General features: G+C 54.4%; 64 protein-coding genes and 2 pseudogenes (1 of these 66 running past the window's edge). 9 read left to right on the top strand and 57 right to left on the bottom strand.

Annotated elements, in window-relative coordinates:
* Positions 1 to 911, top strand: the 3' portion of a protein-coding gene (locus KDX39_RS26050) for a heavy metal sensor histidine kinase (RefSeq protein ID WP_231662347.1). The gene continues 451 nt to the left of window position 1, outside the view; the window shows 911 of its 1,362 coding nt (coding positions 452–1,362); its start codon lies off the left edge, out of view; the stop codon is at positions 909 to 911.
* Between the two features lie 60 nt (positions 912 to 971).
* On the opposite strand, the gene KDX39_RS26045 is transcribed toward KDX39_RS26050, so the two are convergent.
* Both KDX39_RS26045 and KDX39_RS26040 read right to left on the bottom strand, forming a co-directional pair.
* Entirely contained in the window at positions 972 to 1,298 is a 327-nt protein-coding gene (locus KDX39_RS26045) for a four-helix bundle copper-binding protein (protein WP_058432273.1), read from the bottom strand.
* Positions 1,299 to 1,594: 296 nt separating this feature from the next.
* Positions 1,595 to 2,008 carry a DUF411 domain-containing protein gene (locus KDX39_RS26040; protein ID WP_231662346.1) on the bottom strand — a complete coding sequence of 138 codons (414 nt, stop codon included), beginning with the start codon at positions 2,006 to 2,008 and terminating at the stop codon, positions 1,595 to 1,597.
* Between the two features lie 281 nt (positions 2,009 to 2,289).
* Here KDX39_RS26040 and KDX39_RS26035 point away from each other — a divergent pair, with 281 nt between their 5' ends.
* Positions 2,290 to 3,261 (top strand): tyrosine-type recombinase/integrase, encoded by a 972-nt coding sequence (locus KDX39_RS26035; RefSeq protein ID WP_231662345.1) that lies wholly within the window; start codon positions 2,290 to 2,292, stop codon positions 3,259 to 3,261.
* Positions 3,262 to 3,387: 126 nt separating this feature from the next.
* Here KDX39_RS26035 and KDX39_RS26030 read toward each other — a convergent pair whose 3' ends face one another.
* The 21 genes and pseudogenes from KDX39_RS26030 to KDX39_RS25940 all read right to left on the bottom strand — a co-directional run bounded on the left by KDX39_RS26030 (position 3,388) and on the right by KDX39_RS25940 (position 20,453).
* The gene (locus KDX39_RS26030) at positions 3,388 to 4,305 is read right to left on the bottom strand and encodes a hypothetical protein (RefSeq protein ID WP_231662344.1); all 918 of its coding nucleotides are present in this window, start codon (positions 4,303 to 4,305) and stop codon (positions 3,388 to 3,390) included.
* Between the two features lie 138 nt (positions 4,306 to 4,443).
* Positions 4,444 to 4,623, bottom strand: coding sequence for a type IV secretory system conjugative DNA transfer family protein (locus tag KDX39_RS26025; RefSeq protein ID WP_231662343.1), 180 nt, complete (start codon positions 4,621 to 4,623; stop codon positions 4,444 to 4,446).
* 260 nt (positions 4,624 to 4,883) lie between these two features.
* Complete coding sequence (locus tag KDX39_RS26020; protein WP_003432647.1) at positions 4,884 to 5,186, bottom strand: hypothetical protein; 303 nt, start codon at positions 5,184 to 5,186, stop codon at positions 4,884 to 4,886.
* A 119-nt stretch (positions 5,187 to 5,305) separates the two neighbouring features.
* The gene (locus tag KDX39_RS26015) at positions 5,306 to 5,971 is read right to left on the bottom strand and encodes a competence protein CoiA (RefSeq protein WP_231662342.1); all 666 of its coding nucleotides are present in this window, start codon (positions 5,969 to 5,971) and stop codon (positions 5,306 to 5,308) included.
* 10 nt (positions 5,972 to 5,981) lie between these two features.
* Positions 5,982 to 6,347: a hypothetical protein gene (locus tag KDX39_RS26010; RefSeq protein WP_024420428.1), complete on the bottom strand. Its 366-nt coding sequence runs from the start codon at positions 6,345 to 6,347 to the stop codon at positions 5,982 to 5,984.
* A gap of 162 nt (positions 6,348 to 6,509) precedes the next feature.
* On the bottom strand, positions 6,510 to 6,638 hold the full coding sequence (locus KDX39_RS26405; protein ID WP_255300967.1) for a hypothetical protein: 129 nt from the start codon (positions 6,636 to 6,638) through the stop codon (positions 6,510 to 6,512).
* A gap of 967 nt (positions 6,639 to 7,605) precedes the next feature.
* Positions 7,606 to 8,247: an SOS response-associated peptidase gene (locus tag KDX39_RS26005; RefSeq protein WP_231662341.1), complete on the bottom strand. Its 642-nt coding sequence runs from the start codon at positions 8,245 to 8,247 to the stop codon at positions 7,606 to 7,608.
* A gap of 221 nt (positions 8,248 to 8,468) precedes the next feature.
* Positions 8,469 to 9,185: a methyl-accepting chemotaxis protein gene (locus KDX39_RS26745; protein WP_370445645.1), complete on the bottom strand. Its 717-nt coding sequence runs from the start codon at positions 9,183 to 9,185 to the stop codon at positions 8,469 to 8,471.
* Between the two features lie 159 nt (positions 9,186 to 9,344).
* Positions 9,345 to 9,599 (bottom strand): annotated as a pseudogene (locus tag KDX39_RS26740) (HAMP domain-containing protein); the annotation flags it as partial.
* 1,192 nt (positions 9,600 to 10,791) lie between these two features.
* Positions 10,792 to 12,318 (bottom strand): IS66-like element ISPsy43 family transposase, encoded by a 1,527-nt coding sequence (locus tag KDX39_RS25995; protein ID WP_003317542.1) that lies wholly within the window; start codon positions 12,316 to 12,318, stop codon positions 10,792 to 10,794.
* An 83-nt stretch (positions 12,319 to 12,401) separates the two neighbouring features.
* Positions 12,402 to 12,737, bottom strand: coding sequence for an IS66 family insertion sequence element accessory protein TnpB (gene tnpB / locus KDX39_RS25990; protein ID WP_004409766.1), 336 nt, complete (start codon positions 12,735 to 12,737; stop codon positions 12,402 to 12,404).
* Entirely contained in the window at positions 12,734 to 13,066 is a 333-nt protein-coding gene (gene tnpA / locus KDX39_RS25985) for an IS66-like element accessory protein TnpA (protein WP_003317539.1), read from the bottom strand. The genes tnpB and tnpA overlap by 4 nt, the downstream gene beginning before the upstream one ends.
* 277 nt (positions 13,067 to 13,343) lie before the next feature.
* On the bottom strand, positions 13,344 to 13,631 hold the full coding sequence (locus KDX39_RS25980; RefSeq protein WP_231662339.1) for a hypothetical protein: 288 nt from the start codon (positions 13,629 to 13,631) through the stop codon (positions 13,344 to 13,346).
* A complete protein-coding gene (locus tag KDX39_RS25975; protein WP_231662338.1) occupies positions 13,621 to 14,271 on the bottom strand; it encodes an AAA family ATPase in 651 nt (216 codons plus the stop codon). Before KDX39_RS25975 ends, KDX39_RS25980 begins: the two co-directional genes overlap by 11 nt.
* A gap of 112 nt (positions 14,272 to 14,383) precedes the next feature.
* Complete coding sequence (locus KDX39_RS25970) at positions 14,384 to 14,584, bottom strand: hypothetical protein (RefSeq protein ID WP_231662337.1); 201 nt, start codon at positions 14,582 to 14,584, stop codon at positions 14,384 to 14,386.
* 337 nt (positions 14,585 to 14,921) lie between these two features.
* Positions 14,922 to 15,332, bottom strand: a complete 411-nt coding sequence (locus KDX39_RS25965; protein ID WP_016569388.1) for a hypothetical protein — start codon at positions 15,330 to 15,332, stop codon at positions 14,922 to 14,924.
* Positions 15,333 to 15,961: 629 nt separating this feature from the next.
* Positions 15,962 to 16,231, bottom strand: coding sequence for a hypothetical protein (locus KDX39_RS25960; RefSeq protein ID WP_031597914.1), 270 nt, complete (start codon positions 16,229 to 16,231; stop codon positions 15,962 to 15,964).
* Positions 16,232 to 16,305: 74 nt separating this feature from the next.
* Complete coding sequence (locus KDX39_RS25955; RefSeq protein WP_231662336.1) at positions 16,306 to 17,604, bottom strand: Y-family DNA polymerase; 1,299 nt, start codon at positions 17,602 to 17,604, stop codon at positions 16,306 to 16,308.
* The gene (locus KDX39_RS25950) at positions 17,582 to 18,007 is read right to left on the bottom strand and encodes a LexA family protein (protein ID WP_231662352.1); all 426 of its coding nucleotides are present in this window, start codon (positions 18,005 to 18,007) and stop codon (positions 17,582 to 17,584) included. Before KDX39_RS25950 ends, KDX39_RS25955 begins: the two co-directional genes overlap by 23 nt.
* Before the next feature lie 957 nt (positions 18,008 to 18,964).
* Positions 18,965 to 19,921, bottom strand: a complete 957-nt coding sequence (gene nicB, locus KDX39_RS25945) for a 6-hydroxy-3-succinoylpyridine 3-monooxygenase (protein WP_231662335.1) — start codon at positions 19,919 to 19,921, stop codon at positions 18,965 to 18,967.
* A gap of 250 nt (positions 19,922 to 20,171) precedes the next feature.
* Positions 20,172 to 20,453, bottom strand: coding sequence for a hypothetical protein (locus KDX39_RS25940; protein ID WP_231662334.1), 282 nt, complete (start codon positions 20,451 to 20,453; stop codon positions 20,172 to 20,174).
* Between the two features lie 74 nt (positions 20,454 to 20,527).
* On the opposite strand from KDX39_RS25940, the gene KDX39_RS25935 reads away from it, so the two are divergent.
* Positions 20,528 to 20,815 carry a hypothetical protein gene (locus KDX39_RS25935; RefSeq protein WP_231662333.1) on the top strand — a complete coding sequence of 96 codons (288 nt, stop codon included), beginning with the start codon at positions 20,528 to 20,530 and terminating at the stop codon, positions 20,813 to 20,815.
* 20 nt (positions 20,816 to 20,835) lie between these two features.
* Here KDX39_RS25935 and KDX39_RS26735 read toward each other — a convergent pair whose 3' ends face one another.
* The 6 genes from KDX39_RS26735 to KDX39_RS25910 all read right to left on the bottom strand — a co-directional run bounded on the left by KDX39_RS26735 (position 20,836) and on the right by KDX39_RS25910 (position 27,359).
* A complete protein-coding gene (locus KDX39_RS26735; RefSeq protein ID WP_442964586.1) occupies positions 20,836 to 21,543 on the bottom strand; it encodes a YkgJ family cysteine cluster protein in 708 nt (235 codons plus the stop codon).
* 61 nt (positions 21,544 to 21,604) lie between these two features.
* Positions 21,605 to 22,906 (bottom strand): replication initiation protein, encoded by a 1,302-nt coding sequence (locus KDX39_RS25930; RefSeq protein WP_231662332.1) that lies wholly within the window; start codon positions 22,904 to 22,906, stop codon positions 21,605 to 21,607.
* Between the two features lie 559 nt (positions 22,907 to 23,465).
* On the bottom strand, positions 23,466 to 23,819 hold the full coding sequence (locus KDX39_RS25925; RefSeq protein ID WP_231662331.1) for a hypothetical protein: 354 nt from the start codon (positions 23,817 to 23,819) through the stop codon (positions 23,466 to 23,468).
* The gene (locus KDX39_RS25920) at positions 23,810 to 24,460 is read right to left on the bottom strand and encodes an AAA family ATPase (RefSeq protein ID WP_046235790.1); all 651 of its coding nucleotides are present in this window, start codon (positions 24,458 to 24,460) and stop codon (positions 23,810 to 23,812) included. Before KDX39_RS25920 ends, KDX39_RS25925 begins: the two co-directional genes overlap by 10 nt.
* Before the next feature lie 128 nt (positions 24,461 to 24,588).
* Complete coding sequence (locus KDX39_RS25915; RefSeq protein ID WP_331462084.1) at positions 24,589 to 26,157, bottom strand: LPD7 domain-containing protein; 1,569 nt, start codon at positions 26,155 to 26,157, stop codon at positions 24,589 to 24,591.
* Between the two features lie 782 nt (positions 26,158 to 26,939).
* Positions 26,940 to 27,359 (bottom strand): hypothetical protein, encoded by a 420-nt coding sequence (locus KDX39_RS25910; protein WP_231662330.1) that lies wholly within the window; start codon positions 27,357 to 27,359, stop codon positions 26,940 to 26,942.
* Between the two features lie 220 nt (positions 27,360 to 27,579).
* Here KDX39_RS25910 and KDX39_RS25905 point away from each other — a divergent pair, with 220 nt between their 5' ends.
* Entirely contained in the window at positions 27,580 to 27,879 is a 300-nt protein-coding gene (locus KDX39_RS25905; protein WP_231662329.1) for a hypothetical protein, read from the top strand.
* Positions 27,880 to 28,345: 466 nt separating this feature from the next.
* Here the strand turns inward: KDX39_RS25905 and KDX39_RS25900 are convergent, their stop codons facing one another.
* Entirely contained in the window at positions 28,346 to 28,696 is a 351-nt protein-coding gene (locus KDX39_RS25900) for a plasmid mobilization protein (RefSeq protein WP_046235793.1), read from the bottom strand.
* Between the two features lie 343 nt (positions 28,697 to 29,039).
* Between KDX39_RS25900 and KDX39_RS25895 the strand changes: the two genes are divergently transcribed.
* Positions 29,040 to 29,462 carry a hypothetical protein gene (locus KDX39_RS25895; protein WP_046235794.1) on the top strand — a complete coding sequence of 141 codons (423 nt, stop codon included), beginning with the start codon at positions 29,040 to 29,042 and terminating at the stop codon, positions 29,460 to 29,462.
* Between the two features lie 26 nt (positions 29,463 to 29,488).
* On the opposite strand, the gene KDX39_RS25890 is transcribed toward KDX39_RS25895, so the two are convergent.
* From KDX39_RS25890 to KDX39_RS25780, 23 genes are all read right to left on the bottom strand, one after another.
* Positions 29,489 to 30,061: a hypothetical protein gene (locus tag KDX39_RS25890; protein WP_231662328.1), complete on the bottom strand. Its 573-nt coding sequence runs from the start codon at positions 30,059 to 30,061 to the stop codon at positions 29,489 to 29,491.
* A complete protein-coding gene (stbB, locus tag KDX39_RS25885; RefSeq protein ID WP_231662327.1) occupies positions 30,058 to 30,792 on the bottom strand; it encodes a StbB family protein in 735 nt (244 codons plus the stop codon). Before stbB ends, KDX39_RS25890 begins: the two co-directional genes overlap by 4 nt.
* Before the next feature lie 306 nt (positions 30,793 to 31,098).
* Complete coding sequence (locus tag KDX39_RS25880) at positions 31,099 to 31,704, bottom strand: single-stranded DNA-binding protein (RefSeq protein ID WP_231662326.1); 606 nt, start codon at positions 31,702 to 31,704, stop codon at positions 31,099 to 31,101.
* Positions 31,705 to 31,767: 63 nt separating this feature from the next.
* Entirely contained in the window at positions 31,768 to 32,532 is a 765-nt protein-coding gene (locus KDX39_RS25875) for a hypothetical protein (protein WP_231662325.1), read from the bottom strand.
* Positions 32,533 to 32,559: 27 nt separating this feature from the next.
* Positions 32,560 to 34,725: a type IA DNA topoisomerase gene (locus KDX39_RS25870; RefSeq protein WP_231662324.1), complete on the bottom strand. Its 2,166-nt coding sequence runs from the start codon at positions 34,723 to 34,725 to the stop codon at positions 32,560 to 32,562.
* A 27-nt stretch (positions 34,726 to 34,752) separates the two neighbouring features.
* Complete coding sequence (locus tag KDX39_RS25865; RefSeq protein ID WP_046235800.1) at positions 34,753 to 35,115, bottom strand: TrbM/KikA/MpfK family conjugal transfer protein; 363 nt, start codon at positions 35,113 to 35,115, stop codon at positions 34,753 to 34,755.
* 49 nt (positions 35,116 to 35,164) lie between these two features.
* Positions 35,165 to 36,808 carry a type IV secretory system conjugative DNA transfer family protein gene (locus tag KDX39_RS25860; protein WP_046235801.1) on the bottom strand — a complete coding sequence of 548 codons (1,644 nt, stop codon included), beginning with the start codon at positions 36,806 to 36,808 and terminating at the stop codon, positions 35,165 to 35,167.
* Entirely contained in the window at positions 36,808 to 37,047 is a 240-nt protein-coding gene (locus tag KDX39_RS25855; protein WP_057457502.1) for a hypothetical protein, read from the bottom strand. Before KDX39_RS25855 ends, KDX39_RS25860 begins: the two co-directional genes overlap by 1 nt.
* A gap of 124 nt (positions 37,048 to 37,171) precedes the next feature.
* Positions 37,172 to 37,528 carry a hypothetical protein gene (locus KDX39_RS25850; RefSeq protein ID WP_046235803.1) on the bottom strand — a complete coding sequence of 119 codons (357 nt, stop codon included), beginning with the start codon at positions 37,526 to 37,528 and terminating at the stop codon, positions 37,172 to 37,174.
* Between the two features lie 9 nt (positions 37,529 to 37,537).
* Positions 37,538 to 38,569: a P-type DNA transfer ATPase VirB11 gene (gene virB11, locus KDX39_RS25845; protein WP_057457503.1), complete on the bottom strand. Its 1,032-nt coding sequence runs from the start codon at positions 38,567 to 38,569 to the stop codon at positions 37,538 to 37,540.
* Positions 38,570 to 38,578: 9 nt separating this feature from the next.
* The gene (locus tag KDX39_RS25840; RefSeq protein ID WP_231662323.1) at positions 38,579 to 39,937 is read right to left on the bottom strand and encodes a TrbI/VirB10 family protein; all 1,359 of its coding nucleotides are present in this window, start codon (positions 39,935 to 39,937) and stop codon (positions 38,579 to 38,581) included.
* Positions 39,924 to 40,733: a TrbG/VirB9 family P-type conjugative transfer protein gene (locus tag KDX39_RS25835; RefSeq protein ID WP_046235765.1), complete on the bottom strand. Its 810-nt coding sequence runs from the start codon at positions 40,731 to 40,733 to the stop codon at positions 39,924 to 39,926. Before KDX39_RS25835 ends, KDX39_RS25840 begins: the two co-directional genes overlap by 14 nt.
* Positions 40,723 to 41,511: a virB8 family protein gene (locus KDX39_RS25830; protein WP_231662322.1), complete on the bottom strand. Its 789-nt coding sequence runs from the start codon at positions 41,509 to 41,511 to the stop codon at positions 40,723 to 40,725. Before KDX39_RS25830 ends, KDX39_RS25835 begins: the two co-directional genes overlap by 11 nt.
* A gap of 37 nt (positions 41,512 to 41,548) precedes the next feature.
* Complete coding sequence (locus tag KDX39_RS25825) at positions 41,549 to 41,854, bottom strand: conjugal transfer protein (protein WP_082100731.1); 306 nt, start codon at positions 41,852 to 41,854, stop codon at positions 41,549 to 41,551.
* 67 nt (positions 41,855 to 41,921) lie between these two features.
* On the bottom strand, positions 41,922 to 42,854 hold the full coding sequence (locus tag KDX39_RS25820) for a type IV secretion system protein (RefSeq protein ID WP_231662321.1): 933 nt from the start codon (positions 42,852 to 42,854) through the stop codon (positions 41,922 to 41,924).
* A gap of 10 nt (positions 42,855 to 42,864) precedes the next feature.
* On the bottom strand, positions 42,865 to 43,218 hold the full coding sequence (locus tag KDX39_RS25815) for a hypothetical protein (RefSeq protein WP_046235768.1): 354 nt from the start codon (positions 43,216 to 43,218) through the stop codon (positions 42,865 to 42,867).
* Positions 43,219 to 43,250: 32 nt separating this feature from the next.
* A complete protein-coding gene (gene virB5 / locus KDX39_RS25810) occupies positions 43,251 to 43,937 on the bottom strand; it encodes a P-type DNA transfer protein VirB5 (protein WP_231662320.1) in 687 nt (228 codons plus the stop codon).
* Positions 43,934 to 46,432, bottom strand: a complete 2,499-nt coding sequence (locus KDX39_RS25805) for a VirB4 family type IV secretion system protein (RefSeq protein ID WP_231662319.1) — start codon at positions 46,430 to 46,432, stop codon at positions 43,934 to 43,936. The genes virB5 and KDX39_RS25805 overlap by 4 nt, the downstream gene beginning before the upstream one ends.
* Entirely contained in the window at positions 46,347 to 46,823 is a 477-nt protein-coding gene (locus KDX39_RS25800) for a VirB3 family type IV secretion system protein (protein WP_231662318.1), read from the bottom strand. The genes KDX39_RS25805 and KDX39_RS25800 overlap by 86 nt, the downstream gene beginning before the upstream one ends.
* Positions 46,824 to 46,835: 12 nt before the next feature.
* Complete coding sequence (locus KDX39_RS25795) at positions 46,836 to 47,171, bottom strand: hypothetical protein (protein WP_046235804.1); 336 nt, start codon at positions 47,169 to 47,171, stop codon at positions 46,836 to 46,838.
* The gene (locus KDX39_RS25790) at positions 47,171 to 47,878 is read right to left on the bottom strand and encodes a lytic transglycosylase domain-containing protein (RefSeq protein WP_046235771.1); all 708 of its coding nucleotides are present in this window, start codon (positions 47,876 to 47,878) and stop codon (positions 47,171 to 47,173) included. The genes KDX39_RS25795 and KDX39_RS25790 overlap by 1 nt, the downstream gene beginning before the upstream one ends.
* A gap of 12 nt (positions 47,879 to 47,890) precedes the next feature.
* Complete coding sequence (locus tag KDX39_RS25785; RefSeq protein ID WP_046235772.1) at positions 47,891 to 48,133, bottom strand: hypothetical protein; 243 nt, start codon at positions 48,131 to 48,133, stop codon at positions 47,891 to 47,893.
* Positions 48,134 to 48,221: 88 nt separating this feature from the next.
* Positions 48,222 to 48,734: a transcription termination/antitermination NusG family protein gene (locus KDX39_RS25780; protein ID WP_046235805.1), complete on the bottom strand. Its 513-nt coding sequence runs from the start codon at positions 48,732 to 48,734 to the stop codon at positions 48,222 to 48,224.
* A 216-nt stretch (positions 48,735 to 48,950) separates the two neighbouring features.
* Between KDX39_RS25780 and KDX39_RS25775 the strand changes: the two genes are divergently transcribed.
* Positions 48,951 to 49,346: a helix-turn-helix domain-containing protein gene (locus KDX39_RS25775; protein WP_231662316.1), complete on the top strand. Its 396-nt coding sequence runs from the start codon at positions 48,951 to 48,953 to the stop codon at positions 49,344 to 49,346.
* Positions 49,347 to 49,357: 11 nt separating this feature from the next.
* Here KDX39_RS25775 and KDX39_RS25770 read toward each other — a convergent pair whose 3' ends face one another.
* Together KDX39_RS25770 and KDX39_RS25765 are read right to left on the bottom strand one after the other, a co-directional pair.
* Entirely contained in the window at positions 49,358 to 49,555 is a 198-nt protein-coding gene (locus KDX39_RS25770; protein ID WP_046235774.1) for a hypothetical protein, read from the bottom strand.
* A 97-nt stretch (positions 49,556 to 49,652) separates the two neighbouring features.
* A complete protein-coding gene (locus KDX39_RS25765) occupies positions 49,653 to 50,753 on the bottom strand; it encodes a polyamine ABC transporter substrate-binding protein (RefSeq protein WP_231662315.1) in 1,101 nt (366 codons plus the stop codon).
* A gap of 108 nt (positions 50,754 to 50,861) precedes the next feature.
* Between KDX39_RS25765 and KDX39_RS25760 the strand changes: the two genes are divergently transcribed.
* Both KDX39_RS25760 and KDX39_RS25755 read left to right on the top strand, forming a co-directional pair.
* Positions 50,862 to 51,635: a helix-turn-helix domain-containing protein gene (locus KDX39_RS25760; RefSeq protein ID WP_046235776.1), complete on the top strand. Its 774-nt coding sequence runs from the start codon at positions 50,862 to 50,864 to the stop codon at positions 51,633 to 51,635.
* Between the two features lie 77 nt (positions 51,636 to 51,712).
* The gene (locus tag KDX39_RS25755) at positions 51,713 to 52,777 is read left to right on the top strand and encodes a hypothetical protein (RefSeq protein ID WP_231662314.1); all 1,065 of its coding nucleotides are present in this window, start codon (positions 51,713 to 51,715) and stop codon (positions 52,775 to 52,777) included.
* A 104-nt stretch (positions 52,778 to 52,881) separates the two neighbouring features.
* On the opposite strand, the gene KDX39_RS25750 is transcribed toward KDX39_RS25755, so the two are convergent.
* Both KDX39_RS25750 and KDX39_RS25745 read right to left on the bottom strand, forming a co-directional pair.
* Entirely contained in the window at positions 52,882 to 53,232 is a 351-nt protein-coding gene (locus KDX39_RS25750; protein ID WP_046235778.1) for a type II toxin-antitoxin system RelE/ParE family toxin, read from the bottom strand.
* Positions 53,233 to 53,244: 12 nt separating this feature from the next.
* Positions 53,245 to 53,493 (bottom strand): type II toxin-antitoxin system prevent-host-death family antitoxin, encoded by a 249-nt coding sequence (locus tag KDX39_RS25745; RefSeq protein ID WP_003436790.1) that lies wholly within the window; start codon positions 53,491 to 53,493, stop codon positions 53,245 to 53,247.
* A gap of 320 nt (positions 53,494 to 53,813) precedes the next feature.
* Between KDX39_RS25745 and KDX39_RS25740 the strand changes: the two are divergent.
* Positions 53,814 to 53,948, top strand: a pseudogene (locus tag KDX39_RS25740) (tyrosine-type recombinase/integrase); the annotation flags it as partial.

Genomic DNA, 53,948 nt, shown 5'->3' with positions numbered 1-53,948 from the left:
TGCACTTCTTTGCCATGCTTGAACGCTGGTTCTGGGGCGTTCTATTGGCTAGTACCGTGTTAAGCGCGGCCCTAGGGTGGCTGGTCGCCAAGAACGGACTGCGGCCGGTGGCCAAGGTGACCCAAACCGCCGCCTCGATGTCCGCTGGCTCGCTAAAGGAACGCATTCCCTTGGAGCCGGTACCGGATGAGTTGCGTGAGCTCATCACCGCGTTCAATTCCATGCTCGGTCGCCTGGACGATTCCTTTGTGCGCCTATCGAATTTTTCCGCTGACATCGCGCATGAACTTCGTACCCCGATCAGCAACCTGCGGACCCACACCGAGGTTATCCTGGCCAAAAAGCGTGCGCCCGAGGTGTACGAAGAGAATTTGAGCTCCAACCTGGAAGAGCTCAACCGTCTTTCGGGAATCATCGACGGCATGCTGTTCCTGGCCAAGTCCGATAACGGACTAGTTGTGCCCGAGCCTGTTGAACTGGACCTGAGAACGGTCATCAGCAAGCTGTTCGGCTATTACGAGTTTCTGGCCGAGGACAAGGGGATTCAGCTGCAAGCATCAGGCAACGCTTCTATCTTCGCGGACAGCGTGATGGTCGACCGTATCGTGTCAAACCTGCTGTCCAATGCCCTGCGCTACACGCCGTCAGGGGAGACTATCAAGGTCAGCATCCACGACCACGGAGGGCGGGTAGAGCTTTGGGTGGAAAACCCTGGTCCCGAAATAGCCCCGCAGCACCTGGACCGCATCTTTGACCGGTTCTACCAGGTGGACCCTGCGCGGCGAGAAGGCGCCGGGAATTCGGGGTTGGGGCTGGCGATTGCCCGGTCCTTGATGCAAGCACATGGCGGCACTATCTCGTGTACGTCAACTAGCCGCCGAACAGCCTTTATCCTAACGTTTGTGCGCTAGGGCTAAGATCGTACAGCCTCGCACGGCGGCTATGCTCGGGCCTCCTAGCCAAACGCTGGCTTAGGCCGCCATCGCCTCACAGGCCTGAGCGCAGGCATGGCAAGCCTGAGCGCAATGCTGGCAGTGATTGGCCTCGTGATTGCCGCACTCGTCTGCGCAGGCTTTACAGGCCTTTGCGCACAGGGCGCAGAATTCTTTGGCCAAAGGACTTTGGCGTGCCATCAAAGTCGCCGCTAGCCTGCACATATCTGCGCAATCCCTGTCCAGCTTTATGCAGTTCGCCATCATTTGAACATCCTGCTCTTGCAAGCAGGCTGAAGCACAGCTTTCACAAGCCATTGCACAGCGTAGGCACTCTAAAATGCAATCATCATAACCACTGTTCATGAGTAATCTCCGGGGTTGTCGGTCGATTTAAACGTTGAACTCAATGCCTTCTTCTCAAGGCACAGTAAGTCCGACTGATCCAGGCATTACGAGTTTCTCAAGTTTTATTACATTTCTGTAAGGTAAGGAAAAGGCTACCTATCATTAGCTTGTTAGCTCAATGGAGATCACTTGCTGCAAAGCAGTTACCAGACCAACCAAATAAGTTTTCGCCTATCGACCGCTCACCCTCCCATTAGCCAGGCGTCGCTGTCGTCCCGCTAAGTCGGCACAAGCCCAGTGGGTGTGGAGAAGAGTCATTGCGATGGGTAGTCAGCCACCACCTCCTGCTCGCCGGTTTTCTTCAGGCCAATGATTTGATAAGCGCTTTTGTGGCCAGTTTCCATGCCGGGTGAGCCCATTGGCATGCCGGGTGCGGCCACGCCGATCAGGTCGGTCCGGCGTTGAAGCTCAGCGATTTGTTGCACCGGTACATGTCCCTCGATGAACTTGCCATTTACTACGCCGGTATGACACGACATTAATTTATCAGGCACACCCAGTTTGGCCTTCACCGGGCTCATGTTTTCTGCGAGATGGTCATTGACCGTGAAGCCATTGTCCCGCAGGTAAGCAATCCACTTGGAGCAGCATCCGCAATTGGGGTCCCGGTACACGTCGATTACTTGCGCAGGAGCGGCTTGCGTCAATGACGCGACCGCCAGCGCCATGGCTGCGACAGTGCGCCGTCCAGCGGTAGTAAGACTTATGAATTTCATGTGCGGCCATCCTATAAACTGAGTGATTTGCAGCTTACCTTGCTTCAATGAGCTAGAAAAATGGAGTAATCGGCGCTTGAGATTTTGGACTGCTCAGCGTTTGCATCAGTACCCGACGTCATGCCATATGTTGTTTGGACAGGGTTGATTCAACGCACCATGCTTCGGTCGCTGCTTAATCAGTGTAAGAAATACGTTATCACCACTTATTGACCTGCAGGCACGGGTATTCGATGAAAGACTTGACGAACTCCAGCTCCACCGATCTACCTGCCATAGAGCGCCGTCTGACTGCTGCCGAATTCCAGCACCTTGCCGCCGTGCCAGCAGCGGTTGAGTGGTTTGCGAATATCGACAATCCCCGTACCCGCCGTGCCTATCAGAATGACCTTGAAGACTTCTGCAGCTTTGTCGGGCTCACCGGTGCCGAAGAATTTCGCGCAGTGACCCGCTCTCACGTTTTAGCCTGGCGCGCACAGTTGGAACTGCGAGGTCTGGCAGGTGCCACGATCCGGCGCAAACTGGCAGCGTTGGCCAGCCTCTTCGATCACCTCCTAGAAAACAACGCGGTCGCGGGAGGTAATCCCGTGCATGGCGTCAAACGGCCCCGGATTGAGAGTAATGAAGGCAAGACACCGGCCCTCGGTGATCATCAGGCTAAACAGCTGCTCGATGCCCCGGACACTGAAACGCTCAAGGGTCTGCGCGATAGGGCCATTTTGGCCGTGCTGCTGTACCACGGCTTGCGTCGAGAGGAAGCTGCGCTCCTGAAGACCAGCGATCTGCAGGAGCGACGTGGCATCAAACACCTGCGGGTGCATGGCAAAGGCAGCAAGATCCGCTTTCTGCCCCTTCATCCAGTGGCAGCCGAGCGCATTTATGCATACCTGGAAAAGGATGTTGAACGTGATGCCGCGCCAGGTCCGCTGTTTCGCTCGATGCGTGGCACAACCACCGGCGCCAGTGTCACTGCCAATGGTCTTTACACCATTGTTGCGCAGTGGGCACGCGTGGCAGGCATTGAGGTCGAGCGGTTGGGTGTACATGGTTTGCGAGCAACTGCAGCGACCAATGCCCTGGAGCATGACGCCGATATCGCCAAGGTGCAGATGTGGCTGGGGCACGCGAACATCAGTACCACCCGCCTCTACGACCGGCGCGGCCAGCGGCCTGAGGATTCACCGACATTCAAAGTGAAGTACTGAGCCTGCTCTTCCTGACTAAAAACCAAGAAGCCCAGTAATACGAGGCTAATTAGCTCGTGCAATTAAAAATAGGCCGCTGCCCATCGCCATGTCCACTGCGTATTAAGGTGACGCTCAGATCGAGATTCATCTCCTATTGAAGAGATGGATCGGGTTCATTCGCTGCCACCACTTGGGAACAGGCTCTTGGACAGAAATGAAGCCAGATAACCAATCTACGTAATCTTCGTCTTTCGGAATAAGCCCACCCTGACGTGCTTTCTCAAAGTCAGCTGTTGCGTTTTTTGGTGGCGCTCCCCTTAACTTAGACTTGTACCGTTTTGTGAGCGTAGCGCTATGGTATTGCAAATCTTCACACAGCTTAACGCTGAAAAAAATAATGTCATCGGTATAAAGAGAAATGGCTTTAATCGACCCCTCGTACTCTTGGTTCGTATGCCTTTCCTGATAGCACAAGCCTAAGTACATATCCTCGAATGTTGCACCTTCGGGTAACTGTTTGTTTTTGAAGCTGGTCAAAAGCTCGTTCCGCTTTGACAATGCTCCATTCAGATTTTCTACGGAATCAGCAAGAGCAGTTACAGAGGCAATTGTTCGTCCTCCCGCGGAAAGTCGGCTTAGGACGATGTCTTGTATTGTAGCAATGGGAGGTGAAATACCTTGTAAAAACATAAGGTTGGGCCTAATTTCGAGCGGTGTTTGATGTAGAATCTGACCACTCAAGATTTTGGCTTTGTGCGCTCTAAATCTTTCCTGATCAGCATCGTAAGAACTCTTTAGGTTGTTTACGTGTTGTTTTTTTAATGAAAGAGCAACGTTAGCCACTGATGTTGCGAGCGCTATAACCGAGTTTGTAGATTGAAATTCCTTAACCAGCTCCTCCCTAAATTTCCCCCTTTCTGCTATGCGCTGCGCTGCGATCGCACCAGCGAACGCTCCTGCCAGCGAGGTAAAGAACGATGAGTTCGCAAAACTTTTGGTGTTCTCCCACAGCGGTGACATGAGGCGGGAAAGCTCTGCGTATACCGAAGCTATGTCATCCACGTATATAATCTCACTATAGGGGTTCGGAAATATGGGTACTGTCTGACTGCTTTCTAGTCTAACCGATCTTATTGAAAAGCATGCTTCAAATCATTGACAAGAGGGAAAACTATTGCCTCACGCACGTTGTTTTCCTATTTACTTCGAGGGCCAAGGCGACGGCTTTGTGTAGCCCCGCTTACGGCTCGCGGAAACATCGCCCTTCGGCAGCACGTTTGGAATGATAAAGGCGACTCCAGCCCCGTGGCCTGGTGGTGCCATGACTACCGGAATATCGATTCCGTTACTGGTGGTGACGATCAATGTTTCTTTGGCCATCGCGATTCTTCCTTGTTTTCGCGGACGCGAAAATGGGCGCCCTTCTACGCACCTGGCCCCACGTTTTGAAGGCGGGGCTTGGGTGTTCCTGGCGACAATTCATAGTCGATCTCGCCATGCTCACGCGCTGCACGCTCAACCCCCGTGAACAGCCACAGAAGAAGGAGCAGGCCGCCGATCATCGAGAGGGCTACGGATCGTCTCGTCATTCTTGGGCTCCACCAAGATCATCCCGTACCCGACGTACCGGGCGGGGTTTATTACAGGCTCTTCGCCGTTTCAAGGATTTCAGCAATCAGCGCTCTCAGATCTTCGGCGTCTTCGGGGCTCAATGTCACTTGCCAGAACAGGTCAGTGCCGACACCACCGGTAACGCGAACCACCGGCTGTCGTTCCAAGCCAAAATGGTCGTCTTCAAACCGTACCTGGTTGAGTGGAGCTGCCAGCTTGGTATAGGGCTGACCAATGCCGACGTGCAGAGAAAAAGGTGAGACTTGAAATTTGACAGGTGCTGCCACCGGCAGTGCAGCAACTGGGTTGTACTCACGAGTTTGCATAAACATGATGGGTTCCTTGATTTAGAAGACGCGAGAACCACGTCTCTCCTACTGCCGCTGCCCAGTTTTTAAGGGCTGGGCTTGTCGTGTACCTGGGCGGCGGATCAGCCCCCTTTTCCTATCTATCAGAAAGCGGACGCTGGCCCGCCATTTCTGCTGAAATCTGACGTCCCTTGAATCAACGCAGCGGTGAACAGTGAGCGATCTACCAGAAGCGCGACTCCCTCTTTGCTTTTAGGATCGAATTTACACACTCTCCAGAAACCGTACTTGTCACCAAAATCGATGAATACCGGCGTTGTGGTGTGCCAACGGTGAAACAATTTGCTCCTGCCGTACCATCGAAAAAATGCAAATCCATCGGCATCAGGTCGGCTTCGCATATTGGAAAAATTTACGGAGTCAAACTCACTTTTTGACCCATCGATTACCCACACCATTCGCTGGTAGAAACTCTCACGAGCGTTTACTTCTGCTGGGTCGATAGTGGAACGTTGAAACTCGACAACCACTCCATGCTCCGTACGGACGTCGGCGATGTGTTTTTCGCCCGTAAGTGCTTCGTATTGGACGACTTCCTGCCAGTCCTTCGGGAACCGATCCTTCCACTGTCGATGCCATTCTGTTTCGGCCTCCCACCAGCGATCACAGGTGCTCAAGGACAGATGAGACCAGTGCCAAATGACATGCTTTCCACATTTGGCAACAACCTCCCCATCGCAGGCGCGGCATACCCCTCGCATTTTGGGCTGTGCCTCAGACTTCACTCCGTTGACGTTCGCATATCGCATTTAGGAATTCCTATAAGACTTCAGCGACTACAAACTGCGTAGCGGTTTCGAACAGCCCCACAACAATCTCTCGATCCTCGCGGGCGAGCTTATAGGCGTCGGCAAAGTGCTCGAACCGCTGCGCAAGCCCCGGACTCTTTGTCCAACTTCGGGATGTAGCGAGCGGGCTATCCTTAAAGTCCGCTAGAAATTCATCGCTCGCTGGAATGTGGACGACATACCCGAGAAAAGGAGCATCCTGGGGAAGTCTCAATTCCTCACGAACGTCATTCAAATCGCGCCGGACTAGGCCAAGCGACTCGGCGGTTTTACGCTTTGCTTCAGCGGATTGGGCCGAGCGCTCTGCTTGAGTACCACGTTGCTTTGCTTCTCCCATTTGGGGCTCCTCCTTTCCTTAAGACTGCGCTTGGGCGCGGGCCTGTTGCACCAGCTCCATGCAACGCAGACCTGGGCCAATCCGGCACTGTCGACGCTCACGAAAAAGCCCCATGATCCAATGAAAAAAGCTACCGTCATGGTAGCTTCTGTCAGCTAAAACCTATTTCTTTGAGGACTTGCTAGGCTTCAAATCGGGATTATTTCCTTGTGTATCTTTATTGTCACGACGACGCTTATCTACTTCGCCGGTTGATTTAGCAATTGGCTTTGGGCCTGGTTTAATAGCCATAAGACTTCTCCTTAAAATTAAAATCGCTTACCCCTATAGCCCACAATATTGCAGGCTAAAGGGAGGTTCGACCCCGGAAAAATGGATCCAATCAATGCTACTGATGCCACTATGCCAGCGCAATCGCAAAAGCATGTCGGATTGTTGCTTGATCCACAGTCAAATAGGGTTTGCTGTGATCAAGGTAAGCATGACCGAGGATGGTCAGTACAGTCTCCACGTCGCCAGTCGCAGCCAGCACCTTTGCCGCCAACGAGCGCCGTCCGCTGTGCGATGAACCTTGCTTTATGCCCGCCTGCCGATAAAGCCTGCTGATTGTCTGTTGGAGCGAATCACAGGCCCGGTACACCTCTGGCCCACTGTCCAGCTGGCGGTGCTTGAACGCCAATTCAAATGCTTGGCCCTTGTGTGTAGTGACCAGTTTTGAACCTGGGCGCAGGCCTCGGTATTCTTGCCCCAGCGGCGGCGCAAGCGGACTGAGATCCAGCCTTCCAGGGCGGCAAGGCATCGCGGATGAGTCAGGTACACATTGCGCGGTCGACAGCCCTTGGTGATTTCTGCGCGTAGGTACACTTCGGGCTTGATAGCCCCGCTGGGATACAGCACATCAGCGACCTCCAGCAAGGCCAATTCGGTGACGCGAACCCCAGTGGTATGTGTGAGCCACAAGAGCATCACTTCGCGCTCTGGTAAACGGCCAGTCACAGATGCTACGCGGATTAAGTGTTTGAATTGTCCAGGGCGAAGGGATGTTGCTCGGCGGATGGATGCAGTCATGGGGCTCTCTGTCAGGATTGGTGACGAATTGCGAGCGATCCTGAGAGAGTTAGCAAGGGGCCTCCTGAATAGCTTACAGGCCCGCGTGCCAGGTGTTCACGGAAAATGCTACCGCGCCTGCGGCTTGGTGGCTGGTGACAGCCAGCGCGACACGTCACCCTGTCCATCACCAGCTCCAGGGAAGACATGATCACATATCCACGGTCAGCCGATCTGCCGGGTACTGGTTCATGAACGCTGCGCTCTGCTCCGGCCGCGCGGTCAACCAGTCCGCATACGAGCCCTTGGGTAAAATCACTACCATGCGCTTTTCGTCTTGGGGTTTGTGATACGCCTTCATGAAGTCGTGATCATCTGCATTCACGGTCAGCATGGTGTAGCTGTGCAGGAGCTGGTCGGTGGACGGATCGCGCCACTGCTCCCATAGGCCCGCAATGCCCAGCAGCTCGCCGTCTGCACGGACTATACGCGTGGCAACTGCCTTGCCCGATCGCCAGTCCGGCTCATATATGGCAACCGCCGGGATAATGCAGTGTTGCGCGTGGCGCCATGCATGCCGGAACGACGGTTTCTCTGCAGCTGTCTCTGACCGAGCATTGTACGTGCGCCTGGCTATTTTACTGTCCTTGCTCCAGGACGGGATCAGCCCAAAGGAGCCAGTCAGCACCTCCATAGCTGCAGGAGATTCTTCGTCTTCGGCACGTCCGTCAGGGCTACGCAGGACTGGGCCTATGTAACCAGGCCACAAATCAAGTCTGCCTTGCTCGAACGGTGCTACTCCGAATGCCTCGGCGACCAGATGCGGTGACGGTGCTTCGTAATGGCTGCACATAGAGCCTCACTGGAACATGTAGATGTCCTACTGAGAGACGCCGCCCTGTAACCGTCCGGGCAAGTCATCTAGCGTAGCTGGCTCTATTGTTTTACGAGATTGCGCAACGATGAAGCTCAGCCCTCAATGTCGATCAGGGACTGCCGGGCATCATCACCCCAGTCAGACCCGATCAAAGCACTTTCTCGTGCTATCAACAATTGAAACGCTTGAGATTCCTTTCAAGCGTTGCTGGATAACTTAAACTTGCCGACTACGCTGCGAAGTTCATTAGCGAGCAATGAAAGCTCGTCAGCCGTTACGGCGTTGTCCTCTACGCCTTCCATGACGATTAAGCTGCTGTTTCGAATGCCGATGACGTTGCGATTGATATCCTCTGAGACCGAATGTTGCTGCACCGCCGCACTTGCAATCTGAGTGTTCATGCCCACAATTCCGTCTACTGCTTCATTGATCTGGTTCAGGCTGCCAGACGCTTGGCTCGCTGCCTGAATGCATTCCCTAGCTCGGGTTTGCCCAGCTTTCATCTGTTGAACAGCGGCATCAGTAGCGCCTTGCAACTGTTGGATGATCCGTCGAATTTCTTCTGTGGAGTTTTGTGTGCGCGAGGCCAGAGTCCGCACTTCGTCAGCCACGACCGCGAAACCACGGCCTTGCTCGCCAGCTCGCGCCGCCTCGATGGCCGCGTTGAGGGCCAGCAGGTTAGTCTGATCCGCGATGGTACTGATGACCTCGATGACACCACCGATTTCTTTGCTGTGTGTCGCTAACGCTTCGACTTTGCTTGCACTGAGCTCCACTTCGTTGGCCAACGCCTCAATAGCGGCACTTGTTTCAATCATAACTTTCAAGCCGTCGTTAGACGCACTGCTTGCAGATTCAGCGGCACGTGCTGCGCCCTCGGTATTCTGGGCCACGTCGGCAACGCTCGCGGTCATTTCGTTGATGGCAGTAGCAACCTGCTCGGTTTCAGCCTGTTGTGAGTTCATTGAGGCTTTGGCTTGGCCTATGGAGATCTCTAGTCGCTTTGCCGCATCTGAGACTGAATGCGAGCTACGCTCCACCTGGCTCAGTGAGCCAGAGAAGGCCGTTACCATGCGGTTAAGTCCCTCGCCTACATCACCGATTTCATCGTGGCTGTTGATTCGGACGCGCGCGCTCAGATCGCCTTGAGCAATACGTGCCGTCACAGCTAGGAGCTCATCAACCCCAATCCGCAGAGCCTTGTAGATGCCGACGAACGCATAGAGCAGCAGTATCGCAATGGCGATAAATAGCTCAGTGCCGAAAGTACGCTCATTACTCAGTGTATTCAGACGCTCATCAATTCGAATTCGCAGCGATTCCTGCATCTGATCCTGAGCTTTGTAAAACTGAGCAACGACGGCGTTTCCACGCTCGCCCAAGGTGTTGGCATTCACGTTTGAGCGCTTGCTCGGATCAAGGTAGTCCACCAGGTCTTTACGCAGATTTTCCAGGTCGGTAATGGCTGTTGTTACAGACGGCTGAACTACACCAGATAATTTCGGCTCTTCTCGGCGAAGCAGGGAAAGGCTCTGCTGCAACTCTTGACGCGTTAGCAGCTCCTGTTTCAACAAAGTCTGGGCAAAAATACGAGTGGTGTCGTCCAGAGGACGGTCAGCGCTAAAACCGCTGGCCAGACCGCGAATCTGTCCGACCAGATTTATTTGCCGAGGCAGACGTATAGAGCTTAGATCGATGAGGTACAACGAACCTGCATCTTCGTCCAAAATCATGCCGGAAGTGGCCGTAATGTAGTAAACGAAATTCATTAGGTCGGTTAACTGGTCGTTCCACGCGGAAAAGATCACCAAAGGTGCTTCGCCTGCTTTGGCGCGTTCAACCAGCTGCACACTAGCGGTACGCAACGTCTGAACTCGGTCTGTCGTTGCCAGTTGGGTGCTAAATTTTGCGTCCTGCGCAGCAAGAGTCGCATAGGCATCGTTAAGCTTTTCAGCATTGCGTGCTGCATTGGCTACTGCGTTGGTGTCACCGCTGAGCATGCCGTGTGTCAGCGCCCTCTGAATCATGGTTAGACGCAGGATAGGGGTGACGTCCAACAAGTATTGTTGACCCACCTGTTCATGCTTGATGCCCGTGATGCTCGTGTTCAGTGAAAGCATCGCCCGGGTGCCTAGCAGGAGCAGAGGAATCAGGACAATAAATCCCAAAATTGCGAATTTCATGGGGAATCGAACACGGTTGGTAACGAACAGGGCAGGCGCTAATAAATTCATCGGGTTCTCGATCACTCAAGGTCTGTGAGTGCTTTCTTAGGCGTTAAAAAGTGCCCATCTCTCATTTATGGTTATGAGGTAATGAAAGCATTCCAAGAGATCTTCCTCAAAAGCCGCTTACTCTCCTTTGTTACAGGATCGAATTGCCGCGCTTCTCTTGGTACGAAAACTATCGGCTGAACCGGGCGAAGCTGTAGGGAGGAATGCATGGATAACCAGCATAAAGGCTAAGTAGACCGGTAATGGCACCAGTTGGAGGTGCGTCCGGGCATCCCGTCTTGCGCAACTAAACCGGTCGCCACCTATGCGGTAGTAGCTCCGCAATCTCACTTGCCCGCTGCGTCGGCAGGCGCGTGAGGACGTCCTTCAAATAAGCATACGGATCATGGCCGTTGAGTCGCGCCGATTGGATCAAACTCATGATCGCCGCTGCACGTTTACCGCTGCGTAACGATCCCGCGAACAGCCAGTTCGAACGCCCAAGAGCCCACGGCCGGATTTGATTCTCGCACCAGTTATTATCGATGGGCACGGCACCGTCATCGAGATAGCGCGTCAGCGCTATCCAGCGTTTGAGACTGTAATCCAGCGCCTTGGCGATGGCCGAACCCTCAGGCACAAGCTGTCTTTGGGCGATCATCCAGGTATGAAGTGCGTCGGCGATTGGCGCTGCTTTTTCCTGCCGTATTCGCTGCCGATCACCCGGCTCCAGCTCTCGGACTTCTCGTTCAGCTTCGTACAAGGCCGCGATGTAGTTCAGCGCTTTTTCGGCGACCTGGCTCTTGTTGGTCACGTGCAAGTCGAAGAACTTCCGGCGGGCATGGGCCATGCAGCCGATCTCCGTAACGCCCAGTTCAAAGCCTGCCTTGTAGCCGGCAAAGTCATCGCAGACCAGCTTGCCGTTCCAACTGCCCAAGAAGGCTCGGGCATGTTCGCCAGCGCGGCTCGGGCTGAAGTCGTAAACGACCGCCGCCAGGTTGGAGAACTGACTGGTGGCATAGGCCCAGACGTAAGCGCGATGAGTTTTTTTCGCACCAGGCGTCAGCATTTGTACCGGCGTCTCGTCGGCGTGAACGACGTCGTGCGTCAGCACGGCTTCGCGCAGCGCATCAACCAGCGGCTGTAATTGCACGCCGCAGTTGCCCACCCACTGCGCCAAGGTCGAACGGGCGATGGGCAGCCCGGCGCGGCCGAAGATTTTCTCTTGGCGATACAGCGGCAGATGGTCGGCAAACTTGGCCACCATGATGTGGGCCAGCAGGCCTGCGGTCGGGACGCCTTTGTCGATGACGTGCGCCGGTACCGGCGCCTGGATCAGTGTTTCGCACTGTTCGCAGGCCCACTTTCCACGGATGTGGCGTTCGACTGTGAACACGCCGGGCGTGTAGTCGAGCTTTTCGCTGGCGTCTTCGCCGATGCGCTTGAGTGCGCAGCCGCACTGGCAGTGGCTGTTGTCCGGTTCGTGATGGATCAGTGTGCGAGGAAACTGCGGTGGCAGCGGTGCGCGCTTGGGTTGCTGGCGCACTTTGGCTTCGACAGGTGCCGGTTGCAGCGCCTCAAACTCGGCTTCGATAGCGGCGATATCCGTATCGATCAAGTCGTCGAGCAGGCTGGCTTGATCCGGGCTCAACTGCTCGCTGCGCTTGGCAAACTTGAAGCGTTTGAGCAGCGCGATCTCGTGGGCCAGCTTCTCGTTGACCGATTTGTGATGAGTGATTTGCTTGTCCATCGTCTCGACGCGCTGGATCAACTGCGCCGCCAAGGCACGCAGTTCTTCAGGGTTTAATTGATCGAGATTCGGATGCGAAGTCATGCCGCCGATTTTGCCAGAGAGGGCTAGTGGCGGCGATAGACTGATGGGCCAATTGCGCTGGCAAGCAGGCCATGGCAGGCGAATTAGAGCACCGTGATGGCTGCTCCGGAACCGACGCGTTGCCAAGGCAAGCCGAGCACCAAGGCTTGAAGTTGCTCTGCATCCAACTCGACTTCAGAGCCGTGCCGCACGCCCGGCCAAAAAAAACGTCCTTGATTCAAGCGCCGGGCAGCAAGCCAAATCCCCAAGCCATCATGCACCAGCACTTTCATGCGATTGGCACGACGGTTGGCAAACAGATAAGCACAGTGCGGCTTCGCCGCACCGAACACCGCCACGACCCGCGCCAGCGCAGTTTCAGTGCCTGCGCGCATGTCCATGGGCTCGGTGGCAAGCCAGATGGAGTCGATGCGGATCATCGCAGCAGGTCTCGCAGGAAAGCAGAACACGCCGCTGCATTTTCTGCCGGCCAACTCACCACGACTACGCCTTTTGAATGCGGCACTTCGATTCGGATCGTGGCAGGAAGGGCCTGATGCATCGGCACCGGCGGCGATGTCTTGACCGGGATGAAGGCGGTTTGAAGTGTCAGGTTTTTCTGTGCATGCACCCGAATCCATTTATGGACGAGGTTTGCATTGAGGTTGTGGGTCAAGGCGACATTGGCAATTGAAGTGTCAGGTTGGGCGCACTCAGCAATGACCTGGGCCTTGAAGGACTTGGAATAGGAACGGCGTTCTTGTGGCATGGGCGTCCGCTTAAAAAGGCTAAAAATGGTGTCCACCTATATTTGGGTGGACACCATCGCCTCAAGCGACGGTGTCAGGAAGGTGTGTTGCCCGGACGGTTACGCCGCCCTGCCCTGCCGTTCCATTTAATCAACTGCAAAGGCAAAAACAAAAAAGGGCGCCCTTGGCACCCTCTTCGTATTAGACCCGGAAACCTCTCGGCTTTCGCCTCGGTTGGCCTTGCGCGAGCAATCTTTAGTAATTCATATTTAACAATTATTAATTGCTAAATTTCGGTTAATCCAGCTTGTACCCTTGAGCTTCCAACGCATGCCTGACAATAGCGCTGACCGTCCTGTGTGCTTTTCCGGAGCGCTTATTTTCACGCACTTCGTCCTCAATTTTCTCCAGTATGCCTGGGGGCAAGCTGATCGATACGGGAACTGGCTTCCGCTTATCCGGTGCCTTTGCCAACGGGGTGGAGTCATAAGGCTTGTCAGCAAGCTCTCGGGCCAGGCGTTCAGATGCTTCCTCGCTGACCTGCCCCCTCCTATTTGCAGTCTCACTCGCCTTTTTAACTGCCATGGAACACCTCTTTCAATAGACTCTTTATCTCGTTGGCAGCTTCACGGTTTTTCCCTTCTAAAACTGACATGCCCGAAGGAATGGAGTCTTTGTATGCTTTCCGATAGAAGCCGACTGAATCCAAAGGCTTGATCTGAGGATATTCGGAAAGAAATTCCAGGAATTCGCGCCTCTCAGTGATACGAACTGCAGGGTTTGGGGAAGCCATAGATTGATAGGCATATGCCTGCAGGTTTGGGTTTAGATCTCTGCAGCGCAAGACTTGCTCTTGCAGCTCCCCAAGGGTGTCCAGATCGAGCTGACTGCATTGGTTTGGAGCAATAATGATGTCTGCCACTACTGCTCCGGTGATCAATTCACGCGAGTTTCTACCAGCGACGTCGACAATCACATAATCAAATTTCTCGCTCAGTGTTCGCAGCGTAACCGTGATGTTGTCGCGTTTTTCAATCAGGGTGATCTTCGGTTCCAGTTGTGCCGCTTCACGCTCTGCGTACCATTTCGAGGCGCTGCGTTGCGCATCCGCATCTACCAGGCAGACATCGTAGCCTTCCATTGCCAGCCCAGTTGATACGTTTACGGCAGTGGTAGTTTTGCCTACGCCGCCTTTGTTCCCGCCAACGACCACGATTGTGCCCATGGGGACCTCCTAAATTAATTCGCAATTAATAATTCGCAAATAACAATTAATAATCATCTTTGCGGGGCTTCTAGTCAAGCCCGATCCAGTGCAGATCGGTCCATACCCCTTCTCAACGATCTAGAACGACCCGTCGCTTGGCTTTGATACCGTCGATGCCTGTCGTTATAAGGATCAACGTGCCGGTAAAGCTGTTGCCTGTGTAGAAGCGGATCCACTCAGCTGCACGTGCTGCACTGGTGGTGAATTCGTTGATGATCGTAATAACACCTTCGTCATCGATGACCGCTCCAGTAATCGCATAAGAGGTCATATGCCATTCCCTTAGCCCACGATTGGACGGCACAGCACCCTGCGTATCCGAGCGGACACGCAGAGGCCATTTGCTGCAGCTAAATACAGCTTTCAGGTGATAAGGGGATGCTTACTAAGGAACGACATGAGCGACTCGGCTACGCAGGGCGCTGCAACCTCACCGGCAAACTGTTTTATCCAATAGCGATATTTAGGGTCTGCAAGGTCACGTAACAGCAAAGGACGAGCTGTGATACATTTCATGTTGAGCATGATTTTCCACCAGGTTGATTGTGCTCACGCTGGGGGTGGTTGCACCCATCCCCAGCACCTTCTTTAACTACCTTCTCCTTCTATTAGCCCATGAATGCCAGAATCGGCACGATATCCTGTGGCACGCGACCTGTAAGGATTAGAAAATTTCGCCAGATTTCGTAAGGCACGTCTTGGCTCCCCTCCTTGAACTTCCTAATCCGTCTGTCTGATGCGATGCGAAGCAATCCCGCCAGCTTTTTATCCGTCGCATACGCATCGAAATGGTCCTGGAAATGCCGGAAATAGGACCTGACTATTTCAGCGTGAGGTGCTTCCCATCCTTCGTGCTTACGCAACAGGTGAGTACGCGGAAACAAGGCCTCGTCCAGATCCTTCGGACCAGGAATGCTTGGTGCGTGCAGGTTTGCTTCGAGCTGCTTTATCGCCTCGCGAGTAGCCATCTCGAAAATCAATCTCTGCTGCTCTGGGATACCAGGTAGCTCAATCTTCATCGTTAGCCCATTAATTAATAAATCATAATTATTAATTGCCAATTAATAAAACACACTAATGAACGTAAAGACTGGGGCCTCGCGGCCCCTTCTTTACCGTGGTGACAGTTCGATACGTTGAACGTCTGAAACACGGATGTTGACCAGGTTCAGCGTCCCTGTTGCCAACCTTTCCCAGTAGCCTTGCTGATGCACATGCATCAACGCGTAGAAAAGGTAGTCAGGTAGAACGATGTCTGTTCGGTTCACCAAGACACCTATGTGTTCAGGATTGAACACTCGCCCTGGTGCGCCGCATCGTTCAGCTGAACCCCGACGAATTATCCAAAAATGAGCCTCTGGAAAATTCGTCCGGATAGTCGCTACATCTGAAAGTCTCATCTCGTTCCTCGTAGGTGGCAACGACTAGCCCCCTCAGGTTCGAGTGGCTCTCTGCGTGCCACCAACAAGGTCATATTAGGCCTATATGGGCCTAAATTCAACATAATTATTAATTAATATTTGGTAATTAATAAAATAGCAGGCCTGAGCCTGCTAATGCACAACATTAGGTTCACTTTTCCAGCGGGCATAAAAAAGACCCCTTCGCTCTGTGCAAGCGAGGGGGCCTTTTGATCACATGGCGAAGCCTAGCGCTTTTTCAAACACTCGAGTTCAACCTCAGTCAGTTGTTCACGGTGTATGTAATAGCCTTCGACCGGTGGAGGCTCATGTAGCTTTCGACCACCTTCCCCAGGAAAAATCGCAGCTATCAGCCCCACAACTGCGGTTTGGCCTTTTGCATCAGGAGATTTTAGAGCCCAAGCTGCCACTTGATAGAGAATCGGAGGATCGTTCGGTCTAACGCCGTCGTGCCGAAAAAACCAATCGTGAGTAGGCGTAATTTGCGTATAAGTCATGTGAGTTTCCTTTTCGTGTCTACGTCAACGAGCGTATGGCATACCGTATATACGGAGCAACCTTGTTAACTTGATCACTTGGCCTTTACAACCCACAACTGATCAAGCCGCGTCGTGTAGCTCTGACTCATCAGCTCACGACGCATGCCCCAGTCCGGTGTGGCCGGTACTGAACCTGTGCGCAAAGTCCCACGTCCCCACTTGCCGTTGATTGAATCCAAAGCAGCCATCAGTCGATCCGAACTCGCAGGCTGATTGGTCATGAAAAGGTCATCGGTAAATTCACCTGGTTGGCAGATATCCATCAGAAGCACTTCTGCTTTGCTGTACCTAAAGCCTGGTCGAAATATCCGCGAAACAGCCTCCGTCGCGTATTGGGTCATCACCCTCACATCGCTGGTGGGGTAGGGCAGCTGAACCAGTGCCCCATTCGCATACTTGGCCTCGTCAGGATTGAACATGCCAGTGCGGATACTCACCCTGATCTTTTTACACACGGAGCCCTGGGCGCGTAGTTTTTCAGACGCACGCATCATGTAGGTGGCCACCGCCTCCTTGATCGGCCCCAGCTCGGTCAATCGCTTGCCGAACATTCTGCTGCAGCAAATCTCCTGCCGTGGCGGCTCGATCTCGTCCAGCTCCAGGCACACGGTGCCGGCCAGCTCGCGCGCAGTCTTCTCGACGACCACACTGAATTTCTTGCGTAGCATCCAAGGATCTGCAGTTGCGAGGTCTTTTGCTGACAGGATCTGCATACCCTCAAGGTGTGCTTTCAACTTTCGGCCAACACCCCAAACCTCACCGACCGAGGTATTACGCAGCACCCAATCGCGTTTCACTGGGTCGCAGATATCTACGACACCGCCTGTGTGCGCCTGAAGACGCTTTGCCGTGTGATTGGCAAGCTTAGCCAGGGTCTTGGTCGGTGCAATCCCAACACCCACGGGAATACCAGTGCAGCGATGGACTTTGGATCGAATCGATCTTCCCAACTCGGTCAGATTGCCAGGCATGCCGGTCATGTCTGCGAACGCCTCATCGATGCTGTACACCTCGACGGCAGGAACCATAGATTCGATGATGGCCATCACGCGCTGGCTTAAGTCGCCATAGAGTGCAAAATTACTGCTGAACGACTGGATTCCGTGCCGGCGCAAAACATCCTTGATCTGGAAATAAGGTGCGCCCATTTTCACGTAGGGTTTTGCATCGTAGCTGCGGGCAATTACGCAGCCATCGTTGTTGCTGAGAACCACAATGGGCACCTTGGCTAAGTCAGGTCGGAATACACGCTCACAACTGGCGTAAAACGAGTTGCAATCGACCAGGCCAAACACCGGAGTTGGTTTCTCACTCAAAACTTGTGACGCCATGTCTCACAACGCCCCATATCGACAGTTCTTCACCTTCCAGGATGTGCCGAGGCGGATAGGCGGGGTTGGCCGACTTCAGCACCACATGTTCACCTTGCAGGATGAGGATCTTGCACAACGGCTCATTATTTACCGCAGCGATGACGATGCTGCCACTGGACGGCGTTCTCGAACGATCTACAACCACCAAGCTGTCATGAAAAATTTTTGCACCTTCCATGCTGTCGCCATCGATTTTGGCCACGTAGATATGGGGCGCACGCAAATCCATCAACCGGTCGAACGAGAAGTCCTGTTCGATGTGATCCGCAGCTGGGTTAGGAAAACCAGCAGGGATTTTGAAAGTGTAGAAAGGTATGAGCTTTCCGGACTCCGACAATCGACCGAGTATTTTGACGTTCATGATGCGAACCTGGTTAAAGGGAAAATTATCTGTATAGATATACAGTAGACGACCCATGACCGTCGCCCGTCAACTCGTACCGACCAAATGCGTGAGAAGGGATGAGAGCGCTGGTCAGGTGGTCAACTGTCGGTTGCCGAAATAAATGCGGAATTCCGGAAATAGTTTCGTGAACCGCAACGTAAAAGTGACGGCAATAAAAAAGCCGCTCGGATGGGATCCGAACGGCTGACGCTTGTTACAGCAGGTCGTCGATGCTGTCTCGCATCAGGTCAAAGAAGCTGTAAAGCCTCCAAACCCTGAGCGCGAAGTTCAATGTACGTCGCAAACGCTTCATACCTTGGCCCTCCCTTTTGGTTGGGCCATACCTCCAATGTACTTACCGGAACACGTACATTTTCGGGTACACGTCAGTGCATCCAGTGAGGTGGCCAGTCTGGGAACCCCTCGAAAAAATCCGGCACGGGACTCACTCCGTGTCGAGAGGGCATTTCGGTGATACCACGCCAGCAACATCAGCAATGCTCACCCCTGCGAAACACAGGATATCCGCCGAGTGAGCTGCCGACCAGCAAAGGCCTATTTTTCTCAGAAGCACTAGCCTAACCACTTGCTGCGCTCGCTATCACAATGTGCAAGTAACTTGCACGCCTATTCGGGCATGGATATGATGATCAAACGTCAGTGCATCCAGTGAATGGATGTCGGGCTAGCAGGCACTCACCCGCCAGCCCCTCTAAAAACCGCCACCTCGTGGCGGTTTTTTTTGCTTGACATTCCGCTCGCAATATAAAGGGCTATTAAATTCGCGTCATGCAGTTGATTTGGCCAAACATATAGTGTTCACCTGCGCTTCGCAATTCCCGAAAGCGTCGCGCTTATGTATGAGTGGCCTTGCGCTACATCATCACGTCTGTCTAAGCCACGCACGGCGTGGACGGGACCGTTTGTCACTGATCAGCTTCCGTTCTGCTCATCCGGCGCCTGTGCACATTGCGCAATGTAGTTCCGAATGTACTCCAGTACGCGATTGGCACCCTCGACAGACTCAGCGAGCTCAATCGGTCGCTCGCCATTCAGATAAGGATTGGGCTGCTCCATCCATTTGAATGCTGCCGCCTTGCTCCCGCGCACCGGAATAGCTAAATCCAGGATCTCTCGCAGCAGCTCAGGTTGCCCGTACCAAGATTCCGGTTTGATGGTCGGCTTCCTACTCTGGATGACGCGAGGCAACTGGCAAGCTGCAAGTTCGCTTGCGTTGACATACTCCCGCTTCCAATGCGCGAGCTTCACGAGATCAGTGTTCGGCGGGCGTGTGTGATCAGTGGTTGGCACAACCACGCCGATCAGCACATTGGTATGGGCTCTGATCATTTTTAGTGCCGGTGCAATGTCCGTGTCGTTAGTAACAATGACAGCATGGTCGATCTGCCCGGTGATCGCGTCGTGATAGGCCTGCAGGGCCAGGTTCACGTCACTCTGTTTCTCCTCGACCTTCCAGGCTTGGATTTCCTGACATTCGCGTGGAGCCCTGTCGGGATGCTCGGCGTCGACGATCTTCACCTTCATTTTGTTGACAGCGTAGTAGCCTTCGATCAGCTCGATTCGACCGTCGTGCAGCTTGCGCAACGCGGTGTGATAACGCGCCTGAGACGATACAGAGTCGGGAGCTCGGGCAACGGATTCCAGGATATTCGCGGTAAAGAACTTGATCGAGGGAGAGGTAAGAAGAGTCGATTGCCGAATACGGCCATCACCATCCTTGACTAGCGCGGATGGCAGGATATGTTTTTCAAAAAGGGGCAGCAGATCCAGCCACTTGTAGGGAGTGCGACGCAAGCAGCCATAGTAGAAGTTGTATCCGTCAATGTAGATTCGAGTGCGCAGAGGCTCTAGCTCAGGCGTTCCCTGCATTTCTCGTACTCCAGAAACGAAAAAACCGGCTAGCGCCGGCTTTTTCCCCCTCCAACCAGATGGTCAAGCCACGCCGGTCATAAGGGTTAGTTGTTGCGCGAAGTATTGCGCAATAGCGGTCGTAATTACAAGTGTTATTGATCATTTTTGATCATCAAGGCTCACGCAGAGTCACACTCAGCCATACGCCTGGCACGGACGTCGCTAGTCTGGCGCGCCATAACGCGTCACACTGGCCTTTGTTGTGCATTTAACGGGAGTACAGCCCATGACACCCCCCTCTGATCTGGCTGGAAGCCAAAGCTTCAGCAACGTGCCAGGCGCTATCGATCTGATGCCCCCCCAGCAACGCGACACCTTCTCGGTACTGCTTGCCGATATTGGCAAAGCGACGGCCTTGGACCAACTGTGCGAGCAGCGCGGCAAAGCCATTGGGTTCGCCATAGGGCTGCTGAGCTGCCGGGCCATTGATGGCGACCATCTGGCCTACATGAAGCGACAGGCACAGAATGCGTTCCAGCAGCGCTTTCATGCGGTACAGCCCCTAGAGGACTGACCGGAAGAAATGACCGACACATACTTACCTTAATGCATTGGAGTCATCTTATGAATTATACACCTGAGCACTCCGACGTTGCCGGTCATACTTTTACTATTGACCCAGACTATGAAGGCGTCAGCATGACCAGTCGCGCTATGTGGATTGATTGTCTGAGTGACATAGTGAGAGCAGATGGTGATTTTCTAACAACCAGCCTGGCGCGCGCCCAAGGCTTTCTGATCAACCTGCAGGTTGCCGGTTCGATTGATGCGTACGAACGGGAGCGCCTGGAGCGTGCGCTGGATACCGTTGTAGAGCGCCGCGTGAACGTAACTCCTCACGGCGAGGCGTGAGATTTACACAAATCTCGCACCTACTCCACCAACGGTGACACTCGATCACGGGTAGCGAGTAAGAACGCACGCTCTCTACGGTTAAATCGATTTTTACACTCTGAATCAACGATTGCTTCACGCAATGCCGAAATTAGCTCGTAGGCCCCTGCGTCATAGCCATTCTGTGTCAAAGCAATCTCGAACCCATCGATATGAGCGCCAGAGACAAGCGCCCGTCCGGGCAGGTGAGTAACAGGCCCAAGAACCACCTCTGGATTCTTGTGCTCATTTATGCAGATCTGGGCATCCCATGAGTGATGCCCACGGCAGCGTAATGGCCGAGCGGCATAGGCAATACACTTAGAGTCCTGCAAAGCAGGGCAGGCGACGTTAGTTCTAAGGTGCTCTTCGGTGGACAGAGAACGTACGATATCTGCTGCAGCACGAACACGCTGCTCAAAAGCACGATACGCGCTTAGATCCAAGGTCGCCTTCAGGTAGTCAATAAGACCAAAGATCTCTACCGGAGACGCTACCACACGGATGTAACAACAGTAAGAGCACCCTGTACGACAAGCGATCGCTCGGTCATCGAGACTTGCAGAACTCCGTAGTACCTCGTCAAACCTACGTAAGGTTGCGCGCGTAGCATTTTCAGGGCCATTCCGTTGACACGTAGAGACAGAAACCTCGTGTTCATTTAGGCCTAGATATCGCGCTGTGGCGATTACCTCATGTGGGTTCATAAAATCTCCATTGTCGCCACGATAACACCATAGCAACAAACCCTCATAAGCTCACTCCCCATCATGAACCATCCTCATGTTCTGTTTTTAAGGGCTCTCGGGCTTGCGGCCCCTGTGGGACCGCAGATATCTGATGTACACCGGATTGCACACCTAAGAAGCGATCATTTGGAAGCTGGCCAACTGGGGCCGCAACGAGTGAACGACCTTGTCGAGGTTGCATGGGCACAGCTTTATGGCGGTCCTTGAGAATGCTCAGAGTGGTCGGCTGGGAGACTTCCGTAAGAATGTGCGTGTAGCTGGCCACCGTTCTCACCGAAACGCCGGCAAGTGTTGCTATCGCAGAACGTACCAGCGCCTTGCCCTGATCTTGAAGCTGCCGGCACGCGGCGCGGATCTTGGATTCTGTGGCCTTGTGGCGCAGCTCGTTGGTGCGCTTGGCTGCTAGGCTCTGCCGCTCCGTGAGCGATAGGCTCCCATCGAGCTGCATCGCCCCTCGGTGGCAACGCCTATCACCGGTGTAGCGATCCCATGTCCAGCGGCCCACGGATTTGACCGTGGCGCGTATCGACGACAGGGGCAGGTTTTCCGAAAACCCCTGCTTTAGAAAGCTGTTGTGGTTGTAGGCATAAGCATCGAGCGAGCGCATGAACGACTCGAATGAACCCAGCTCGCGCTCGCGATTGACGATGCTGTACGCAAAATAACGCAGCTGCTCGAACAGGATGCAATGCCGTGAATGGCTGACCAGGTCAAGCTTTGGACCTGTGGCCCACGGCTTGACGGTCAACTCCACTGCGCTCGCCAGTTCGCCCAGTTCGTACACGTGGCTGTGAAATTCGGTCGTTTCCCACCAAGGGTGACCAGGTGTTTTGGCCACAGGGCCACCGTGGTAGTCCACGTCCGCATCGAGGCGAGCCGCAAACGCGGCATAGATCGCTTTCATGTACTGAATCGGCTTGGCCCGTGCGTTCTCGGTGGTACACACGGACGGCACGGCATAGAACAACTGGGAATGGCCGCTCTTGCGGTTGCGCACCATCAGGTTCGGCGCGGGCAACCCTGCATCGTCCCAGGCCAAGGCGTTGGCATGGTCAAGGTCGAACACCAGCCAAGACACCATGCCGGGGCGATTGACCTGCATATAGGGATAACGCAGCGCGTATTCACGAGGGCGAATGCGGGTCGCGGTTTTGTCATCGCTGCACCGCGCCATGTATGGCGCTTCCAGCAATAACCGATTGAGCGCGGTGCCGTCTTCAAAAAAGCGGGTCGGAGGCATATGGGTGCTGATGGCCATCGGATCGGCGTTGGCCGTGAGCGAGGAGGCGAGGGAATGGCTGGTTGCTTGGTCGTGACTCATGCTTCACCGCCCTGGCCAGGTCGGCCAACGGGCAAGGATGCTACACAAGGAGCCAGCTGGGAGGGCAGGGGGCGACCGTCGCCGGCGCACTGCTGCAGAAGAATCTTTTCCATAAGTCCACCGTTCAGCGGTGAACTGAAAGCTCCACTTTTGACGACTTGCACAAAGCCGCAGTGAACGCCATAATCAGCTCACGTTATGTGTGTTGGACAGGTCTCCTTCTCTCGAAAAAAGCAAGGCCTGTTCAAGTTTTTCCAAAAAGCCCCGCCGGCAAGCGGGGCTTTTTGGTTTCTGCTATTTGGCTAAATCGTTAGAAATTTTCCCGTCTACGCTCATTCGAGCATGAAAAATATGGCATCCCAGCAACGGTGGGCAGGCAAAGTGGGTGAACACTATCACCCGAATTCCCCATCCGCAATGAAAATGCCATTTTTTACAGCTGATATTGCACCGATTTTTTAGCATGGTACGAATGGCCATAGGCCTTGCAATACGTGGCTTTCAGCGATACGAGTGAAGTAATTTGTGCAACTGAAATAACTTACGTAAGTTAAAGCTCTTACTCGTCTTCCGTAAAGTCGGTGATGGGCTCAGCATTCGAAGCATTCTCAAGCAACGCAATCAGATCAGCCTTATCCAGCTCCTGGAGGGCCATGATCCCAGCACGAATCACATCGGACCGAGATATGCGGAAGGTCCGTGGCAATAGAGAAATCTTATCTATCTGCCTGTTGACGTCTTTAGACAGGGAAAAAGTAGTACGCACGAATGTAGAAGCTTTCTTACGCTTGCGCTTAGGCTCAGGGGTAGCACTAACCGGTGCAGCAGATATAAAAGCCAGTGCGGCTTCGTCGTTTGCCTTCGAAGAGGTGGAGGCCTGCTCAGGCTTACGAATCAAATCTTTCAATCCCATTTTGCAGCCCCCCAAAGCTCTGCTGCCAACGTCTCTATTTCTTCTTTAGCACGTGCGTCAGAGTGGCTCTCCAAGACTGAACATCCGTCCTCATCCGCATCGTCGTAGACATTGCGAGCCGTAGTAATAGCGTCAAGAGGTTGAATGCCGAATGAGCGGCATGCTTCTTTGGCATCCAATATCCGCTGTATCTGGCTTGGAAGGGCAGGGCATTGCGTGATCACTGCACGTACATTCAATGCTGGATTTACAGCTGTCGCCAGTCGCGCCAGGTTATCGACCTTGGGAAGGGTTTTGAGATCTCGTCGCTTGGGGCGAAAAGGGATCAACATATGAGTCGCAACCGTCATTGCTGACCGCAGCGCCTCCGAATCAGATCCTCCAGCATCGACCACAATTTGCCGGTAACGGCCACGTAAGTCTGTAAGTGTTTGACGAATATTCCCATGTGCCTGCACAACGGGAATCGCAGGTAGGTCTCCTTGAGCGGACCGTTCAGCAGCCCAGTCAGCAGTTGTGCCCTGAGGGTCTGCATCAAGAAGCAGGACATCACCTCCGCGAGCCTGCAACCAAACAGCCAGATTTTGAGCCAGACAGCTTTTTCCACTGCCGCCTTTTTCACCACCTAAAAGTAAGATCATGATCTACCCTGTGTAGCATTTATTGAAGTGACATAACTTACATAAGTTATTGGACTTTTACTACGAGAAATCTATTGCCGGTTAGAAAAGTCCCACCTCTAGGCAAGGAGGTGGGTTATCTACACGGCTCAGTCCACGCTCATACCGTCATCTTCATCCGGGGATGACAGCTCCGGTGTGCCTGCTGCGGCGGCCTGCCCCTTGGGCGTGGTCTCGGCCACTTCCCGTTCAGGAGCGACCGGCTGCACTGACCATTCGCGGCGGTTGACCGTTTTGTCCGTTACAGTGCCGTCCTCTTCGATGACCTGCACCACGACAGGCTGGGTGCCCAGGTCTTCCAAACGTACCTGGTCGCCTTGCTTCAGATCTGCGTCGCTCATGGCCTCTTCTAGCCCTACGCCCCACACCGTGCGGGGCTTACCGCCCTCAGGCTTGAGCGTCACGAAGTAGCTCATCTGGTTGTCGTCATTGTGCTGATACGGTGCTTCCCCATGCTCGATAAGCGTGCCCTCGATGACTTTGCTCCTGGACGGGGCTGTCTGGCCCGTTGCTGCTTGAGATGTCGGAAACAAACGCTCCTCCACCTCATTGACTATCTGGGCAGCCATCGCCGTGAGGTGATCCAGGTCATCGACCGACTGAGGCGAGTTTTCGACTTGCTTGTACGCAGCGACGATGCTGGCTTTGAACGCTTCCCGGTAGCTGTCGTTTTCCATGTAAGCCGTCAGCAGGGCAGCCGCTTCTGGGGTCTTGTCATCCGTCGCAATGATCCAGATGGCATGGTCTTCACCTCGCAAGCCCATGACCGTATCAGAGGCCCTGACATCCGCTTCGGACATCGGAAAATCACGACGCCATTGCGCTTCAAGCCTGACCAGCTCGCTGGGGCTCTGCAGGTCAGGGTCGTTGACCCGCGCAGGCTTCGCGGCTTCTGGGCTCACCGGTTCAGGCGCAGCGTCTGAAGGCGTTGGCACGCGGGTCGGCGTTTCTGCTGAAGCCGTTGCTGCGGAATCCACCGCCGGTTGGGCACGCTGCGCCTGCCATTGCGCAAACGCCTGGTCGCCTTTGGGCTGGCCACGCTCTGGAATGGCCAGGGTAGTCGCCACAGTCTCCACAAACGCAATGCGCTCCGACTCAGGCACGGTGTCCAGCTGGGCGGCAAGCGCCTGGCTTACCTGCTCAGCCGTTTTGCCTTCTCCATATAGGGCTTCGATTGGCACGGTAAGGCCCAGGCGATCCGCCTGGTCCCGCACGTCCCGTGTGGCGTCGTCCACGTGCCGCGGCAGATCGTTGGCAGGTCCTATGCTCTGGCCACCGCGCTCGATGTCCAGCTCTGCACGGCGATCCGCCAGGCTTTGATTCATGGCCTTGTCTGTGAAATGCACGTCAAGACCGTTCTTGGCCACCGCCTCGATCACCAGCTTTTTGAATTCAGCAGTGCCATTGATCGTTAGTGTGCTGCCGAACCGTTCTTTGGCCAGTTGGAGGGCCACGGACACTCCTGACTCGGTAATGCCCGTGCGGCGCATGGAAATGGTTGTGCCCGTGTCGACAAACAGGGTCTTGTCGGTCTGTTTGTCCAGGTAATGCACGTTCTGACTGAACTTGGCCTTGCGCGTGTAAAGATCCTTGGCGCTGAGGTCGCGAGCCCGCTCACTGGCGGCGGCTGGATCAACCTGTTTGGCGAAACGATCCATGACCCGCTTCACCTGGTCACGCACGCCTTCACGACCTGGGCCCCGCGCGCCGCTGATACTGAAGCCTGGGTCTTCTTTTTCATCGTTTAGGAGATTGCGTATGGCTGCACTGCCCATGAGATTTACCTCGATATTGGGTTGGGGTTTGTGGAACTGTTCACGTGCTTTGAGCCGCTCGAAGGTCAGCACGGATACCAGCTGCGCCTTGTCCTGGCGGGTTAAGCGTTTATCGGAGAACACGGCGCGCCTGAGCGCGTAATATTGTTGATCGATCCGGCGTATGGCCTGGCGATGATCCGGAGCAATCTGGTTGTGCTGCGCTTGCCGCGTGAAATACGCGGCCACCGTCGAGGCCTGCCTGTTAACGGTCAGGGCCTTGATCGAGGCGCGCTTGAACACCAGCGCCTTGTTTGCGGGACGTTTGAGCGGATCGAACAGCATCCGGCCGCGCTGCTCGATGTCAGCCACCCTCGCGACCCGGTGAGGGTTCTTGGCGTAAGGCGGGACGACAGACCCTGGCCGCCATTGGCGGGGAGGGCGGGGCTTGCCTGTATTCTTGGGCCTGCGTCCGGCGGTAGATCGGCCAGGCGTTGTCGTTGCAGTCGTCGCCTTGGGCACCTGGCTGGCCACCTGCTGGTGGCTGGATAACGCGCCAGGCGTGGATCGATAGAACACCAGCGCGTTGTCAGATGGCCGCTTGAGTGGATCGAACAGATGTCGGCCACGCTCCTCGATGTCAGCAATGGTGGCCACGCGATGAGGGTTCTTCGCGTAAGGCGGGACTACGCGTCCTGCTCGTACTCGGGCGTTTCGGGGTTTTCCACCTCCGGCCCGGCGTCGGGCTGTAGCGCCTGCAGGCGTTGCTGTTCCCGTTGCTTGCGGAGAAACGGCGGCATGTCCGCTTCCTCCTCTTCCGCGCTCAACTGTGGACCCGCCCCCTCTTCCCCGTCTTCCTCCTGGTACAGTTGGTCGCAATCCAGAATCTCCTCCTGATTGCGGCTGTCCCAAGTGAACGTGTGCATCACTGGGCAGTAACAGCGCACCGTCACGGCTTCGGGCCGATCCGGCTTGCCGGTGATCTGCCACATTGCTGACGGACAGGTTTTGCAAGCCATCGGCAGGCTCGGCAGTGCGTCGCCCCGTAGTTTCAGCAGGACTTCGCTGGTGATCTCTCTGTCGTTGCCCGGTGTGTACTGTGTCATTGTGTTCTCCATGGACTTGGTAGAATTTCTGCTCGCGCTCAGCAAGCAACTGCTGACGCTCTTCTGGGCTGGAAGCCACATAACGTTTGCGAAACGCCGGTGTCGCCTTTTCCACATACTTGATTTCCATCGCCCGTTGCGGCCATTCAGTTAACCGCTGGGCAATGATCGCTTTATCAAGCGGCTCCTTTTTCAAGTCGCGTCTGACGATAAAGTCATCGTGAAAGATGGTTTCTTTAAGGTTGGTAAACTTTGCATCACCCGGCAACTTGACGGCCACGTACTCATTGTCTTTGCCCTGGTTGCGGATTCGCGTCTCTCCGTAGGTGGCCGCCAACTCGTAGAATGCGTCACGGGTGGTAACATTCTTTTCAATTACCTTCTTAACCAGCGCTTGCTTGAACTCACGATTCTTACCGTAGAAGTCATCGCCCTTGTACCGAGACAACACGCTCGCAGCATCAGCAATGTCTACCCGGACATGCTCTCTGGGGGACGCAAGGCTGTACTTCTGGTTTAAGTATTCCTGGAAAGCTTCAAAGTACTTCTCATGATTCTTATAAAAGCCCACGGGATTGGCTTCATTGCCACTAAGCAAGTTAATTCGCGGCACGATCACATGAACATGTGGTTTGCGCTCGACAGGCTTGCCAGTCTTCTTGTCAGTTACCCACTTGATCTTCGGTAAATGCGCTTCTGCATAGAAATTGAATTCTTCCGCTTTATACGCATACATGAGAAACTGTTTAAATTCGGCTGTAACAGCTTTAAGCGTAGATTCGGCCACAGCGTCTTCACGAAAGCTAAGCGTGAACGTCAAGTAACGGTCCTGGCCGCGATCAGGGATGCTCTCATATATAGAACGGGTTAAATCGAGGTCGCCGGATATCACCAGGCGATGATCCAGTTCATCACGAGTGAACTCACGCCCTGACTTATTGCCTTCTTCGAGATATTCCTGTGCACCAATGTTGTACCCACTGGGCCTAATCAGCATCAGAGACCCCTGCTAACAGCAGGGCCTCAATTGAGGTCAACTTATTCAGCCAGAGGATGTACGTCTTTTCAGAAATGACGCCACGGCGGTGTGCAGCATTCACCTGATGGGCCAACTGGTTAATGTTGTTGCTGGTTTTGTTATAGAAGAACAGCAGCCGATGATAGTCCTGTGGCTTGGCCGCTTTAACATTGAAGGTGAGTTTGGCATTGATAAAAACGTCACGCAGGAACTCGGAAGTCGTCATGCCTGCGTCCTTGGTCTTCCTGAGTATCTCGGTGTGATCATCCTCACCCACACGCAGGGTCAGGACACGGGTCTTTGGGGGCTGCTCAGCCATGGGGCCTCCGACGATGAATAACGTGACTGATTTACTGACTGATGACTAACAACAAGCGCAGCGCTAACGCTCTGCGGGGTTTCAAAGGGGTTTCCCCTTTGGCACGGCGATGTATTCGGGGGGGCGCTTCATCCCCCCGTATACATCGGTAACGTGCCTGTTTAGCGAATTCGAGATAGGGAGTCAGCAGGGTGAACCTGCGGGTTACATCAGAATTGCATCTGAAACGCTCGGGATTACATCAGTATTACTTTAAATTGCGTTTTTCTACATCAGTGTTACGCTCGAATACGACAGTTTTACATCACATTTACATCACTAAGAACGCAGCAAGAGGCAAATCGTGGCTCAAGAAACCGAAAACCGGCGTGAGGCGTTGGCAGAACTGGCCCAGGACAGCAAAGCCAGGTCCTACACTGCGCAAATCCGCGACCTGTATGACGTGATCGAAAACGCCCTGAGCTCAGGTGTGAGCAGGACGGTGATTCATCAGAAGCTGGTGGATACCGGACTCGATATCAGCCTTCGTCACTTCGACCAGGCGCTGTACAGAATTCGTAAAAGCCACAAACGAGCCGGACAGGTTAAACACCCCCTGCCTGAAAAAAGCGACAGCGCAGCGATCAGAAATACCGCGTTGCCAGATAGCGATAAGACCACACCAAGGGCCAACATCAGGCAAAGCATGAAGCAGATCAGGGAGGAGGTGGAAAACACGAACTGGGCCGAAGTCATCAGTGACGCGAACAGAACTTCAAAGCCATGACAGGGGTATGGTTGTTAGTTCCGTAGTTACGGCGTGAACTGTTTTTTAATGGCAGACGGTAGTGTATCAATGACCGCCTGCTGTTTTTTGTATTCGTGATAGAACCATCGATTGGTCTCATTAACGTCCTGAGCCTTAATCGCTACCCAACCCATTGCACACACTACCGCGATGCTCACGGCCACAAATCCCGCCAAGACGATGTAATTGAACCGTGAAGCCTGTGTGTCACGGAAGTTACCGGATAAAGCACTTACTCGCTTTTCCAAGTCATCGATTTTGATCGCTGCGCGCTGCAATGCAGGTTCGAACACTCGCTCTAAACTCTGGTGAATGGCAGTGGACATTTCCAAAGCAACGTCCACACCTGCTTTGGCGGCAGTCGCTTGAATGACTTCCTTTGTCGTTTCTTGCAAAAGCAACGCCGTGTCTTCCGCATCTTCTACAGCGTCGGCCACAATATCCAGAGAATCCCTCATCGATAGCTCAAGCAACTGCGGTATGCGTTTTACATCATCGTGCAAACGACCAACATCGCTCAGAAGCTCAATGATCAGGGCATCACGCGCAGTAGTTGGGACAGCTTCATGTCCACTCATTTGATCACCTCAATGCCAAACAGCGCTGTGAATACCGCATCAAGCTTGCGATTGACGCCTTTACACAAGAGTTTCAGTCCGTACATATCGGACCAACGATCACGCTCTTGTGCGCTGGCATCTTTGTCCTTCAGAAGTGCTTTGTAGTCGGTGTCATCGTCCATGACGCTTTGCATTGAAATGCGGTGGATAGACAAAGCGTCAAACAATTCTGATTCGAACACGGCACATTCTGGGTTCAACGTGAAGACACTGCCGCGCTGGTGAAAAGCAAAAAGAATTGGAAACTCTGTTTTCACATCTTTTTTGACACGATTGAACAATACAAGAATCTTTTCAGGAGGTACGCCCAGAGAGGCGAGGCTGCCGATCATGCTGACTGTTTCTTTTTGCTCCTTGGTGCCCGAGGTGACAGGGATCACGAAGTAGTCAACTTCTTCATGAGCTTCGTCAAACTCCTCCAGGTTGGCCATAAAGTCTTCAACGTTGGACGCTCCAACATCGATGATGGCCTGATCCTCAAGCATGAGTCGTTTGAACAGCTCGCGGAATGCGTTGCCGCGCAGCTTCTCTACATCCAGGCCAAGGTTCTCTGCCGTTTCGTTGATTGACTCAATGGCATAGAGCGGCGCACCGCCCATTCGCGGCCACAACAGGTTGGCGGCGATGGTAGTTTTACCAACGGTGCCGGTGTAGTTAATGACGACGACTTTCTTTTTGATCGCTTTCATCTGGGTAATCCTTGAATAGAGGGGGTCGCACCGGGTAATCACTACTCGGTGTGCTTGATCTGAAATTTGTTGATGCCGGGCGGTTTGAACACCAAGGGCGCGGCCCTTGTAATCCCGCAACGGCCGCGTTGACCTCGGGAGCGCGGGGTGGTGAAGCTACCCCACACTCCCAAGGTGAGCCTTTTCTGAACGAGGTAGCGTCAAGTGTGCGCTGCGCCCGTGCTTCCGTTCGCCGCGACGATAGAGCGCGTCACGACGAGCCGGGAGCGCGGCACCTGACGTGGGCAAGATCGCTGTGTGGGTGGGTCAGACCAGCATCCAGTTGAACCGGTAAGGGTCCATGAAGGGGATATCGGGATCGGGGCCGTCAAAATCCCCGGCAGGTTGCGGTGCAGGCGCTTTGGCCTGAGTCTGCTTCCCTGATGCACGTGGCGGTTTTGGTGCAGCTTTGCCTTTGCCGGACGATTTTTCCAGTGCCGCCTGTTGGGGGGCTTGTTGCCGAGGGGGTTCCTGATGTTCGCTGTCAGCGCTGCCGTGGCCGTTCTGCCCTTGTTGGGAGTCGCCCTGTGGACGGCCACCGAGCAGCTGCATGGTGCCTTGCATGTCCACGACGATTTCCGTGGTGTAGCGTTTGATACCGTCCTTTTCCCATTCGCGGGTTTGCAGCTTGCCCTCGATGTAGACCTGCGAACCCTTGCGCAGATATTCGCCGGCAATTTCTGCGATCTTGCCAAACAGCGACACGCGGTGCCATTCGGTCTTTTCGACCTTCTGACCGGTCTGTTTGTCAGTCCATTGCTCACTGGTGGCCAGGCTCAGGTTGGTTACCGCCGTGCCGTTGGGCAGGTAACGACAGTCAGGGTCTTGTCCGCAGGTGCCTACCAGGATCACTTTATTGATTCCACGCGCCATGATGCGCTCCTTCTTCAATGAGTTCTGAAATGGGGTGTGAAGGGGTGTGAGAGACCTACGGACTTACCAAAAGGCGTCCATGGCGATACGTTCACAGCTTGCCAGTTGCGCTTCATGTTCCTCGTGGAAACGCTCGTAACGGTCCATGTGTTCTTCGCAGAATCGCTCCAGGGCGTCGGGCTGTAGGCGCGGCGAATAGATCAGCGCCGGTTCGGCGTCGTCATCCACAAACTGCTCGGTACCATCGGGAAACATCAGTCGCCCCACACCTCCTAGCAAGATTTCGACGGCAGTGGTGTGGGGGGCGTTTTTGCTGGCGTCGGGGTCAAAATGGATTGTCGTGTTCAGCAGCTCGCGGCCCCGGGCCGACGACTGCGCAGCTGGGGCCAACATCAAAACTGTTGTGCCGTCTGCCCACAGCTCAAACTCTGCAAAACAGGTGTCGCAATCCACTGGACGCCAAGTCATTTCCCACCCTCTGACATTGACGATATCGACGGTTGCGGGGGTTTCGCAGTTGGGGCACTGCGCAGTCATCGTTTCCCCAGGTGGCCACTGCGCAATGCGCTCGGTAAAGGTCTGTGCAAGCCAATTAGCGTCCGCAGTCAGGACAGTCACGTCGAATGGGTCTTTCATCAGCGCCTTGATGATCTTGGCCACCCAACTCGGATGTTTCGCCATTTGTGCCTGAGCGTGTTCAAGTGCCTTGCGGCCCAATGCCACGGCTTCAGTATCGTTGCCTGGAATCTTTGCTGTTACTGCTACAGCCTGGGCCTGAAGCGCTTCAAGGGCGGCATACGCTCCCTTGGGTAATTTCTCGTCTGACATAGCAAATGCCTCCGTTGAGGAGAGGGGTCATGCGCGCGTGGGTTTGCGGCCGTATACGAATTCCAGCTTGGCTTCGTGATTGAGCTTCAGGGCCGCTTCAAAGGACTTGCCGGTTTTCTTGCTGTGAAAACCCTTCAGTACACCGGTCTTGCCCGTCGTCAGCAGCGCCTCGATCTGGCCGGGGGACAGCATCTTGCCGCTAACTTCCGGGTAGAACTTGAAGGCGCAGGCGCGACAGCCGATCACTCGCGGGGTGACAGCCAGTTCACTGCCGCACATGGGGCACTGCGCGTTCAGGCTATCCAGTACCGGCTTACCGTCGCCTTGCACTTTGCCCAGATCGATGTTCTGCACCTGGTCTGCAATGAAGGACTCCAGCTCGTCCAGGAACGCGTCGACGGTCAGTTCACCGGCCTCGATCATCTGTTGCTGTTCATGCCAGAGCGCGGTCATGTCTGGCGTGGTCGCAATCGCTGGCAACGCGGCGATGAACTCCAGACCCAACGCGGTAGGGATCAGTTTTTTCTTTTCTACCGCGTAGAACCCACGCTCCTGCAGCTTGGCCAGAACCGCGCCACGGGTCGCCGGAGTGCCGATGCCACCGTTCTCGCCTTTCTTGCCCTGGTCACGATCGATCAGCAGCTGCTTGATGCGCGGGTCTTTCACATACTTGGCGACTCGCCGTAGGTCCTTGAGCAGCTCGGCTTCCGTGTAGAGCGGCAGGGGCTTGGTCTTTTCCTTGGCCACCGTAATGCCGTCGCATACCCCGGCGTCACCGACTTTCATATCCGCCAGCGCATCGAAGGGGCTCGCAACCTCGGCAGCGTCTGATGCGTCTTCGTCTTGCTCGTTTTCTTCAGTGACCTGCGCCGTCCAGCCGGGCTGCGTCACTTTGGTGGAGCGCGCTACGAAGGTGTGTCCGTTCACGCCAAAACGCACCTCGGCGCTGAGGTAGCGTTTTTCGGGCAAGAACTGCGCGACGTAGCGTTTGACGATGGCCAGGTACACGGCGCGCTCTTCGTCACTCAGCTGGGCAATATCGATCTTCACTGCCGTTGGGATGATCGCGGTGTGCGCCGAAACCTTGCTGTCGTCGAAAGCCCGGCTTTTGCGTTCCGAATTTACTTCGGTGAACATCCCGGCTAGATCCGGCAGTGCCTGGCTAAGCAGGCTCAAGGTCTCCGGAGCCTCGGCAAATTGTTCGTCGGACAGGTAACTGCAATCGGACCGGTTGTAGGTGATGGCCTTGTACTTCTCACGCAGCGCCTGGGTCAGGGCAAGGGTTTTCTCGGCATCAATGCTGTGGGTCTTGCTCATGTACACCTGCAGGTCGAGCAACGCGAACGGCAAAGGTGCCGGGGTTTGCTTCTCCTCAACACGGGCCTCGATCACGTCTGCAGGTTTCTGCCGGCACGCATCGGCCACCTGAGTGGCATACGCCTCGTCGATGATGCGGTTCTTGTCATCAATTGGGGCATCAGCAGCCACCACGAGGCGGGCCTGGGGACGACTGTTACCAAAGGCCAGGCTTGCCGCTACCGTGTAGTAAAACGCACTGGCGTGACTCTTGTTGGCCAGGTAGCGGTTCACGATCAGACCCAGAATCGGGGTTTGCACGCGACCCACCGACAACACGCTTTTGACACCCTTGGCCCTACCGGCCAGGGTGCAGGCGCGGGTCATGTTGAAGCCGTACAACTGATCACCAATGCTGCGGGCCAGTGCCTTCTGGAACAGGCCGTAAAACTCGGTGTTGTCACGCAGGCCGTCCAAAGCTTTGCGGGCGGCATTGGCGTTCATGTCGTTGATCAGGATGCGTTTGACAGGCGCGGTGTTGCCAAAATGCACCAGGACCTCGTCGACCAGCAGTTGGCCTTCGTCGTCCGGGTCACCGGCGTGGACGATTTCCGAGGCGCGACCGATCAACTGCTGGACGATGCTCAGCTGGTCCTTGGTTCGTGCGATGGGCTGGTACTTGGCCGGGCGCAGCTTCAGAGGCAGGTCGGCCTGAACCCAGTTTTTATAATCGGGGTTGTGCACCTCAGGCGGGGCCAGTTCGAGCAGGTGGCCAACGCACCAGGTGACGATGTCGTGGCTGCCACACTCGAAATAGCCGTCCTTACGTATGACGGTGCCCAGCGCCTCGGCAATGACCTGGCCCAGGGCAGGCTTTTCCGCAATGAATACTCGCATGGTGTTCTCCTTGTCAGGATCTGGGGCTTATCCCCGGACCTTGCCGAACTTGTCGTTGATTTTTTGGGTGTAGCTCTGATCAGCACCGGGGCAGCTGTTGAGGTAGTCCTGGCGCGCCGTGGCGGTCTGGCTCCATTTGATGTTCCCGTGCTTCTTGACCAGGATGCTGAAGTAGTCCTGTTCGGCGCTGCGGCATTCGCTGCCACCGCTGTTGCCGGTGAACTTGCCGTAGAGGCACAGCACGGACTTGCACGGATCACCGGCGAAAGCTGAGCCACTGCCCAGCAGGCACACTGCGAACAGCGCGCAGACCCGCGTTTTGCCGCGACCGCGCACGGCGTTGCCGGCGGCCTGACCCTGGCGGTCAGCCGTTTTGCTGTAGGTATTCATGTTTTTGCTCCTGCAGGCGCTTGGGTGCGCCGATGGGGGACTACATCGGTTAGCGGGTATCGTGAGCCTGCATAGGCTCAGGATCCGGCTCGACCTCGGGAGGCAGAGCCTTGTCCGCTTCGACCTGGACGGGTTTGGACGCGGTCTCTTTGGGGTTCCAGCGCTGCCGTTGTTCGGCCTGCATAGGCTTGGTGTCGGCCACTGCCACCCTGGCTTCGACGGTGCGGACCGGCACGGTGAGCGCGTCGATTTTTGAGGCATCACCGACAGGCAATGGCGGTGGCGGCAGCTTTTCTCGCGACTTGAACACCTCTTCCTCGTAGTAAAAAATCTTGCGAGCCAAAATCTTAAGGGCGGGCGTAGTTTTGGTTCCTTGTACGAAGATCAACTGTTTGTCATAAGGCAGCTCGTTGATGTCTTGGGGCAGCATCAAGGGCCGGGGCTGTTCGCTGTAACTGTCTGTTTGGCCTCGCGCACCCACCTCGTGCTTTTGCCTGTTCAACGACTGGTTATGGACGCGCACCGTGGTGTTGCCCAAGCGCCTGCTGTACTCCTCGGCCAGCTTGATATCACCAGGGGCGAACACGATTTCGTTGTGAATCGCCTTCATGATGGCGTTGGCAGCTTCCTCGCCATAAATAGCGCGCAGCTGATCCTTTCCCTGAAAAATGAAGAAGAACCTCAGCCCCGCGCCTCGGGTCAATGCAGGCGCAGTCTCCAAGATTTCAATACGGCCCATGATGGCCAGCTCATCCATCAATAGGGCCAACTGGTACTTGTAGCGAAGCGTGCCGTCTGCACAGTGGCCGCCTTGCTCTGGTATGACTTTGGAGTTGAGCCGTATGGCCTGGGTGAAGAACAAATTCATCAGCGGGCCATACTTCTTCAGCGAACCCTCGGTGACGCTGAAGTACGCGGTCATCTTTTCTTCACGGGCTTTGGACAGGTCGATGTCGTCCCCTGACACTGCCCAGGCCACCGTCTTCTCGGCATACACCGACAACACGTCGCGCACGATGTCCACGGTGGTGGACCATCCGCTGCTCTTGTTTTTCGAGGCCTCAAGTACACCGTTTAGCTCGCGCAGTGTTTCAACGGTCAATGCATTAGGGCCGGTGCTGCGCAGCTCGATGATCTGTTGGGCCCACGTCCCCATCCCGGTACCCAAAGAGCCAATTTCATAGGCTTGGGGCAACGTGAAAGGCATGTCCGGCGTCTCCATCAGAAACAGCAGTACGGCGGTGAAGACGTTGCCCGCCTTGTTGTACCACTCCTGGTTCTTGGGGTTGTCGGAGACGAACAGCACCCTGGCAATCGTGCGAATCTCCCCCAGCCGGTAGAGTGGATCGCGGTTGATCGCGCTCAGGGGGTTCCAGCGGTGCGTTTCCAGGCGTTCCGGCGAAAAGCGGTAGACCTTGTGACCTGCTGATGCACGAAACCCCGAGGTGATTTCCCAGTTTTCGAATTTCGGATCGTTGACCACCATTGAATCGGGGTAACTGAGCAGGTTCGGGATCACGGCCCCGACTCCTTTCCCGGTGCCTGGTGGTGCGGCCAGCATCACGAACTGTTGCCCGTAACTGGCCAGAAACGAATCCTCAGTGGGGTGCTTGCCCAAGAGGAACGCGGGATGCTCATCGATCCGTTTTTGTGGGTTGGTCGGGCTGATGGGTTTGGATTTAGCTCTGGCCATCAGCGGCTCCCTGCTTGACGCTCAATCGCCTGGGCTTCGTTGCTTTGGGCCTGAAGGCTTTGTTGCAGGGCTATGGCCACCTGCTGATTGGCCTGGATCTGCCTGAGCGATGCATTGATCTCATCGAGCTTTGCGAGTGCGATATAAATTCCCCAAGCTGCAATGAAGACAACGCCCAGCGCAATGGGCGAGGGCAAACCCAAAAAGAGAAGGGGTTTCGATTCTTTTGATTGTTCCATTGGGGCTCTCCTGCAAGGTGCTTCCGGACACAGCTCGCCTACAGGCGGCTGATAGCCGTCTGCGTGGCGGTGCATGGAAAGGTTTGAAAATGCGTGAGTATCAGGGGCGATGCGGGTGCAATGCCTACTTGCTGGTGTTCTTGTACTCGCCTTGATACTCGAACTGGCGCAGCTCGCGGTTGTTGGCAAAACGGGCATCACCGTGCAGCGAGGTCTTGGGATTCAAGCCTATGAAAACGGCCATCAGCGTGATGCCGACCGGCAAGAAGGTGAGGGCAGCGGTCACACACCATGACCACGGCACATACAGCATTCGCATGTCGTTCCAGGGCAGCTTGCGGGCATCCCACAGCGTGTCCCAGGACAAGCCCGCAAAGTGGCCTTGAGTCAGGTGCAGAAACATCGCCCCCCCTGCGTACAGTCCGATCACGAAGCACACAGCCATCATGAACACGATTGATAACGAGACTTTCCACCACATGGCGCTCTCCTAGGCGGCTCGTAGACGCTGGCCATTGAGCAAGGCCAGCTTGTGTTGGGGTTCGTAATGCACTTCTTCGATGTAGGTATCTTCCATGTACACCACCACGTCGAACGAAGTCCGTACCAGGCGTTCGATGTACTCGTAATCCAAGCCTTTTCCGATCTCCGATTGCTTCACCAGGCCGCACACACGGGCATAGCCAGCTTCACTGTCGTTGGCATGCGCGGTGGTCACTGTGCCCTTGGTGCCGGTGTTTAGAATCTCGATGAAATGCCACACCTCGTCACCCGTCAGCTCGGCCAGAAACAGGTGGTCGGGCTTCATCCGTAGCGCGCTGGCCACCAAGGCTTTGGGCGTCACCACATGGCCATAGAGCAGATGCACATGGTTGGGATGGAAGGGCATGGGATCCTCCAGTATTTCCTGGATAGTGATCATGCGGCGGTTGACCGGAAACATGTCGATCAGCGACTTGCCGTAGGTGGTTTTACCCGAGCCAGGACCGCCAAAGATGATGATGTTTTGCCGATGGGCGATGGCGATTTCCATGAACCGGTGCCAGTGGCCAGCCGCATGGGCCTCCTGCATGTCGCGCTGCCAGTCTTTCAGGGTAAGTATCGGTGAAGCGATGGCCCTGGCCCGGTCATAGCGGCCACTGTTGACGTAATCCATGTGGGTGAAGCGATCCAAAGAGGGTTTTCGAAACGTGGTCGACAGAGTTCCCTTTTCGCATGCCGGGGCCATGACAATCTGGCCCCGCTCCCCGCCAGGCAGCTCCACCGTGTGAATCGGTGAATGAGGGGCCAGCACGCGGTAGTTCAGCGCGCAGAGCGCATTGGCCAGCCGCCAGCACAGGTTGTAAGTGAGCCAAGGCGCTTCCTCGTATTGCCAGCCGTTTGGACCGTCCACCCACAGCTCGTAAGGCCGGTTGATGGCCACGTCCTTGGTGCCCTGACGATTCAGGCGCTCAGTGACGCCTGCCTGGTCGAGGAAGTCCAGGACCAGGGTATCTTCGGTGAGTCCTTGTTCTTGCGTCATGAATACTCCTTAGCGGTTCTCGAAAACCGATGAAAAGTCGATGTCGCGGGCCACGATGACGGTGATGACCGTGCCTGGAAGCAGTTTCCCGGTGTCCGGAATGTTGATGGTGCTGTCCAGCGCCTTGTTGGCCATGCTCTCCACGTTCTGCTCGCTGTTGTTCACCGTGTAACCTCCAGACCCGGAGCTTTTCTGCGTCGTGTTGGACGCGGCCTGAAGCGCGTCCTGGATGAACGACAACATCACCGCACCGCCAAAGCGCTGCATGTAGTGACGATCAATCCAGGCTTCGGTCCCGCTGGCTCCCATGGGGCCTGCACCCAAGCTGTCAATCTTGGCCCGCACACCCGATTGGGTTTCGATTTCGGTCCAGGTGGTGAACACGCTGGTTTCGCCTGGCCCAACCTCAACCGTCTGTTCACCGGTGAGCTTGTCACCTGCAGCCGCAATCACCGTGGAGCCATCAGCGGAATACAGCGGATCGGTTAGGCGACAATCCACCATCCCTGGGTGAGTGCTGATGATTTCGGTGTATAGCGCGCAGCGCGTGTAGGTGTTGTGGCTGACCAGGTACTTGCGGTTCGGTGCCAGGTACGCCCTGGCCGGGGTAAAGGTGGTGCCGCCTAGGTTGCTCAGGCTGCTGCGTTTTCTACTGGACGATTCACCGCCCAGGTCGCCGCTCGATCCGCCAGGAATACCGTCCAGTAGTGAAGGCATCCCGGAGGGCTGATTGGTGGACGGCTGTTGCGGCTGTGTATCCGCAGCGCCGGTGCCCATCGCATCTTCCGAGGTGACGAACAGCTCTACGCCTAGCTTGCGCTGCCGGGGAGTCAGCACCACGGGTTGGGGCTGGCCGGTCGCGCCAGGCGGTGGCGGCGCACTCGCGGCGGGGCCTTGACCGGTCTTCCCACGATTGGCGTCTTCTTTATCCTTTTGCTCTTTCGCCAATCGCTCTCTTTCCTCCCGCGCTTTGTTTTCCTCGGCTGCTTTGTCGGCGGCCAGCTTGGCCTCCCGAGCCTTTTTCATGCTGTCGTCGCTGCCCAGATTCACGTCCAGGGTCGCGTCCTTCTTGACCTTGGTTTCATCGACCTCGGAGCCGGTGGTTTTCATCTGGGAAATGGTGAAGTACCAGAGTCCGGCAATCCCCAGCAGACCTAAAAACACTAGCCCGACCAGGCCCAAATAAAGCGTCTTCTTATTTTGGGTATCTCCTGTGCGTTTGGCCCGTATATCAAAGGCCCCACGGGCCTGGGTGCTGGCTTGCTCGGATGCCGGGGCATGTTCCGAGATCGCTGCTGGCTCGGGCGGCCCTATGCTGTCCGACCCTGGTGTGCTCTCCGGAGTTTGGTCATTGTCATTGTTCTGCATGCTTGAGCTCCCGAATCTCGCCGGTGGTGGTCCCGTTGAAGTTGTACCCCGTGTTCACCTGGGCAGTAGGCCGGGCCTCTACAAGCAGGCCGTTAAGGCGAAAACGAAACAATCGGCTGACCCCATGCACCACGACCACGTTCTGTTCATTGTGCATGTCGGCCACCGTTTCGGTGCCGTCTGGTAGAACCTGGTACAGCGTCGGACGAGGGCCATTGCCGGTAAAGCGGAAGCAGGTCAGCATGCCGTTGTCCCAGCCCTCATACGGCCCTATGGACTTGCTCTCTGCGTTCGAGCGCTTTTGATAGGGGCCGTTTTGCACCGGGCCGTCGCAGGGATTGCCGAGGTCACGGCGTACATCGCCGGTCTTTTTCGGCGGCGCGGGGTAGGTGAAGCGCAGCGCGTAAGTCATGTCCGCAGCCCGGTTCACCAGTTTCAGTTCCAACAGGTAGGTGTGCCGATTGGTGTTGATCACCAGGTTGGTATTGGGCTCCTGGTCGGTGATGGGTTTGATGGCCACCAAGTTACCGGCCTTATTCGGACCGATGGACCAAGCTTTTGGATCGCCTGACACCATCAAGCCCGAGGCCTCATTGATCGTCTCGTTGGCCGGAAGCTGAACCAGCGAGGTACGACCCACCGAGGCCTGGATGCGGTACACGTTGTCCGGGCTGTAAACAGCGGTCTGCACGCGCCGGTCCAGTGCCGAGCCGGTACCCATGCTCTCGGCAGAGGCGGGCAGACCGGACGTAAGAAGCAACAAGGCGGTGAGGCCTGAAGCGGCTTTATTTACCATTGGACACCCCCACTTCCTGGGTCAATGTGTAGGCCTTGATCCCGAAGCCACGGGGGTTCAGCCACTGGTCACCGGCTTTTTTTGCGGGGTTTTTGTAGTCGTAGGTCACTGTGGCCACCCAGGTCACAGGGTGCAGCTGAGGATCGGGGACGCCATTGCGGTCCAGCACGGTTTTAGTGATCCGCACCTGGGCGGTGCCTTCCCGGTCTTTGCGTTCCAGGAAGTTGATATTGTTGATATCAGTGCGTATCTGCCGGTTGGTCCCCAGCACTTCCAGATAGCCTTTGGAGGACAATTGGAAGTTGCGGTACTCGGCAAAGGTCTCGTCATATGACATCAACTTGACCATGCCGTAATTGGCATCGTTACTCGAAAAGTTGTAGCTCTCGCGAAAGCGCGTATAGGTAGAAAGCCAGAACTCGTCATCGATCTGCTCCGGTGGCTTGCCTTTGTCATCGGCCCACACCACGTCCGTGTAGCCGGAGTTTCTGTCTACACGTACAAGGCCAAGTTCTACGGTCTTGAGCGGGGTCAGGCCCATCACGGCGGCGACTGACATGACGGCAATTGCCCCGAACACATAATTCAACCGCGTTGCTCGTTTGGTCTTGGCCTTTTCATCGGCAGCGATGTGTTCCTCGAAAAACCGCGCTGCATGGATAAATGCCTGTTCGGCCAGGCTGATTTCTTTTGCTGTAGCCGCATCGATGCTGGTACGGGCGGCCAGTTGCCGCTCCTGGTCGATCACGTCCTGTTTGGATTTTCGTAGCTTTCTCATAAGTCACCTAAACCTGGACAAACACGCGCTGCGCGGATCAGTTCGCGGAGCATTTAAAGTCGTTGGGCGGGGCCTCGGCAGGCTTTGCCGGGGAGGCGGTTACCGGGCGCTTTTGCTGGGTAGTCTTGAGCGGCGAATCCTGGGTAGCGGGGCTTGCCGCTGGCTGTACCCGGCCGGGCACGGGGCGCGGAGCAGTTATCACCGCTGCTGGCGCAGGTGCAGGCTTGTGGGTGAAGGGCATGTCTTCCCACTGCCCTTCCGGTTCGGAAAGTTTGGGTGCAGAGCCACACCCGGACAGCAAGGCAGCCGAAAGCAGCCCGCTCAAAGCAAGTTTGAAATTCATAGTGGAGTACCTGAGAGAAGCGAGGGTGTTGCGAGTAGAAAGAGGGCGCAGCCGGTAAAGCATTATGCTACTTGATGTTGTTGCGTCCTCCCCGCAGCTTGGAAATGCCAGCGGCGACACCGCGAGTCATGCCTTTTGCTGCACCAAATCCTGATATTCTGCTGGCCATTCCGCCTCCGGAGGGACCACCTCCCATGATGGAAGCTGCTTGCCCTGGCAGTTCGATGACAAGTGCTGTGAACGTGCAAAAGACAACCAGAATAGTGATATTCCCCTGCAGAGTTGTATTCAACTCTCCACCGGTAATCATCACGGTATTGATGAAGCCAATTTCTATAGCAAGGACGACTGAAATAAGTACCTGAGCCAACATAAAACCTGCGATGGCTGATACCCAACCCCAGAAGTACTGTTTGGTCTGATCGAACAGTAGAAAGGCAATGAACAAAGGCCCTACTGCCACAATAGCCGTAGTAGACACCTTTAGTACAAAAAGTGTGGCGACGGCGGCGAGCAAGAACGGGATACCTCCAAGAACGTAAAACACCACGCCCTGAATGCCCAGCCAAATTTTAGCAAAGCTGGTTGTGACGATATTGAATTCCATAGCCCCGATCAGGGCTTCTAGGTTCGAAGCATATACAACAATTAAACTGTCGATCTGATTAGTTTGCTCGCCCTCTTGGCCAGACATAATCCCCCCCATCCAATTTGGAAAGCCGGTGACAAAGGGCACAATCGTCTGAACGTACCACTCCAGGTTAAACGCACACGCTGCAATGAATGCCATTTTCGCAATTTCTTTCGCTACATCTTCAAAAGCGACATTCATGCCCCGGTACAACCACTGAATATTTCGAAGCGTGAAGTGGATCAACCACATGGTTCCAAAGAGCGCTCCAAGCCCAAGCATCACCTTGGCCATCCCAGTGACCAAGGCACTTTGCAGAGCGGCATCAACGAAACCAAACAACGTCTGGGCTATTTTTGTTACGTCCATGCCGCCTCCACTATTTTGATCGGGTATAGGTGGTGTTATCAAAATAGATGACATTACCTTCCAAGCGCATGGTTGCAAGACCACCAGCAATGCTTAGGACACTGTCCGCGTCTGCTTTGGCTTCGAACATCTGCATGCTTTTTTCTCTTTTTCCATGCCCCAAAATATCATCTGTTGTTTCAAGGTTTATATGAAATATTTCTCCATCTTTTGAGATATCCATTACAAAGCTTGGCTTGCCCATCCTTTTGATATTTTCTCCAGTCCACCGCCCAACAAATCCTTGTCCTTTATCATCACTACAACCGGACAGTGCCAACGCAAACAGCAACAAACAAATTACAGCACTCAATTTATTAAACATAGGTCATATTCCCTTGTGAACTCGGTAGTTAATCAATCGTAGCTAGGCCGCACGCTAGTTTTACCCTTCATGTAATCACTAAACGCCTGTGCCCGCTTTTCATTTTCCATTTTCTCTTGCTGTTGCTGAAGCATCTGCATGTTGGCCAGCCGCATCTGCTGGTTTTGCTGTTCGATCAGCTCCTGCTGGTAACGCAACTGTAAATCCTCCTTCTGCTGTGGGGTCGTCACCTCATTCAACCGGGCACGTAACAGCTCGGCGTTCTTCACCCGTTCGGTGCTGGCGTTGTAATTGCGCTCCAGCGCATCGGCAGCCGACATCATCTGGTCGAATTTCGCCTGCACGCTGGCATTATCTGAGGTTAAGCCGTAGCGGTCACGCAAACTGGCGATGTCCCGTGCCGTGCCGTAGACATCGGCCCAGTCCCCCATGGGCATCACCTTGTTCAAGGCGGGGTCGTTCAGGAACCCACCTAGCATGTCGTTGCCGGTGATGATGCTCTTGTAGTGGTTGTACTGCTGCGCGGTCTCGCGGATGGCGTCCTTGGCCGTCGCCAGCGCGTCCATTGCCTGCTTGGCCTGGGCCAACGCATTCGCCTTCAACGCGAGCAGGTTGGACGGATCCAAGACTGGCACACCTGGTACTGCTGCGTGAGCAGCAGGCAGGGCAGCGGTCAACATGAGCGCGCTCAGCGCGTAAGCAATCATGTTCTTTTTCATGACGCATCCTCGATTTCGTTGTGTTCCTGAAGGGCTTTCCAGCCTTTTTGAAAGGTCGGTAGCCAGCGCTGTGCATCTCGCGTGTTCATGGATTGGCGCAGGTTTTCGGCGTAGTCGAACGCCGGCAGCCATACAGCGGGATCGTCGGTGTTCAACCATTGGCGCACGGCCTCGGCCACCAGGAACGCATCGACCCAGACCATGGGATCGGTCGTGCCTAGGTGTTGCCGAATACGCTCAGCCACTGCCAGGTTCTTTTGAGTGGCGGATAACAGCGGCAACCAATACTTGAGCGGGCCGTCCAGCTCCATTTTCAGCTTCACCGTCTGGTGCCCCTGTTGCACCACCATTTCCCGGCTCAGCGGTCCCATATCACGCACGGCCTCAAACACCTTGCCGGTGACGCCGAACTTGGCGTAGCTCTCGGCCTGGGCTTTCTTGTTTGGGAGCCAGATAGGCGTTGTCACTTGTTGAATGACGGCTGCTGCGTAAGGCGTCGCCAGTGCTTGCTCGGGGTACTGGGTGTCCATGATCAGGATTTCCCCGCGCATGCGTCCGCTCTGCAGGACCTCTTTGATTGCGTCCGCCGTGCTTTTGAACGACAGCGGTGCCCAATACTCGGCCACCACGTTCAACAGCAGATTGCCGGGGCGGGCTTCGTGCATTTCGCGTTTCATGTAGAACAACGTGTTCAGAAACGCTTCCATGACTTCGGGGTGCTTCTCGGCGTAGTCGTTTTTGAGCAACTGCGTGCAGTCAAAGGCCAGACGCCGGTAAGTCTGCGCATTGAACTGGTTGATCGGCGAGTCCAGAACCCAGGCGTACTGACCTTCGCGGCCTTCACCGGCCAAACGGCACCATTTCGACAGCCGGGTGTGCAGGCAATTGCCACCCCGATGGGGGATGTTTTGCAGCAGCAGCGACATGCCCCGAAGTCGCACATTGGTATGCGCCATGACCGCTTCGACCGAATCCTTGATCGTGCGCTGGTCGGCTTCATCGGTCTTCGCTGGACCACCGGCGCAGCACAGCACCAGATCATTCAGCATTTGCCGCAACCCAGGACGGTCGTGAAACTGAAACGGGTTGACGCCGGTGAAGTGCCCAGGCTGCACGGTGTAATACTCGGCACCCAACCCACACAGCAGATGTCTCAAAGACTCGTTGTAGTCGATGCTGAAAATCAGCGGATCGAAGCGGCTGAGAAAGGTCAGCAGGATGGCCTCAGCGGTGGTTTTACCCACCCCCGTTTGGCCTGTGTAAACCGCATGACCTGGCAGCATTTCACCGAGGTTGTTCTGGCCGGGTGGGCTGTCATGCACGTTGAGCACATATAAGGCCTTGTTGACCGTCAGCACCGGCATCACGCCCGTTCCATCACCGATGGGGTTGCCCTTGACCTTGCCAGTGGGAGTGGAGTGCAGGGAAAAGCTGCACGCCAGGTTCTCGGTCGACTTCATCATCGGGTACATGGCCTCGGTCACACCGGGGAACTGCGTGTACCAGGTGTCGATGTTGCTCATGGTCGAACGCACAAAGGTCGCGTCACGCACCGTGAACACCGACGCCATTTTCGTGCCGTTCTCGATGGCCTGGTCCGGGGTGTTGCCGTAGACGATCAGCGAGGCGTGATAACGACCAAACGCCTTGTCGCCCAGGGTGATGGCATCGATGGCATTTTCAAGCTCTTCGGTTTGCTTTGAATCGCGCTCGACAGAACCCAGATCCGCCACGTGCTTTTTGAATTTGTCCTTGGCCTTGTTACGGTCTTCGAACAGAAACGTTTGCACCAGGGTGAACTCGAACTGCTGCTCGATGGCCTCGTCCCACATACCGGGGTAGGTACCGCCACTGGGGTAGTCGCGCAGGTCAAAGGTAGTCGCGAAACGCTGGCCACCCCGATTGGGCCGGTTCTCGACAAAATCGTAGTTTTCGAAGTTGGTGACGCTATCAATGATCGCGTCACCCAAGCGGGTGTCGCTGACCAGCACGTCTTTTTCGTGCCCGTTGATCAACAGGCTGAAGTAGCGCCCGATCTGCGAGAACAATGCACCGTGTTCGCTTTCCTCAAGGCCCATGATGACCGGGTCATATTCGGCCAGCAACGTAGAGGAAAGTGACAACAGGTCGCTCATACGCTCGATCCCTTCATCAACCTCGCGGTACTTGAGGATCAGGGCAATGCTGTACCCGACCTGGAAGAAGGTGCCGTTGCGAAAGGGTGCGGTGTAAGCGTCCACGAAGTCCTGCAGCGCGGGCAGCGGCAAAGTGTATTGCGTGTCCAGCTCGATGCCTGTCTTGGTGATGTAGGTTTGCAGCATCAGGTGCTTGCCTTCCTTTTTGCCCAGGGCCAGGAAGTAGCGGTTGAGGTTATGAAACAGTTGGATCAGTTCGTTATCACTGCGGGTTTCACTGGAAACCCCCTTTAACTGGATCAGGCTCACCAGGCGGTTGCCGGGTAGGGTCACCATGTGTTCGTGGACCGGATAGCGCATCAATGGCACTTTCTTTTCCGGGGGCATAACGCTTGTGTGAAAATCGTGCGCCATAGAATTCGCTCCATTGCGGATTAAAAGGGGTCAGCAACAACGGTTTGCCGTACTTGAGGTTCAGCCAGAGACGCCGCCGTGCGAAGCGGATACGGCGCAAATACTGAGGATCGATCAGGCCCACGACCCTCAAGGCGATGAGGGCAATCAGGAATGGGGAGGCAGCGACCAGGCCCCACACCCAGGACAGCAGGAACGTCGCGGCAACACCGAAGACCAAGCCGCCCATTAGCAACCCCACCATGGGCATGATGGGAATGTTCCAGAACATCGCAGGCCGACTCATGGCGTTGTAGCTTTCGAAGGTCAGTTTCTTGAGTACTTCGTTACTGGCCATAAGCGCTCCTGATCAACCCGGCACGCCAGTGCCGAACACCTGCCAGGCAGCTGTGCCCAAGGCCACCGAGCCTCCGACCACCAGTAACACACCCATCGACTGCAAGTAGTCCATGAAGGTGTGCGAGCGGTCGCCCGTGGAGCGAGCAATCAGCCATTGGGCACCTGACCAGATCAGGCAACACAGGCCCAGTGTGCCCGCCAGGGTGTAGAGGCCAAGGCGGATATTGCTGCCCCACTGGTTCAGCGTGCTGAGCCAGTCGGCGGAGGCGATGCCAGGCAGGCAAGCCAAGGCCACAAGCAAAATGCCCAGCTCGCCTTTATTAGGCACAAGGGTACGTTTGATCATCATTGATCCTCTTTGGGGGGAGTTGAGGGTTCTTCAGGGGATACAGCTGGTGAAGCTGGAGCAGTGGGTGGAGCAGGAACAGACGGTGGTGCCGGTGGCAGATAGCGCGGGTACTGGCGCAGTACGTCCCAGCTTTCGTAGGTCGGATCAACGGTGGACGCTGGGGCCTGAGCGCGCTGGTGCTTGTTCGGTTCAGGTGATCCGCCTTCCAGCGCAGGGACCGTCACGGTGGTCGTGCCTGCATTGGCCAACACACGTTGCACGTGGCTGCTGCCACCAAATTCGGCCTCGGCCTTAAAGCCACGTTTGGGGTTGCCGCTGTAGTAACAGGAAATGGCTTTGTGCAAAGCGCTTTGCACATCAGGATCGGTTTTCCTGGCCTTTACATAGCAGGCCTGTAGCTCTCGCGCTGCCATGCGCAAGTTGGTGCAGGGTTCGAACACAGGTTCGGGTCGGCTGACATCGAAATGCTGCCGGTTGATTTGGCCCAGGCCGATGCTGAAGTCAGCGCCCTCTGCGACCAGCTTTTTCACCGCCAATACGGCTTCATCCAGGCTCTGCGGTTGACGCGGCAACACTTTGCCGCTCACGCCGATGGCATAGGGATTGAAGGAGGATTCTGTCTTGACGATGGGGGTCAGCGTGTCTGGGTGTATCGAGGGAGCGCATTGCATAGCCAGGGCCAGAAAGGCACTGGTGGTGAGCATTACAGGTTCCTTTTAATCTGAGGCCGTAAGAGGTTTGCCGGGTACCGGTTTTTTGGAGTCTTCAATCAGCTGCCCAACGGCCATTTCAAGAAAATTATCGATCAGATACCGAGCGAGCTCCGAGGGTGAAATCTGCCTGGAGCTTTGGGTTTCATAGCTCACCCGTATCGCAGCTTTATTCAGCGCCTCCACCCTGATCGGTCGGATATATACGCTTGATGTCTTGGTGGTTGCTTCATCTTCGGATGACGCCATGGGAACTCCTAAGGGCTGTGAGAACGCAAAAAAACACCGCCAGGCGAGACCTGGCGGTGAAATGGGAAATCGTGGAAATAGGTAATGCCTAGGCGGCATTTACCGTCGAATAGAAAACGGTCCCAGAACGCCCGACAAGGCGCTCCAGCGCGGCGTTCTGCGACAGAAGCGCGAAGAAAGCCGCCCTGCGGGCAGCTTCAGATTTCATGTCTATGATCAGACGGAGCGTTTTTTCTAGCTCTGTCGGCACATTGCGAAACTCGATGCAATCGAGTGAACGGTTAGATCGAATCAGCGAAGCAGCCTTTAATTTCTCTACCGTAGAGTCCTGCAAAACACAGGTTCGACCGCCGAACTGAACGAACCCATGAGCACCATTCAACGCTGTGATGGTTGTGGTGTGTGTCACCTCGGGATCGAACCGTAGCAGCAGATAGCCAGGAAACAAACGAACCTCCTTTTCTATCGACGAAGGGCGATCCGTACGTTTGCGAGAGGTAATTCTGACGGGGGAATACACCTCAACGTCTAACCGTTCTATCAATGTCATAAGTGACTGATAAACGGCAGAATTATGCATCAAAACGTGCCAGTTTTTCATAATCAGAACCTTTTGATCAGGCGCTCTTTCGAATTCCGGAACCGCTGGGCCCAGGGGAGAATCATGAGCCATGGAGAGCCGGCTCTATCCGCTTCTGGATCGAAGGAGCTCAATCAGGAAACGGATTTCTAGGAAACAAAATAGATGGAACAGAAAAAAAAGTAAACACTTTTGTATCTAATAGACACATTTGTGACTTTGTGAAGGCGCAAGCAGATGAAATTATTGGTTTTTTTTGGAGACGCTGTGGACACTCTCAGGAGCGTGGTAGGAGCAAAAATCAAAGCCCTTCGGAAGTCTTCTACGTTGAGCCAAGCGGACTTGGCGGAAAAGATTGGCTGCGACGCTCCGCTGATAGGACGTTACGAACGAGGCATAAACCTGCCTGGCATCGAGCAGTTGGTAAGAATCGCAACCGTTTTTAACGTCTCTCCAGGAGAGCTGCTACCTGGTGGCCAAGATGTTCTACGCACGCGATTGATATCGCTCCGACAAGAACTTTCAGAAAAAATCAACCAGGTCGATTCTCCTGAAAGTCTTGAGGAAATCATCCGTCTTACCGATAAATTCATCGCATACAATAACCCGTCCAAAAAGACACAGTCTGAATAGTTGAAAACTCGTTAAATCAGGCCATATTTTTGAGATAACTCCTCTATACGGCTTTTTCTCTGAAAGTTATATATACTCGATTGCAAATCTAGAGGTAAGAAACCGTCTGCAACCAACGCAGCATATTTCTCATCCATTCTAACGAGTTGTACCAGCTCTTTGATTTCATCCCGGTGTGGTTTTTCTAGCACAGCGACTGAGGTAGTCATAGCTGATTCTGTCCTCGAATCTATACCATCACTTGAGCGTTCTACTTAGACGAATCTACGCAAAACGCGCTCAATATTCACGGCAAAAATTTCCGGCTTAAATACCACTCTTCACTTTGACCCAAACGCGTGTGCGAATTCGCTCTAGCTTCAACGGAAGGGGCTCTAAAGGGAAAAGCCTACTAATAGTATCTTTATCCAAATAAACCGAAGCGTTATCTCTAAGTTTTGGCTCTACAAACTGCTTTGCATCTTTATTAGCACTAGGGTAAAGGGTGTGATTTGAAGTTTTAGCAATCACTTCAGGGCGCAACATGTAGTTTATAAACGCCATGCCTTCTTGTGGATGAGGGGCATCCTTCAACAACACCATATTCTCTGACCATACCAAAGCGCCTTCGCGAGGGATGGAGTATGCTATCCGACGTCCAGTTTTGTTTTTCTCATTCAACTCTTGCGCTGCAAGCGCACCATTTGCCCATCCTACAACCATACAAATATTACCATCAGCCAGATCAGCATCAATTTTAGATGAGTCAAAATAGCGTACATAAGGACGAATCTTGAGCAATAAGGCTTGAGCTTTCTGATAGTCGTCTGGGTTTTTGCTGTTGTGAGGCAGACCAAGGTAGTGCAAGGCAATCGAAATAATTTCACTCGGAGAGTCGAGCATTGCTACACCGCACTGCTTGAGCTTACTGATGTTCTCTTCCTTGAAAACCAAATCCCAGCTATCTACCGGAGCGTCATTGCCTAGCGCTGACTTTATCTTATCAACATCATATCCGATACCGGTAGTACCCCAAAGGTAAGGTACTGCATACCGATTTCCAGGGTCATTGATGGAAACCTTGGCCAGTATTTCGGAATCAAGGTGTGGCCAGTTGCCAAGCCGACTACGGTCCAAAGGTTGGAGTACTCCGGCAGCGATCAAGCTCGGCAAAACGTTTGAAGTAGCTACCACTACATCGTATCCCGTGCGTCCAGCCATAACCTTGCTTTGCATGATTTCGGCGCTGTCGAAGGAATCAATCAGCAGTTGGCTGCCGGTTTCGCGTTCGAATTCATCTGGAGTATCGGGTGCGATGAAGCCATACCAGTTGTACAGATGTACGCTTGGCGGGCTTGCGACCGCAATATTCAACCCAACACTGAACAAAGAGGCCGTCATGAGGGTCAATATGCGAACGTTTTTCATAGGCCTACTCCATGCCATTGGTCAGTACCACTCGGTAGGTACCGAATCCATGAGAGCGCAATATAAACGCATTAATTCAGGTTTTAAATAACCCGATAGGGGTAGAAAATGCCAAACCAGCTCCATGGCCAAATTTGGCACAGATCGATAGCGAATCTAATCGAGAAGCTCAACCGGCCTGAGTTTTGGAACTCGCTAGTCAGACTGCTAAAGGAATACGCTCCAGTTGACAACTGGGTCGTGCTAATGTTTGGCAGCGAAGGAGTACAGGCAATTTGCTATCCTGATACTGCAGATGAAGAAGAAATAGATGGACTACTCAACCGCTATGTCAAAGGCCTCTACATGCTGGACCCTTTTTATATAGCTAATCGCGAAAATCAGCAAAGCGGTTTTTTTCACCTATTGGATATTGCACCTACCCACTTTTTGGAAACAGAATACTATCATCTATATTTTGAGCATTTTGTCTCGGTAGATGAAGTTCAGTACAACGTTCAACTTAATTCTGAAAAAACACTTTGTTTATCCATGGGAAGCAAAAGTCGTTTCACCCAGGAAAATATTGCTATATTCGAGTTAATTAAACCATGGGTATTAGCTTTGATGAAGCAACGTATAGCTTCTGATACTGAAGAAAATGAAAGCTCTCGACCTCAGCAGTGGCAGGACAAGATTCTAGAACTTGCGCCACAACTCACGGGACGGGAGATTGATGTTTTAAAACTAGCTTTAAGCGGTTTTTCAAATAGCGAAATAGCTGGAAAGCTTTCAGTATCCCCAGAGACCGTGAAAGTGCATCGAAGAAATTTTTACGGCAAGCTCAATATAAAATCTCAATCTGAACTTTTTGCTTATTTTTTCCAAAGCACCATAAGTTAAAGCCATTTTCCGATAGCCAGTTAGGTATATATATGACTGAGACATCACTGCCGTCCTCAACCAAGACGCATTCCACAATGGATCTTGACATATCTCCAGAGCTGAATCGTGCAGTGCAATCTATCGTCTTTAATAAATACCTAATCGACCGTGCTGTATCTGATCACGGCGCGAGTATGCTTGCTCGCGATCTACATGATGGCGCTTATGGTCCTCACGTACCGATGTCGTTCATATGCTATGTTTTGCCCTTTCACCGCGCCTGCGCACGCACAGACGACGGCAGCCCGTCGTATCAGTTTGCTTCAGTACCTACCGCTAACACACTGGGGTGCAGTTGGCGGTGGCGCCGTAAGAGCCTTGATAAAAAAGCAATAGAAAAGTGTCGCGATCATTTGTCTGACTTCGGTGCAATGGTGAACGGTAAGGTAGACGACGCGACCTATGCCTGGGTTAAGCCACTTGGTCTTTTCGTGCCTAGCGAGGGCAAGAACCGTGTCGACTTTCTGCGCGAAGTAGGCGTCGAATCGATACCTGCCAGAGTTTACGAGCGTACCTACCCAGAACCCTCCCGAATTACAATCTACCGCATACAGGTAAGCGCATTCTCTGCGACATGGGCGGTACTGGACGGGCGCTGGGTTGAGAACATACCCAACCCAAGCTGGACACTACCTTTAATGAAAGCCTATGGCGTGAAGGGGCCGGTGCCTTGGCCGAGTGGTTTTCCTGAGCCAGAACAGATACAGCTCGCATTGTTTATGCCCAAAGGCATTACTTCCCCACTGGGAAATCCAGAATTCGGGGACGAGCCGGTAGTAGACCTCAAAACGGTGATAGCCACTCAGAACTTTGAGGATGAGTCAGTGCGAGCGTCAGTATTCGATCTGCGTGATGCAAAGATTGATCACCGTGTCTGGCAAATCTCGCTTGGCATCATGCTTACGTGTTTTGTACTGCTCAGCCTGGTGCCAGATGAATTTACTGAAGCCCGCATTTTCGTTGGGATGGCGTTAGGTGCTGCAATGATGGGGGGTGTGATGCCCTACATAGTACCGTTTTTGACAACTAAACGACGCAGTTTGGCCCAAAAACAATATCTGCCTCGAACCAAAGCTCCTAAGAATAGCCGACGTATGTAAAGGGAATGCGTCTTTACTAGACGTCCCTTTGTTAGCAGATTGCTGTCGAAGCTCTGGACTGGAGCGAAATCAACCTAGGTGGTGCGTCTTTATCCACCGAGACACTAAATAGGCTGAAGCAGACAGTAGCGGATGAGAGCCTGCTCCACACTCTGTTTCCCGCCTAATACGAGCAATACGGCAATGACGTTATTACCATCTGAATCCATGACCTCGTAAAATATCCGGTATCCGTCAGTGTTCAACTCACGATAGTGCAGTACACCCAGCTCACTCAATTGAGGACTGACCGGGTAGCCTAATGGGGTAGACAGGAGCTTGTCCTGAATGGCATCGATCAGGGTATCTATGCGTTGAGCAGCTGATGAGAATCCCTGAGTGACCGCCAGGTGTTCGACCTGGTCTTCGAGGCTTTGCTGGGCAACCTCGGTAAAGCGCAGTGCAAACGTATTCATTGATGCTCCTATTTATTTATGGGCAAACCTCCTGCTCAGTCGGGCTTTGAGTTCGTCAGTGGAACAGTGCTTGCCTTGGGAGTACTCGCGGGAGCTGATTGCCAGAAGCTTCACCAAGGCAATTGACTCATCGCGGCGCTTACGATCAGCGTAAGACTCCACCACGTAGGCCGGGACACCGTTTTGCGTGACAACCAAAGGCTCATCGAGAGGCAGGTCGGCTGCGTTGCGTTTCAGATAACTTATTGTTTCAACTCGCATGAGTTGAGACCTCCTTCATAGTTGCACCGAGGAACTGATGCATAACGCTTGGCTGCTTGCGCATTGCCGAAGCCGCATATTCGAAGCCCAAATATAGACCAAATATAGTCTTTTTCCAATTTTTATTTTTCCTTCCGAATCGAGAACATTGATTGGGGTGGAAAAATGACCCACTCTGATTTTTCTTATTAGTGGTGATAAAATAGGTTATCACCAATTTTTGCCGTTTGTCGGTTTCAGGACCAGCGACCGCAACTGACGTTGCTTTCGCGACTAGATCCATGACCAATGATCGCAACCGGGTCAATCGAGAGAACGACATGCAAGAACTGACGAAAGCCCATCACAATGATCACCGTCGGCTCACGGCGGTCGAATTTCAGACGCTGGCCCAAGTTCCGGCCGCGGTCGAGTGGTTTGCCAACCTGGATAACCCTCGAACACGACGTGCCTAC

Source organism: Pseudomonas sp. CDFA 610, from assembly GCF_021147865.1.
Lineage (GTDB): Bacteria > Pseudomonadota > Gammaproteobacteria > Pseudomonadales > Pseudomonadaceae > Aquipseudomonas > Aquipseudomonas alliivorans.
Note: the sequence above shows the minus strand (reverse complement) of the source record. Positions and strands in the feature narration are given on the sequence as shown.

Excerpts from the sequence above, each read along its gene's own strand:
- KDX39_RS25860 (WP_046235801.1), bottom strand. The coding sequence starts at position 36,808 with ATGGCCAGAGCTAAATCCAAACCCATCAGCCCGACCAACCCACAAAAA.
- KDX39_RS26035 (WP_231662345.1), top strand. The coding sequence starts at position 2,290 with ATGAAAGACTTGACGAACTCCAGCTCCACCGATCTACCTGCCATAGAG.
- KDX39_RS25870 (WP_231662324.1), bottom strand. The coding sequence starts at position 34,725 with ATGCGAGTATTCATTGCGGAAAAGCCTGCCCTGGGCCAGGTCATTGCC.
- KDX39_RS25910 (WP_231662330.1), bottom strand. The coding sequence starts at position 27,359 with ATGACACAGTACACACCGGGCAACGACAGAGAGATCACCAGCGAAGTC.
- KDX39_RS26020 (WP_003432647.1), bottom strand. The coding sequence starts at position 5,186 with ATGTTTATGCAAACTCGTGAGTACAACCCAGTTGCTGCACTGCCGGTG.
- KDX39_RS25825 (WP_082100731.1), bottom strand. The coding sequence starts at position 41,854 with ATGAATTTCAAACTTGCTTTGAGCGGGCTGCTTTCGGCTGCCTTGCTG.
- KDX39_RS25855 (WP_057457502.1), bottom strand. The coding sequence starts at position 37,047 with ATGGAACAATCAAAAGAATCGAAACCCCTTCTCTTTTTGGGTTTGCCC.
- KDX39_RS25965 (WP_016569388.1), bottom strand. The coding sequence starts at position 15,332 with ATGAAGATTGAGCTACCTGGTATCCCAGAGCAGCAGAGATTGATTTTC.
- KDX39_RS25950 (WP_231662352.1), bottom strand. The coding sequence starts at position 18,007 with ATGAACGTCAAAATACTCGGTCGATTGTCGGAGTCCGGAAAGCTCATA.
- KDX39_RS26735 (WP_442964586.1), bottom strand. The coding sequence starts at position 21,543 with ATGAACCCACATGAGGTAATCGCCACAGCGCGATATCTAGGCCTAAAT.
- KDX39_RS25785 (WP_046235772.1), bottom strand. The coding sequence starts at position 48,133 with ATGGCGTCATCCGAAGATGAAGCAACCACCAAGACATCAAGCGTATAT.
- KDX39_RS26745 (WP_370445645.1), bottom strand. The coding sequence starts at position 9,185 with ATGACCGCGAGCGTTGCCGACGTGGCCCAGAATACCGAGGGCGCAGCA.
- KDX39_RS25775 (WP_231662316.1), top strand. The coding sequence starts at position 48,951 with ATGAAATTATTGGTTTTTTTTGGAGACGCTGTGGACACTCTCAGGAGC.
- nicB (WP_231662335.1), bottom strand. The coding sequence starts at position 19,921 with ATGCAGGGAACGCCTGAGCTAGAGCCTCTGCGCACTCGAATCTACATT.
- KDX39_RS25815 (WP_046235768.1), bottom strand. The coding sequence starts at position 43,218 with ATGTTTAATAAATTGAGTGCTGTAATTTGTTTGTTGCTGTTTGCGTTG.
- KDX39_RS25770 (WP_046235774.1), bottom strand. The coding sequence starts at position 49,555 with ATGACTACCTCAGTCGCTGTGCTAGAAAAACCACACCGGGATGAAATC.
- KDX39_RS25975 (WP_231662338.1), bottom strand. The coding sequence starts at position 14,271 with ATGGGCACAATCGTGGTCGTTGGCGGGAACAAAGGCGGCGTAGGCAAA.
- KDX39_RS26015 (WP_231662342.1), bottom strand. The coding sequence starts at position 5,971 with ATGCGATATGCGAACGTCAACGGAGTGAAGTCTGAGGCACAGCCCAAA.
- KDX39_RS25765 (WP_231662315.1), bottom strand. The coding sequence starts at position 50,753 with ATGAAAAACGTTCGCATATTGACCCTCATGACGGCCTCTTTGTTCAGT.
- KDX39_RS25800 (WP_231662318.1), bottom strand. The coding sequence starts at position 46,823 with ATGGCCAGTAACGAAGTACTCAAGAAACTGACCTTCGAAAGCTACAAC.
- virB11 (WP_057457503.1), bottom strand. The coding sequence starts at position 38,569 with ATGACGCAAGAACAAGGACTCACCGAAGATACCCTGGTCCTGGACTTC.
- tnpB (WP_004409766.1), bottom strand. The coding sequence starts at position 12,737 with ATGATCCGCATCGACTCCATCTGGCTTGCCACCGAGCCCATGGACATG.
- KDX39_RS25790 (WP_046235771.1), bottom strand. The coding sequence starts at position 47,878 with ATGCTCACCACCAGTGCCTTTCTGGCCCTGGCTATGCAATGCGCTCCC.
- KDX39_RS25830 (WP_231662322.1), bottom strand. The coding sequence starts at position 41,511 with ATGAGAAAGCTACGAAAATCCAAACAGGACGTGATCGACCAGGAGCGG.
- KDX39_RS26025 (WP_231662343.1), bottom strand. The coding sequence starts at position 4,623 with ATGGCCAAAGAAACATTGATCGTCACCACCAGTAACGGAATCGATATT.
- stbB (WP_231662327.1), bottom strand. The coding sequence starts at position 30,792 with ATGAAAGCGATCAAAAAGAAAGTCGTCGTCATTAACTACACCGGCACC.
- KDX39_RS25745 (WP_003436790.1), bottom strand. The coding sequence starts at position 53,493 with ATGCGAGTTGAAACAATAAGTTATCTGAAACGCAACGCAGCCGACCTG.
- KDX39_RS25920 (WP_046235790.1), bottom strand. The coding sequence starts at position 24,460 with ATGATCTTACTTTTAGGTGGTGAAAAAGGCGGCAGTGGAAAAAGCTGT.
- KDX39_RS25805 (WP_231662319.1), bottom strand. The coding sequence starts at position 46,432 with ATGCGCTATCCGGTCCACGAACACATGGTGACCCTACCCGGCAACCGC.
- KDX39_RS25900 (WP_046235793.1), bottom strand. The coding sequence starts at position 28,696 with ATGGCTGAGCAGCCCCCAAAGACCCGTGTCCTGACCCTGCGTGTGGGT.
- tnpA (WP_003317539.1), bottom strand. The coding sequence starts at position 13,066 with ATGCCACAAGAACGCCGTTCCTATTCCAAGTCCTTCAAGGCCCAGGTC.
- virB5 (WP_231662320.1), bottom strand. The coding sequence starts at position 43,937 with ATGAAAAAGAACATGATTGCTTACGCGCTGAGCGCGCTCATGTTGACC.
- KDX39_RS26045 (WP_058432273.1), bottom strand. The coding sequence starts at position 1,298 with ATGAACAGTGGTTATGATGATTGCATTTTAGAGTGCCTACGCTGTGCA.
- KDX39_RS25880 (WP_231662326.1), bottom strand. The coding sequence starts at position 31,704 with ATGGCGCGTGGAATCAATAAAGTGATCCTGGTAGGCACCTGCGGACAA.
- KDX39_RS25865 (WP_046235800.1), bottom strand. The coding sequence starts at position 35,115 with ATGAATACCTACAGCAAAACGGCTGACCGCCAGGGTCAGGCCGCCGGC.
- KDX39_RS26010 (WP_024420428.1), bottom strand. The coding sequence starts at position 6,347 with ATGGGAGAAGCAAAGCAACGTGGTACTCAAGCAGAGCGCTCGGCCCAA.
- KDX39_RS25840 (WP_231662323.1), bottom strand. The coding sequence starts at position 39,937 with ATGCAGAACAATGACAATGACCAAACTCCGGAGAGCACACCAGGGTCG.
- KDX39_RS26040 (WP_231662346.1), bottom strand. The coding sequence starts at position 2,008 with ATGGCGCTGGCGGTCGCGTCATTGACGCAAGCCGCTCCTGCGCAAGTA.
- KDX39_RS25940 (WP_231662334.1), bottom strand. The coding sequence starts at position 20,453 with ATGAAAGCGCTGCTGGAACGCATTCTGTGCCTGTCGCTTCATGTAGGC.
- KDX39_RS25875 (WP_231662325.1), bottom strand. The coding sequence starts at position 32,532 with ATGTCAGACGAGAAATTACCCAAGGGAGCGTATGCCGCCCTTGAAGCG.
- KDX39_RS25890 (WP_231662328.1), bottom strand. The coding sequence starts at position 30,061 with ATGAGTGGACATGAAGCTGTCCCAACTACTGCGCGTGATGCCCTGATC.
- KDX39_RS25995 (WP_003317542.1), bottom strand. The coding sequence starts at position 12,318 with ATGACTTCGCATCCGAATCTCGATCAATTAAACCCTGAAGAACTGCGT.
- KDX39_RS25930 (WP_231662332.1), bottom strand. The coding sequence starts at position 22,906 with ATGAGTCACGACCAAGCAACCAGCCATTCCCTCGCCTCCTCGCTCACG.
- KDX39_RS26405 (WP_255300967.1), bottom strand. The coding sequence starts at position 6,638 with ATGGCTATTAAACCAGGCCCAAAGCCAATTGCTAAATCAACCGGCGAA.
- KDX39_RS25795 (WP_046235804.1), bottom strand. The coding sequence starts at position 47,171 with ATGATCAAACGTACCCTTGTGCCTAATAAAGGCGAGCTGGGCATTTTG.
- KDX39_RS25980 (WP_231662339.1), bottom strand. The coding sequence starts at position 13,631 with ATGGCAGTTAAAAAGGCGAGTGAGACTGCAAATAGGAGGGGGCAGGTC.
- KDX39_RS25780 (WP_046235805.1), bottom strand. The coding sequence starts at position 48,734 with ATGAAAAACTGGCACGTTTTGATGCATAATTCTGCCGTTTATCAGTCA.
- KDX39_RS25820 (WP_231662321.1), bottom strand. The coding sequence starts at position 42,854 with ATGGACGTAACAAAAATAGCCCAGACGTTGTTTGGTTTCGTTGATGCC.
- KDX39_RS25915 (WP_331462084.1), bottom strand. The coding sequence starts at position 26,157 with ATGGATCGTTTCGCCAAACAGGTTGATCCAGCCGCCGCCAGTGAGCGG.
- KDX39_RS25970 (WP_231662337.1), bottom strand. The coding sequence starts at position 14,584 with ATGACCTCTTATGCGATTACTGGAGCGGTCATCGATGACGAAGGTGTT.
- KDX39_RS25925 (WP_231662331.1), bottom strand. The coding sequence starts at position 23,819 with ATGGGATTGAAAGATTTGATTCGTAAGCCTGAGCAGGCCTCCACCTCT.
- KDX39_RS26005 (WP_231662341.1), bottom strand. The coding sequence starts at position 8,247 with ATGTGCAGCCATTACGAAGCACCGTCACCGCATCTGGTCGCCGAGGCA.
- KDX39_RS25750 (WP_046235778.1), bottom strand. The coding sequence starts at position 53,232 with ATGAATACGTTTGCACTGCGCTTTACCGAGGTTGCCCAGCAAAGCCTC.
- KDX39_RS25760 (WP_046235776.1), top strand. The coding sequence starts at position 50,862 with ATGCCAAACCAGCTCCATGGCCAAATTTGGCACAGATCGATAGCGAAT.
- KDX39_RS25935 (WP_231662333.1), top strand. The coding sequence starts at position 20,528 with ATGAATTATACACCTGAGCACTCCGACGTTGCCGGTCATACTTTTACT.
- KDX39_RS25755 (WP_231662314.1), top strand. The coding sequence starts at position 51,713 with ATGGATCTTGACATATCTCCAGAGCTGAATCGTGCAGTGCAATCTATC.
- KDX39_RS25960 (WP_031597914.1), bottom strand. The coding sequence starts at position 16,231 with ATGACTTATACGCAAATTACGCCTACTCACGATTGGTTTTTTCGGCAC.
- KDX39_RS25955 (WP_231662336.1), bottom strand. The coding sequence starts at position 17,604 with ATGGCGTCACAAGTTTTGAGTGAGAAACCAACTCCGGTGTTTGGCCTG.
- KDX39_RS25835 (WP_046235765.1), bottom strand. The coding sequence starts at position 40,733 with ATGGTAAATAAAGCCGCTTCAGGCCTCACCGCCTTGTTGCTTCTTACG.
- KDX39_RS25850 (WP_046235803.1), bottom strand. The coding sequence starts at position 37,528 with ATGTGGTGGAAAGTCTCGTTATCAATCGTGTTCATGATGGCTGTGTGC.